The organism is Vibrio variabilis (assembly GCF_003263785.1).
GTDB classification, from domain to species: Bacteria; Pseudomonadota; Gammaproteobacteria; order Enterobacterales; family Vibrionaceae; genus Vibrio; species Vibrio variabilis.
Genome location: NZ_JYJK01000144.1, coordinates 1 through 57,671 on the forward strand (window position 1 = coordinate 1; position 57,671 = coordinate 57,671).

The 57,671-nt window shown below is 48.0% G+C and carries 41 protein-coding genes and 12 pseudogenes (1 of these 53 running past the window's edge); 24 read left to right on the plus strand and 29 right to left on the minus strand.

What is annotated here, in order from left to right:
• The 7 genes and pseudogenes from TZ48_RS23480 to TZ48_RS23510 form a co-directional block, all read left to right on the plus strand.
• A partial coding sequence (locus TZ48_RS23480) for a spondin domain-containing protein (RefSeq protein WP_239671047.1) occupies positions 1–427 on the plus strand: 427 nt, incomplete at its 5' end.
• A gap of 65 nt (positions 428–492) precedes the next feature.
• Positions 493–1,317, plus strand: a complete 825-nt coding sequence (locus tag TZ48_RS23485; protein WP_112481097.1) for a response regulator transcription factor — start codon at positions 493–495, stop codon at positions 1,315–1,317.
• A 55-nt stretch (positions 1,318–1,372) separates the two neighbouring features.
• Positions 1,373–2,745, plus strand: a pseudogene (locus TZ48_RS23490) (sensor histidine kinase).
• Between the two features lie 205 nt (positions 2,746–2,950).
• Positions 2,951–3,241 (plus strand): co-chaperone GroES, encoded by a 291-nt coding sequence (locus TZ48_RS23495; protein ID WP_112481099.1) that lies wholly within the window; start codon positions 2,951–2,953, stop codon positions 3,239–3,241.
• Positions 3,242–3,273: 32 nt separating this feature from the next.
• A pseudogene (groL, locus tag TZ48_RS23500) lies at positions 3,274–4,867 on the plus strand (chaperonin GroEL).
• A 198-nt stretch (positions 4,868–5,065) separates the two neighbouring features.
• The gene (locus tag TZ48_RS23505; protein ID WP_112481101.1) at positions 5,066–5,530 is read left to right on the plus strand and encodes an Hsp20 family protein; all 465 of its coding nucleotides are present in this window, start codon (positions 5,066–5,068) and stop codon (positions 5,528–5,530) included.
• 279 nt (positions 5,531–5,809) lie between these two features.
• Positions 5,810–6,682, plus strand: a complete 873-nt coding sequence (locus tag TZ48_RS23510) for a universal stress protein (RefSeq protein ID WP_112481103.1) — start codon at positions 5,810–5,812, stop codon at positions 6,680–6,682.
• Positions 6,683–6,746: 64 nt separating this feature from the next.
• Here TZ48_RS23510 and rsgA read toward each other — a convergent pair.
• The 4 genes and pseudogenes from rsgA to TZ48_RS23530 form a co-directional block, all read right to left on the minus strand.
• Positions 6,747–7,801 (minus strand): annotated as a pseudogene (gene rsgA, locus TZ48_RS23515) (ribosome small subunit-dependent GTPase A).
• A 284-nt stretch (positions 7,802–8,085) separates the two neighbouring features.
• Complete coding sequence (locus TZ48_RS23520) at positions 8,086–8,538, minus strand: copper chaperone PCu(A)C (RefSeq protein WP_112481105.1); 453 nt, start codon at positions 8,536–8,538, stop codon at positions 8,086–8,088.
• A 61-nt stretch (positions 8,539–8,599) separates the two neighbouring features.
• Positions 8,600–9,211 carry an SCO family protein gene (locus TZ48_RS23525; protein WP_112481107.1) on the minus strand — a complete coding sequence of 204 codons (612 nt, stop codon included), beginning with the start codon at positions 9,209–9,211 and terminating at the stop codon, positions 8,600–8,602.
• A 124-nt stretch (positions 9,212–9,335) separates the two neighbouring features.
• The gene (locus tag TZ48_RS23530) at positions 9,336–9,707 is read right to left on the minus strand and encodes a hypothetical protein (protein ID WP_162674706.1); all 372 of its coding nucleotides are present in this window, start codon (positions 9,705–9,707) and stop codon (positions 9,336–9,338) included.
• A gap of 356 nt (positions 9,708–10,063) precedes the next feature.
• On the opposite strand from TZ48_RS23530, the gene TZ48_RS23535 reads away from it, so the two are divergent.
• Both TZ48_RS23535 and TZ48_RS23540 read left to right on the plus strand, forming a co-directional pair.
• Positions 10,064–10,492 (plus strand): EndoU domain-containing protein, encoded by a 429-nt coding sequence (locus tag TZ48_RS23535; RefSeq protein WP_112481112.1) that lies wholly within the window; start codon positions 10,064–10,066, stop codon positions 10,490–10,492.
• Positions 10,493–10,545: 53 nt separating this feature from the next.
• Positions 10,546–10,866 (plus strand): hypothetical protein, encoded by a 321-nt coding sequence (locus TZ48_RS23540; RefSeq protein WP_112481113.1) that lies wholly within the window; start codon positions 10,546–10,548, stop codon positions 10,864–10,866.
• Positions 10,867–11,454: 588 nt separating this feature from the next.
• On the opposite strand, the gene TZ48_RS23550 is transcribed toward TZ48_RS23540, so the two are convergent.
• The 4 genes from TZ48_RS23550 to TZ48_RS23565 form a co-directional block, all read right to left on the minus strand.
• Positions 11,455–12,414, minus strand: a complete 960-nt coding sequence (locus TZ48_RS23550) for a transposase (protein WP_239671048.1) — start codon at positions 12,412–12,414, stop codon at positions 11,455–11,457.
• A gap of 152 nt (positions 12,415–12,566) precedes the next feature.
• Positions 12,567–14,837, minus strand: coding sequence for an alpha-galactosidase (locus tag TZ48_RS23555; protein WP_112481119.1), 2,271 nt, complete (start codon positions 14,835–14,837; stop codon positions 12,567–12,569).
• A gap of 32 nt (positions 14,838–14,869) precedes the next feature.
• On the minus strand, positions 14,870–15,868 hold the full coding sequence (locus TZ48_RS23560; RefSeq protein ID WP_112481121.1) for a substrate-binding domain-containing protein: 999 nt from the start codon (positions 15,866–15,868) through the stop codon (positions 14,870–14,872).
• 138 nt (positions 15,869–16,006) lie between these two features.
• Positions 16,007–17,095, minus strand: coding sequence for an ABC transporter ATP-binding protein (locus tag TZ48_RS23565; protein ID WP_112481123.1), 1,089 nt, complete (start codon positions 17,093–17,095; stop codon positions 16,007–16,009).
• 349 nt (positions 17,096–17,444) lie between these two features.
• Here TZ48_RS23565 and TZ48_RS23570 point away from each other — a divergent pair, with 349 nt between their 5' ends.
• From TZ48_RS23570 to galM, 7 genes and pseudogenes are all read left to right on the plus strand, one after another.
• Positions 17,445–18,365: a carbohydrate ABC transporter permease gene (locus tag TZ48_RS23570; protein WP_042500456.1), complete on the plus strand. Its 921-nt coding sequence runs from the start codon at positions 17,445–17,447 to the stop codon at positions 18,363–18,365.
• Positions 18,365–19,216: a carbohydrate ABC transporter permease gene (locus tag TZ48_RS23575; RefSeq protein ID WP_042500458.1), complete on the plus strand. Its 852-nt coding sequence runs from the start codon at positions 18,365–18,367 to the stop codon at positions 19,214–19,216. Before TZ48_RS23570 ends, TZ48_RS23575 begins: the two co-directional genes overlap by 1 nt.
• 100 nt (positions 19,217–19,316) lie before the next feature.
• A complete protein-coding gene (locus TZ48_RS23580) occupies positions 19,317–20,546 on the plus strand; it encodes an ABC transporter substrate-binding protein (protein ID WP_112481185.1) in 1,230 nt (409 codons plus the stop codon).
• Positions 20,547–20,647: 101 nt separating this feature from the next.
• Positions 20,648–23,747, plus strand: a pseudogene (locus TZ48_RS23585) (beta-galactosidase).
• Between the two features lie 207 nt (positions 23,748–23,954).
• Positions 23,955–25,007, plus strand: coding sequence for a UDP-glucose--hexose-1-phosphate uridylyltransferase (locus tag TZ48_RS23590; RefSeq protein WP_112481125.1), 1,053 nt, complete (start codon positions 23,955–23,957; stop codon positions 25,005–25,007).
• Positions 25,008–25,067: 60 nt separating this feature from the next.
• Entirely contained in the window at positions 25,068–26,234 is a 1,167-nt protein-coding gene (gene galK, locus TZ48_RS23595; RefSeq protein WP_112481127.1) for a galactokinase, read from the plus strand.
• Positions 26,235–26,256: 22 nt separating this feature from the next.
• Complete coding sequence (gene galM, locus TZ48_RS23600) at positions 26,257–27,291, plus strand: galactose-1-epimerase (RefSeq protein ID WP_112481129.1); 1,035 nt, start codon at positions 26,257–26,259, stop codon at positions 27,289–27,291.
• Positions 27,292–27,297: 6 nt separating this feature from the next.
• On the opposite strand, the gene TZ48_RS23605 is transcribed toward galM, so the two are convergent.
• From TZ48_RS23605 to TZ48_RS23630, 6 genes and pseudogenes are all read right to left on the minus strand, one after another.
• The gene (locus TZ48_RS23605; RefSeq protein ID WP_112481131.1) at positions 27,298–27,960 is read right to left on the minus strand and encodes a cupin domain-containing protein; all 663 of its coding nucleotides are present in this window, start codon (positions 27,958–27,960) and stop codon (positions 27,298–27,300) included.
• A 146-nt stretch (positions 27,961–28,106) separates the two neighbouring features.
• Complete coding sequence (gene copI / locus TZ48_RS23610) at positions 28,107–28,658, minus strand: copper-resistant cuproprotein CopI (RefSeq protein WP_112481133.1); 552 nt, start codon at positions 28,656–28,658, stop codon at positions 28,107–28,109.
• An 84-nt stretch (positions 28,659–28,742) separates the two neighbouring features.
• Positions 28,743–31,864, minus strand: a pseudogene (locus TZ48_RS23615) (efflux RND transporter permease subunit).
• A complete protein-coding gene (locus TZ48_RS23620; protein ID WP_112481135.1) occupies positions 31,861–33,591 on the minus strand; it encodes an efflux RND transporter periplasmic adaptor subunit in 1,731 nt (576 codons plus the stop codon). The pseudogene TZ48_RS23615 and the gene TZ48_RS23620 overlap by 4 nt, the downstream one beginning before the upstream one ends.
• A 17-nt stretch (positions 33,592–33,608) precedes the next feature.
• Positions 33,609–34,949: a TolC family protein gene (locus tag TZ48_RS23625; protein WP_420822980.1), complete on the minus strand. Its 1,341-nt coding sequence runs from the start codon at positions 34,947–34,949 to the stop codon at positions 33,609–33,611.
• A 126-nt stretch (positions 34,950–35,075) separates the two neighbouring features.
• Positions 35,076–35,468 (minus strand): hypothetical protein, encoded by a 393-nt coding sequence (locus tag TZ48_RS23630; protein ID WP_112481139.1) that lies wholly within the window; start codon positions 35,466–35,468, stop codon positions 35,076–35,078.
• Positions 35,469–35,682: 214 nt separating this feature from the next.
• Here TZ48_RS23630 and TZ48_RS23635 point away from each other — a divergent pair, with 214 nt between their 5' ends.
• Entirely contained in the window at positions 35,683–35,964 is a 282-nt protein-coding gene (locus tag TZ48_RS23635) for a hypothetical protein (RefSeq protein WP_162674707.1), read from the plus strand.
• A gap of 19 nt (positions 35,965–35,983) precedes the next feature.
• On the opposite strand, the gene TZ48_RS23640 is transcribed toward TZ48_RS23635, so the two are convergent.
• Positions 35,984–36,241: a hypothetical protein gene (locus tag TZ48_RS23640; protein ID WP_112481143.1), complete on the minus strand. Its 258-nt coding sequence runs from the start codon at positions 36,239–36,241 to the stop codon at positions 35,984–35,986.
• A gap of 407 nt (positions 36,242–36,648) precedes the next feature.
• On the opposite strand from TZ48_RS23640, the pseudogene TZ48_RS23645 reads away from it, so the two are divergent.
• Positions 36,649–39,272, plus strand: a pseudogene (locus tag TZ48_RS23645) (cellulose-binding domain-containing protein).
• 91 nt (positions 39,273–39,363) lie between these two features.
• On the opposite strand, the gene TZ48_RS26035 reads toward TZ48_RS23645, so the two are convergent.
• From TZ48_RS26035 to TZ48_RS23665, 3 genes and pseudogenes are all read right to left on the minus strand, one after another.
• Positions 39,364–39,492 (minus strand): amidase family protein, encoded by a 129-nt coding sequence (locus TZ48_RS26035; RefSeq protein WP_275426477.1) that lies wholly within the window; start codon positions 39,490–39,492, stop codon positions 39,364–39,366.
• 29 nt (positions 39,493–39,521) lie between these two features.
• Positions 39,522–40,846: pseudogene (locus tag TZ48_RS26555) on the minus strand (amidase).
• A gap of 97 nt (positions 40,847–40,943) precedes the next feature.
• On the minus strand, positions 40,944–41,336 hold the full coding sequence (locus TZ48_RS23665; RefSeq protein ID WP_112481151.1) for a PPC domain-containing DNA-binding protein: 393 nt from the start codon (positions 41,334–41,336) through the stop codon (positions 40,944–40,946).
• Between the two features lie 197 nt (positions 41,337–41,533).
• Between TZ48_RS23665 and TZ48_RS23670 the strand changes: the two genes are divergently transcribed.
• Positions 41,534–42,106 (plus strand): acyl-CoA thioesterase, encoded by a 573-nt coding sequence (locus TZ48_RS23670; protein ID WP_112481153.1) that lies wholly within the window; start codon positions 41,534–41,536, stop codon positions 42,104–42,106.
• Between the two features lie 29 nt (positions 42,107–42,135).
• Here TZ48_RS23670 and maiA read toward each other — a convergent pair.
• The 6 genes and pseudogenes from maiA to TZ48_RS23700 all read right to left on the minus strand — a co-directional run bounded on the left by maiA (position 42,136) and on the right by TZ48_RS23700 (position 49,876).
• Positions 42,136–42,788: pseudogene (gene maiA / locus TZ48_RS23675) on the minus strand (maleylacetoacetate isomerase).
• Positions 42,784–43,793 (minus strand): annotated as a pseudogene (locus TZ48_RS23680) (fumarylacetoacetate hydrolase family protein). Before TZ48_RS23680 ends, maiA begins: the two co-directional pseudogenes overlap by 5 nt.
• A 1-nt stretch (position 43,794) precedes the next feature.
• Positions 43,795–44,927 (minus strand): annotated as a pseudogene (locus TZ48_RS23685) (homogentisate 1,2-dioxygenase).
• Positions 44,920–46,005, minus strand: coding sequence for a 4-hydroxyphenylpyruvate dioxygenase (hppD, locus tag TZ48_RS23690; RefSeq protein ID WP_112481155.1), 1,086 nt, complete (start codon positions 46,003–46,005; stop codon positions 44,920–44,922). The pseudogene TZ48_RS23685 and the gene hppD overlap by 8 nt, the downstream one beginning before the upstream one ends.
• A gap of 404 nt (positions 46,006–46,409) precedes the next feature.
• Positions 46,410–47,830 (minus strand): annotated as a pseudogene (locus TZ48_RS23695) (anaerobic C4-dicarboxylate transporter).
• 192 nt (positions 47,831–48,022) lie between these two features.
• The gene (locus tag TZ48_RS23700; protein WP_112481157.1) at positions 48,023–49,876 is read right to left on the minus strand and encodes an ABC transporter ATP-binding protein; all 1,854 of its coding nucleotides are present in this window, start codon (positions 49,874–49,876) and stop codon (positions 48,023–48,025) included.
• Between the two features lie 577 nt (positions 49,877–50,453).
• Between TZ48_RS23700 and TZ48_RS23705 the strand changes: the two are divergent.
• Positions 50,454–51,438 (plus strand): annotated as a pseudogene (locus tag TZ48_RS23705) (arginine deiminase-related protein).
• 50 nt (positions 51,439–51,488) lie between these two features.
• On the opposite strand, the gene TZ48_RS23710 reads toward TZ48_RS23705, so the two are convergent.
• Positions 51,489–52,391: a LysR family transcriptional regulator gene (locus tag TZ48_RS23710; RefSeq protein ID WP_112481159.1), complete on the minus strand. Its 903-nt coding sequence runs from the start codon at positions 52,389–52,391 to the stop codon at positions 51,489–51,491.
• A 103-nt stretch (positions 52,392–52,494) separates the two neighbouring features.
• On the opposite strand from TZ48_RS23710, the gene TZ48_RS23715 reads away from it, so the two are divergent.
• From TZ48_RS23715 to TZ48_RS23725, 3 genes are all read left to right on the plus strand, one after another.
• Positions 52,495–53,442, plus strand: coding sequence for an ankyrin repeat domain-containing protein (locus TZ48_RS23715; protein WP_112481160.1), 948 nt, complete (start codon positions 52,495–52,497; stop codon positions 53,440–53,442).
• Complete coding sequence (locus TZ48_RS23720) at positions 53,442–54,110, plus strand: NAD(P)H-dependent oxidoreductase (protein ID WP_112481162.1); 669 nt, start codon at positions 53,442–53,444, stop codon at positions 54,108–54,110. The genes TZ48_RS23715 and TZ48_RS23720 overlap by 1 nt, the downstream gene beginning before the upstream one ends.
• 188 nt (positions 54,111–54,298) lie before the next feature.
• Positions 54,299–54,478 (plus strand): hypothetical protein, encoded by a 180-nt coding sequence (locus tag TZ48_RS23725; protein WP_112481164.1) that lies wholly within the window; start codon positions 54,299–54,301, stop codon positions 54,476–54,478.
• A 23-nt stretch (positions 54,479–54,501) separates the two neighbouring features.
• On the opposite strand, the gene TZ48_RS23730 is transcribed toward TZ48_RS23725, so the two are convergent.
• The 4 genes from TZ48_RS23730 to TZ48_RS25625 all read right to left on the minus strand — a co-directional run bounded on the left by TZ48_RS23730 (position 54,502) and on the right by TZ48_RS25625 (position 56,953).
• A complete protein-coding gene (locus TZ48_RS23730) occupies positions 54,502–55,197 on the minus strand; it encodes a pirin family protein (RefSeq protein WP_112481166.1) in 696 nt (231 codons plus the stop codon).
• A 216-nt stretch (positions 55,198–55,413) separates the two neighbouring features.
• Positions 55,414–55,968 carry a nuclear transport factor 2 family protein gene (locus TZ48_RS23735; protein WP_112481168.1) on the minus strand — a complete coding sequence of 185 codons (555 nt, stop codon included), beginning with the start codon at positions 55,966–55,968 and terminating at the stop codon, positions 55,414–55,416.
• Between the two features lie 18 nt (positions 55,969–55,986).
• Entirely contained in the window at positions 55,987–56,307 is a 321-nt protein-coding gene (locus TZ48_RS25620) for a hypothetical protein (protein WP_239671051.1), read from the minus strand.
• Positions 56,308–56,407: 100 nt separating this feature from the next.
• Complete coding sequence (locus TZ48_RS25625) at positions 56,408–56,953, minus strand: alpha/beta hydrolase (protein ID WP_239671052.1); 546 nt, start codon at positions 56,951–56,953, stop codon at positions 56,408–56,410.
• Positions 56,954–57,158: 205 nt separating this feature from the next.
• On the opposite strand from TZ48_RS25625, the gene TZ48_RS23745 reads away from it, so the two are divergent.
• Positions 57,159–57,671: the 5' portion of an AraC family transcriptional regulator gene (locus TZ48_RS23745; protein WP_112481170.1), read on the plus strand. The gene runs 216 nt beyond the window's last position; 513 of the gene's 729 nt are visible here — the first part of the coding sequence; it begins with the start codon at positions 57,159–57,161; its stop codon lies beyond the right edge, outside the window.

The following is a 57,671-nucleotide window of genomic DNA, read 5'->3' on the forward strand; positions in this document are numbered from 1 at the left end:
CGATAATGTTTACACCAGCACATCAGGGAAAGGGCTCATCATGCCTGGTGCGAGTGACTCCATCACCTTGACCTTGTCACCCGAGCAAGCCAAGTATCTGTCGGTTGCGTCTATGTTTGTGAACACGAATGATGCGTTTGTCGGTGAAACTGGATTGTCCATTGGTAGCCTCGCATCTGGCGAAACCTTTGTCATGAACATGAATGTCTGGGATTCAGGAACCGAAGGGAATGACGAACTGGCGGCAACCATACCTGGACCTGCTGGTGGTGGTGAAGGCTTTAACTCCAATCGAAATGATGACGACAAAGTCACTTTTCATCCGGGAATTGTGAGCAAAGACGATGGGTTAGCGACATCTGCATTGTCAGCAAATCACAGATTCTTAAACCCTGGGGCAAGAATTACCATTACACGAATCGAATAATGAAAGTTATTACTACCTGCTCCGGTCATGTGCTAGGTCTACGGAATTGGAGCAGGTATCGTGATATGGCAAGTCAACCAAACCGCAGTTCGTCTTCTGCAAGTACGCCCCAAGCCTCCACTGCGGCGTATAAAGCCGCCAATATATTACTGGTAGAAGATGACGATGATCTCGCTGACCTAGTTCAGATGCACCTTAAATTTCAGGGGCATCATGTCACGAGAGTGAGCTTGTGTGGGGAAGCGCGCCAATACTGCATCTCTCAGCCTTTTGATCTTGTGATTCTCGATAGAGGCTTGCCGGATGGCGACGGTATCGATGTATGCCACTCGCTGCGGCGGGTAGAAGATTGGACGCCAGTGCTTATGTTGACTGCACGCGACAGTGAAATGGACAAAGTCGACGGTTTAGAAGCCGGTGTCGACGACTACATTACCAAGCCTTTTAGCGTCTTAGAGTTTCAAGCTAGAGTTCGCAATATTCTACGTCGCCAAACAAGACCTGGCTCCTCAGCGCAAGAGAGCGAACACAACGAACTGGTATTTGGACCGCTAACAATTAGCCCAGAGCAGCACACGGTATCATTGCATGGTAAAGCCATTGCTCTTACCGCCACTGAATTTACATTGCTGCACTTTTTGGCCTCAAGACCTGGCAGGGTCTATAGCAAGGATGAATTGCTAGAGCATGTTTGGTACACCAATCACACCGGTTATCACCATACAGTGTGTAGCACCATCAACAGGCTGCGCACTAAGCTGACGTTGCCCGATTTTACCCAGATGAGCACTGACACAGGGGCTTCCGATAGTTCACAACCAAGTCACCAACAAAGCTTTGTTCAGACGGTGTGGGGCGTTGGCTATAAGTTTCAATCGATTCCCGTGTGACGAATTGGATGTGACGAGTTTGATGTTATCGAAGCGAAGTCCAAAGGGAGGTGGTATGAGTTTCAAAATGCGCTTGGTGATTTTTACCAGTCTCTGGTTCTGCCTTATGACGGTGATCATTGCCGTTACGTATCATTGGCAGCGACAAACCATTGAGCACCGTACGACCCAAAGTCTGCACAAAGACTTAGCGGTACATATGCGCGATGACAATCCACTGATGATTGGCACCGAATACAACCCCAAAGCGCTAAAATCGATATTTCACACCTTAATGCTCATCGGCCCTGATTTTGAGATCTATTTTCTTGATGCTCAAGGGAATATTACCACTCATGCTGCGCCAGAAGGGGCTGATATCATGGGTACGATTGATATCGAGCCGATACAGCGTTTTCTGTCAAATCAACCGTTTCCGATCCTTGGGCAGGACCCACGTCATCCAGGGGAAGAGACGCTATTCTCAGTTGCCGCGATAGAGGAGTTGGGCTCTACCATCGGTTACTTGTATGTGGTCATTGGCAGTACCAAGCATTCGGCGATTGCCAAAGCACAAGTGGATACGCCCTACATCGCCTTAACGGGGTTGACGCTGCTGTCGATTCTTGGGTTTGCGTTAGGCGCTTATTGGTTAGTGAAACGCAGCCTGCTCACCCGATAGAAAAAGTGACCATGAACTTGGAGCAGCAGGCCGAACAAGACTTTCGCTTAAAGCCAGATTTTACCAAGCAGGTACCCGAGTTAGTACCGATCGCGCATTCATATCAGAAAATGGCTAAGCAGATTCAGCAGCAGTTTCTTCAACTTGAGTACCAAGCAAGTAGTCGCCGTGACACACTTGTGCAGCTCAGCCATGATTTAAAAACGCCACTCTCTAGTGTTCTGGGGTATTTGGAAACCTGGAAACTGCAACACCCGGGTTCTGACCCCTTGATTGAAGTGGCGTATCGCAATTGCGGTAAGCTGTCGGATCAGCTCTATTCACTGCTCGAAACCGCTAAAGCGGATTCACATTTACCCAGTTATGAGTATCAGCCTGTTGAACTCAGTTCTTTGGTGACAGAGTGTGCCGAAACCATGTTGAGTCAATTTCAAAGACGGCAGATAGCACTCAATGTCGAGGTAGATAAAGGTATTAAAACCATAGGGGATAAAGGATTGCTGGAGCGGTTGGTGCTTAACTTGTTAGAGAATGCGCTGCGTCACAGTCCATCCGGTGCCAGCGTTGACTGCCAAGCCCATACCTCGCCAGATGGTCAAAGCATTCAATTTGTGTTTATCAACAAAGTAGAAGCCAGCGCGCCGAGTGGGTCATTGGGGATAGGCACGAGGATCGTTCAATCGATTTTGATGTTGCATCATAGCTACTTAGAAACCAGTGCTACGGATGCTTTGTATCAGCAGCGGTTTGCGCTAAGAGTAATGTAAACCTAAGGGTAATGTAAACCGAAGAGTGATGTAAAAAGGCTCCGAGCATACCCGTACTCGTAGCCTTGCTTTTTTATTGAAAATTTTTTTGTTTTCCCCCTTGAACTGCGATTTTTTGACCCTATTTTTTCGATCGAGCCGATCGTGGGCTCTGTTTATAACCTATTGTCTTTTATTTTTCTAAGTATCTATAGGAGCTAACCCCATGAATATTCGTCCTTTGAACGACAGACTACTTGTCGAAAGATTAGAAGCTGAAAGCTTATCGGAAGGAGGGATTGTTCTTACCTCTCAGTCTGTCAAACCGTCCAACCGAGGAAAAGTGATTGCCACTGGTCTTGGCGTGCGCCTTGAAAATGGCGACCGCGCTGGTATGGATGTAAAGGTCGGAGACACCATCATCTTTAATGACGGGTATGGTGTAAAGACGGAAAAAATTGATGGGAACGAGTACCTCATCCTGTCTGAATCTGATGTTCTTGCCATTGTTGAATAAGTTGTTGTTTTTTGTCTTTTAAGGAGATTGTCATGAGTGCAAAAGACGTATTGTTCGCAGATGATTCGCGCCAAAAAATGTTAAAAGGTGTCAACTTACTGGCTGATGCCGTCAAAGTGACATTGGGGCCCAAAGGTCGAAATGTGGTGCTTGATAAAGCGTATGGTGCGCCAATTATCACTAAAGATGGCGTGTCGGTCGCTAAAGAGATAGAGCTTGCGGATAAGTTTGAAAACATGGGTGCGCAAATGGTCAAACAGGTCGCATCCAAAGCCAACGATGAAGCGGGTGACGGAACAACAACGGCAACCGTGCTTGCGCAGTCCTTGATCAACGAAGGGCTTAAAGCCGTGGCTGCAGGCATGAACCCGATGGACATCAAGCGAGGTATCGATAAGGCGACTGAGGCTGCGGTGAGTAAACTTAAAGCATTGTCCGTTCCTTGCAGCGATAAGCAATCCATCACTCAGGTCGGCAGTATCTCGGCCAATAGTGATACCAATATTGGTGAGATTATTGCCGAGGCAATGGAGCGAGTCGGTCGTAACGGCGTGATCACGGTAGAGGAAGGGCAAGCTCTTGAAAACGAGCTGGCGGTAGTCGAAGGGATGCAGTTCGATCGTGGCTATCTATCACCGTATTTTATTACCAATCAAGAGGCTGGCGCTGTTGAGCTTGATAACCCCTACATTCTTTTGGTTGATAAGAAAATCAGCAACATTCGGGAACTGTTACCTGTACTCGAAGAGGTGGCTAAGCAGTCGCGTTCACTTTTGATCATTGCTGAAGATGTCGAAGGCGAAGCTCTAGCGACATTGGTTGTGAACAACATGCGAGGCATTGTTCGGGCTGTGGCAGTAAAAGCGCCAGGCTTTGGTGACCAGCGCAAAGCGATGATGGAAGATATTGCTGCTTTGACTGCAGGAATGGTGATCAGTGAAGATCTGGGACATGAACTGGACGGCGTCACTGTAGAGCAGTTAGGTAGCGCGAAAAAAGTCACCATTACTAAGGATGATACGACGATTGTGGAGGGGGCGGCGACTGAAGCTGCGATCAAAGATCGCGTGGTAAGTATTGAGCGTCAGATAGAGTCCACGACTTCGCAATATGACAAGGATAAGCTGAAACAGCGTGTAGCCAAGTTAGCGGTGGGTTGCGGTGATCAAGATTGGCGCGGCAACTGAAGTGGAGATGAAAGAGAAGAAAGACCGTGTTGACGATGCGCTGCATGCAACACGTGCAGCAGTAGAAGAGGGCATTGTGGCTGGTGGCGGTGTCGCTTTGGCAAAAATTAGCCATGAGTTATCCGATCTGCGCGGTGACAATGATGATCAAAACGTGGGGGTACGAGTCGCCTTGCGAGCTATGGAGGAGCCATTACGTCAAATTGTCACCAACGCAGGCGATGAAGCGTCTGTGGTTGTCAATGCCGTCAAATCGGGTGACGACAATTATGGCTACAACGCCGCAACGGGTGAATACGGCAATATGATTGAGATGGGGATCCTTGACCCAACTAAAGTAACGCGTTCAGCACTGCAATTTGCCTCATCGGTCGCGGGATTGATGATCACAACCGGTGCTATGGTGTCTGAACAAGTGTCAGAGGAGGCGGGAGCATAATAATTCACTATTTGATGTCTTTATTATCTCTTATAAGCTTTCGTAATTACTCATTATATTTTGATGAGAAATTTCTATAAAAATAGCCTTGAATTAACGAATCGTTCAGGCTAAAAAATAAGGGAAATGTTCGTCTAGAGAGAGTTCATTTCCCTACAGTTGCTTTTATTTTATGTTGCTTCTAATGGAGGATATATTATGAAATCAATCGACCTAACCCCACTATATCGCAATAGCATTGGCTTTGATCGTATGGCTGCACTGCTCGATCATGCGTTGAGCAATGACGCTACAGGAGCAGGCTATCCCCCATATAATATCGAAGCTCTCGATGATAACCACTACGCGATCACACTTGCGGTCGCAGGTTTTACTCAGCAAGAACTTGATATTCAGGTGGAAAAAGGCGTGCTAACGGTATGCGGTAATAAACGAGAAGATGAAGATAGAAAATATCTTTATCAAGGCATAGCCAATCGCACCTTTGAACGAAAATTCAACTTGGCTGAATATGTGGAAATAACAGGTGCCGATCTTTCTGATGGTCTACTCACTATTTCTTTAGTGAAAGAAATACCTGATGCAATGAAACCAAAAACCATCACCATTAATCAGAAGGGTAATGTTTTGGAACACAAAGCGTCAAAGAAAGACGATGAATAAGCTCTAAGTAGTGAGATAAGTGGCGCCCTTACTCACTTTCTTCTAGCAACCAAGCCTATCCACTTTGGATAGGCTTTTTTGCTTGCAAATGATTGCGATAACAGCGTCAATTGAGAGGAGTGTAGCAAGCCGTTTCGACAAAGAATAATCATCGTTACAGACAAATTATTTTGCAGAGCATTCATTGGATGCTTGGCGCACTCAATCTATACTTGTTGATGATTATTCAAAGGTTTGTCACGACGAGTGACGCCCTTATTGCCATCAAAGGAGTGATTCATGGCGAGAGTTGAACTGCTGCTCAAAACATCTGTTGTGCCTTCACGTAAAGTGTTGCTAAAGGCAATGTCATTCGCCAAGGCGATTCAAGGCTCTATTCATATTTTGGGTAAAGACTATCATCGCAGTGAAGATCATACCTTTCTGGATTTCTTGTCATCGGCTGATGGTCAGCGCAAGCGGCTCAGTGACAACTATCTGCAGTGGACAGGACAAGTTCTTGATAAAGTGGAGCAAATCGCCAAAGAAGAGGGTATTGAGTACAACCTCGATTTTCATCGATTGGAAGGCAGGCAGTGGATGAAGCAACTGCTTGGTGCGTTGGTCGACGGGGCAAACTTACTGCTCATCGATCAAAACAACATTAGAGTAACGACGGACTTGCTCGCGACGCTTGCGAATGCAGATCGCAATGTGTTGATTTTATCGGATAAGTCGTGGACTCACGCCGGTACCATGTTGGCCGCGATAGATCCTCTTCATCGTGAAGATAAAGCCGGTAAGGTTGATGAGTCGGTCATTGAGTTAGGCGAGCTTGTTGGTCGAGCGCTAAACATGGATGTAAAACTGGTGTATTGCCGTTATATCGCCGGGTATCTTAGCGAGTATAAAGACCAAATTCTGGCGAGCCAAAAGGAAGGGGTGATGGATTTTGTTGCTGATAGAAGGCTGCAGCGTCTGCCGTTGATTTTTGCCCGAGGTAATCCCGAGGCCGCACTCCCTGAGGTCGTGAAAGCTCATAAGGCAGCGATGCTTGTAATGGGGGCGTGTCGCAGAGGAAGTATGTCGCGTTTTTTGATGGGAAGCACGGTGGATGCACTGCTGAAAAATCCCCCTTGCGACTTGCTGTTGGTGACGTCACCACAGTTATAAAAGGTCAGCATTGTATGTCCTGTTAGCAAGGAGGGCGATGTGAGCCCTCCTTGGTTTTTAGGCGTCAGTAACCTTTTTTACGATGGCGGTTTTCTGACTGTACCGCTTTGACAAACTTACCAAACTCTTTCGCTTTCGAGCGTTTTTCCGCGAGTGAAGCACTGTTTCTCGCTTGCTCACGCTGCAGTTTGAAGTAGTTCTCCATTCGTCTCTCATCCAGATCACCGGCTTCCAGAGCTTTGCGCACTGCGCACCCAGGCTCGTTGGTGTGCTGACAATCACTAAAACGGCACTGGTTTATCAGCGCCTCAACATCACTAAAGGTTTCGGCTAAGCTTCTTCACTGGCCGTGAGCTGAATTTCGCGCATTCCAGGTGTATCTAACAGCAAACCACCCTTTGGCATCTTGTGCATGGAGCGAGACGTCGTGGTGTGGCGACCTTTACTGTCGTCTTCACGAATGCCACCTGTCGCCTGAGCTTGCGTTTGCATTAGCGTATTCACCAATGTCGATTTACCGACCCCCGATGATCCCATAAATGCCACGGTTTGCCCTGTTCCACACCATGATTGCAACCCTTGAAGAGACTCCGCATCAAGTGCATTGACCGTTTCGATCATCAAAAATGGGTCAAGAGATTGCACTTGCTGACGCTTGTCGTCGACATCGTCACACAAGTCGGCTTTGGTGAGCACGATAACCGCTTCTGCTTTGGCCTCATTCACTAACGTTAGGTAGCGCTCGATGCGGCTAAGATTAAAGTCAAAGTTGAGCGAGCAGACGATGAACACGGTATCGACGTTCGCAGCTATGTATTGCTCTTCTAACTTTGAGCCCGGCGCTTTGCGGCTGAACAGTGACTTTCGCTCTAGCAAGCGAACAAATGTAAGTTGTTCGTCAAGGAGTAGCCAGTCTCCCACCGTCATCGCTGGGTAGCTAATGTGGTGCTCAAGGTGAAACTCTTGTTGCTCAGTACAAACGATATAGCCGCTGCGATGATGAGCAATCACTCGGCCGAAAATAATGCCGTCATACTCTTCTAGCGTGAGCTGTTGTTGAAAATAGGTTTTCCAGCCAAGTTCGTTGATCGCGATTGGATGGGTAAAAATAGAATGCATTGTTAGTACCTAAAGTTTAGTCTTATTTTTATAAGGGTCAGGTACTTACCGATGTAAGTGTGTGCAGGCTGCACAAGACCCCGGTCATGAACACCGGGTAAAGAAGGAAAGAGGGTTAGGAAACAGAATCTGTGGTTGTGCTTCGCTTAACCGTTAGTTTTAGCCAACTCTACCGGGTGGGTATGGGTAACAATCATGAAAATCCTCCAATGTCGTGAGTAAAAACAGGCTAATAATAGCAGCGCAGCGCTGATTGTACAGCGCTGCGCTGCAGAGTATTGAGCTTAGTGATGTTTATGATGCTTCATGCCCGACATGACTTTTTTCACTGGTACGGTCAGGACTTTGACTTCCCCATCGGCGAAGTTTAGCTCAACGTTAATCGTGTCCCCTTCTTTCATTGGCGCTTTTACATCCAATAGCATCACATGCAGACTACCAGGCTTAAGGATGGTTTTACCATTTGCAGGAATGTCGATGGTATTTACCTGACGCATCTTCATGACATCACCTTCTTTGATGACATCGTGCAGTTCAACCACGTTCGAAGCTTGTGAGCTAGCACTGACAATCGTGCGAACTTCATCGCCGGTATTTTCAATGGTGCCAAATACCGCGCTGGTGGTAGCATTTGGCGGTGTTGCGCGCGCGTACACATCATTCACATCGATAGCCGCGTGCGCTACAGAAAGTGGGGCTAGGGCAATTGCAGAGAGAAGGAGTTTGTTGAGCTTCATGGTTCATTCCATTGTTATAGGTGCATAGTTACAAGTGCATTATTTATAAATATAGTGTTGCTTATCCTTGCTTATTAACGCGATGAATCGCCTCAATAATCGGAGCAGGATTGAGCGTGTGCGGCACTTTCTCGATAAGCGTGCCGTCCGGGCTCAGGAAATAGAAATACGAACTGTGGTCGAGGGTATAGCCAAGCTTGGAGTCCTCAAGCTGTGTCTTACGGAAGATAACACCATACTTGTGAGCAAGCGGTTTGGTGACTTCCAGCGGCGCAGATAAGCCTTCAATCATTGGGTGAAAATAGTGGGCGTACTCGGCAGAGGCTTCTGCGGCATCGCGCTCAGGGTCGAGAGAGACAAACATAGGTCTTAGCATGGCTTTGGTTTCGTCATCGATTTGATTCAACGCGCCAGCTAGCATCGCCAATGAGGTTGGGCAGACATCGGGGCAGCGGGTAAAACCAAAGTAGACCACACGGGTGCGAGGATCTGCTTGATCAAAAATCGCAACAGCTTGCCCATTCTCGCCATACAGTACCGATTCGGAGACCGCTTGCAACTTGGCAAGCTCTTCGGCCTGCTGCTGTTTTTGTTGTTGGTTGTCGAGATAGAGGTTGCTGCCTATGCCAAGGCCAAACGCAACCGCTAGAAGTCCTATCCATTTTTTGTTCATCGAGCACTCATCCTCAAGGCTGCTTTAATGTCGGTCTCACCATCAGAAACCTTACCATACCAAGTCATACGTTGCTCGGCGCAAACCGGTAAGAGTATTTCACCTTGATAGACGTCAGGTTTGATCATCTCAAGCTGATACTTGGCGACGCCATATCCATCTCCTTGCCTTCCAAAGAAACGGTTAAAAACTCTGCATTAGCATTTGGCCAAAATACATCGACCTTAATCGGCGTCAGCGGCGTGACACGGCGCGTATCGAGCTTAACTTTCACGCCTTGCTGCTCGCAAACCTCGTCAGAGAGCATGCAATAGTCAGTCAAATCTATCTCTGCGTTTGGCGCCTGTTTAAACGCCGATGGCAAATAGAAGCCAGCGCCCAGCGCCGCCGCAACAAGGAGAATTTTTAATTTGCTGTTCAAGGTGATGTTAACCCATAGAAGAATTGGTAACCGCATCCTAACATATTCCATATCGGCATCTGTGCGGTAGTCCAAATTTTTGCTGCTTGTTAAATGACTTAGCGAGACGTAAATGGGTCTGTGTTTTGAAAGGAGGATGAAATCTTGAAAGTTGTCATTTACACCAAGATTGTCTTTGAGTCACAACTTACCCTACTTCAGTCATGCTTTACTCGCGTGTTCCCTCAAGCGTGTCTAGAGTCCAAACGGGTTAGTACAAAATATCGTCAGGCTAGAACAAGGAATGATTAACATGAAAACCTCTTCAAAATGGGCTTTGTCACTCTATGTATTTTGTGGCTCAGCCCTGTCCGGCCAAGCTTTTGCTATCAATTGCGACACATTGGATGAATGGAGCTCAGCCATTGATGGTAAACAAGTGAATTTGCACCATGTATTTTGCGGAGAACCGTCAAAAAAACGACCGCGCGAAAGGATTTCATGCCTTTCCAAAGGGCGTGAAACCGAGTAACTTTCAATCCGCACAACCTACTGATGCACCCAATGCGGCAGGCGTGTTTACCCTAAGGCAGATTAAATTAGAGTTTAATGGCAAGGTTTACACCAAGTCGTTTAGCTCTATGTTCCCAGAGCATTGCAGTGCAGATCAAATCACCGCGAGCATTGTGTACTCTAATACCACGTCAACGGGTAATTGCAACAACCCAAGCTGGGCACAATGCGGCATGAGTGCGCCGGCAAGCGGTGCGACCAGTGGCTACTGTAACGGCAAAGATGGCAAACCATTCCAAGTTGCCAGTGCGCTGCTTTACGATGACAATAGTAAGATAAACACGGGCTTTCCAATTTACCAGCCTTAGTGGCATAGGTGGAAGGCGGGTAAGCGATGACCCTTCAAGGTGTATAGAGAACTATGACAAAACAGAAAGCGTTTCAATGGCCTGATTTTGATGAGGCCAACCCATCTCATTGCGCCTTGAAGGATTTTTTTGCTTCCGATATCCAATACTCAGCCCTGATTGGTAAAGAGATCCTTCAAGGTATTCGTGATTACCTTTCTGGTGAGCGTGACAGCTACGACGGTGGCGGTAATGGCTATGAATTTTGGTGTACGCCGGAAGGGTTTTATCTGCAAGGCATATATTCCGGGGGCGATGAAGCTGAGGTGTGCGTGAGCTACCCGGTTGTATTAGCAGGTCTTGAAGCCTGGTTAGTTTGGATAGAGAAAGGTTAGCCGCACCATAGGATTAACCTGTGACGATCAGCAGCTATGAAATACATCCAATAGCTTTTTACGGCTTTGCTTCACTCGCGACTTGAGTAATTGATATCCTTGTTCATTGTGCAATCTTTTGGTGAAACTGCGTCGATTTCTATTGCGATGAGAAGCTCGGCATCTTGCTCCTGGTGCCACAATTTACCCGATCTAAATCTCTGAATTTTAGGGCTTTTTAGGCAAATGTCGATAATGGTGCTGTTAGCAATCTGCAACATCCGAAGGGTTGGCCATTCTACTGTGTAAAAACGCCTTCAAGCTAGATTGATAGGCTGATCATATGTATTCAAGTTTCATATGCTTTATTTACTTCTTGCGATCCTTTTTTGAGAGGACACACACCTCTAGCAATCTTGATTAGAAATGTATGGTGCATACATAGGTAGAGTTTGAGAGCGAGGGTTTTGTGAGATCTGGAAAACGACAGTCAATACCACTTTGAAAACTGTTTTCTCATACGATGTAAAGTGCAGGCACGGTAGTCTCTTGAATTTTTTATACAGTGAGTGACCGCGGAATGGTTTTTACCGTGTAGGAACGGAGTCTCTATGCCAAATGGTAGATCTGTATCTTTTGCTTGTTGAGAGCTCTCTTTGTTTCTAACGCCAATTTTTGTGTACCAATTGCTGTCGCGCGTGTTTTTTCCATCTGTGTACAGACCTTGAGCCAACTGGTTTGATTGACGTCTAATCGTTGAAGTATTGATGGTATTCGCTGACTCATTTGAGCTTTATCTTCACGAAACTGCCGCGCAGTCCAATCAACGAGTTCGATATAATCCATGAGTCGAAAAGGGATACCATCCAACATGTCATTGGTTGGATTGCCGATAAAGGGGTACAAGCAAGGTGCAGTGGGTTGTTGGTTTTTCAATGCTTTGAGTCGCGCTCGGATTGACGTGAAGTCAGAAGTTTCTGGAGCTGAGGCGACGCCAGCTCGAATAGGGTTTAGGTCAACATAAGCCATTGCTGCAGCTAGAGCTTTCTCATCCAATAGAGCCTGACTTTTAAAACGGCTTTCCCAAAAATGCCCAGTGCACTCATCTTCTTGATTGGCTTTGCAAGCAATATCGTAATTCAGCTCTTTCATAAACCAGCTCAAGCTCCAAAGTCGCTCTCGCCAAGTTTCAATAATCTCGACGCACTTTTCTTGCTCTGCTTGGCTAGAAGTTTGGTTATTTACCCAACGCTGAATGAGCACAGGTAACTTGTGTACCTTACCCCAGCGCTCGACGACTTCGTTTTGCGAGAGCGCGGTGGTCCAAGCTTTGTTGATATTGACCACCAAGTGGTAGTGGTTGCTCATGATGGCGTAAGCACAGATATCAATGCAGTAAACATGAGTCAGCGCGTAGATTTTTTGTTCAATCCACTTACGACGATGCTCATAGCAAGCGCCTGTCTGAGGGTCTTTACCGCACAAGAAACTGCGTCTCACGCAACGCGAGACGCAGTGATAATAGGTTGTAGCGTCAACAGAAACGAGCTGTTTTCTGGCAGTAGTCAACGGTAAGTCCTCCATGTCTGTGAAGAGACTTTAGCAAGTTAGGATTGATTGGGATGTCGTTGGTTCATCACTTTGAGTAAAATCATACTAATTCCATACTTTTTGGTGTGTGTCCTTAGAACTTTGTCCCGAAAACTCTGCACTTAGCTTAATCACCCATCCGCTACAATATGATAAATCCGAGACCCAAAATCACCGATATGTCGAGTATGCTCGGTGATTTCCACTCCCAAAAACTGGCTATTCAACGGGAGGCCGATACTGGTCAGTTGATCTCCGTACAGCTTGTAAATCTCGTCTTGAACACGTTTATCTGTGGTCTCAACCTCTTCGCTATATTGCGCTCTAGAGCGGATGGTAAATGCCAAATCTGGGTCTAACGCGGGCAGTTTGATGGTTTCTAGCTCGCCGCTACTTTGCTGCAGCTTTTGGTAGTAGCCGAGTAGGGCTTCGCTGCCCTCGTCATTAACCACCAACCAGGTGGTGATGTTGCCTTCAAATGGGGAAGACAGACGGTAAAAGCGGCCAAATTGAAGCAGTTGTCGGTGCTGCTTATAGAACGCGATTTGCTCCACCGCTGCTTGGGTTTCTTGCTCGGTGAGCTGAGTGATGTCGAGTTGATAGCCGAAGTTTCCGAAGGCAGCGACATTAAAGCGCGTTTCAATCGGTGTGCGGCGCAGAACTTGGTGCGATGGTTTCGCGGCGACATGCGCGCTCATTGCCGACAGCGGATAACACAGAGAAGTGCCATGCTGGATGTTCAAGCGCTCAATGGCGTCGGTGTTGTCACTCGTCCAGGTCTGTGGCATGTAGCTGAGCATGCCGAGATCAAAGCGATTTCCGCCGCTAGAACAAGACTCAAATAGAATGTTCGGGAAGGCCTTTGTCAGTCGGGTGAGTAAGTCATACAGTCCCAGAACGTAGCGGTGATTAAACGAAGCTTGCTCTTTTGCTGATAAGGAATGAGCGTAGCTATCACTAAAGTTTCGGTTGTGATCCCATTTCACGTAATCGACTTTGGCACGGGTAAATACATCACTGAGTTTCTCGAATAGATACTCAATTACCTGTGGATTGGCCATATCGAGTACTAGCTGATTTCGGCCTAATGACGGCGTTCGCTCGGGATGTGCAATCGCCCATTCAGGGTGCGCGCGAAATAGCTCACTGTCAGGCGAGACCATTTCTGGCTCGACCCAAATACCAAACTTGAGTCCGTACTCTTTCACGGTCTCACTGATGCGTGCGATACCACCGATAAGTTTTGGGTTGTCAAAATAATCCCCGAGGCTGGTGGTATCGTCATCGCGTTTGCCAAACCAACCATCATCGAGCACGAATAGCTCGACACCAATCGATTTGGCTTTTTGTGCGATGGCATCCAGTTTGTCGTAGTCAAAATCGAAGTAGGTTGCTTCCCAGTTGTTCACTTGGATAGGACGTTCTACGCCGCGCCATTGCTCTGAAATAACATGCTGGTTGATGAACTGGTGCATTTGCTGGCTCATACGGTTCAAGCCGCTAGCAGAGTAAGTGAGAGCGATCTCTGGTGTGGTAAATGTCTCGCCTGACTCCAGTTCCCAGCGGAAATCAAAGTCATTGATGCCGGTCATGACCCGAGTCTGGTTGTACGGGGAGACTTCCGCCACGGATAGGTGGTTGCCACTGTACATAAGCCCAAATCCGTAGCAGGCGCCAAGATGTTCATTGGTCTCTTTCCTCGCTAGGGCAATAAACGGGTTGTGGTTGGCGCTGCTCACCCCTTTTTTGGATTCTATTTGAACCGTGCCTTTTTCCAGGCCTTGGCGCGCGATTTGTGCCTCTTTGATCCATTTGCCTTGCAGGTGAATCAGATCCCAGCTCTCGTCTGCAAAATCGATGCAGCTACTGAGTGCGCGAAGAAGTTGCACGGGCTGATTGGCTTGATTTCGCACTACTAGATGGCGAGTGATGACGTCCGATTGGCTAAAGACTGAGTAGTGCACGTCCACTTCAAGTTTGGTAACGGGGTCGACCAAGGTAACGACTAGGTGCTGACTATCTGGCTCGGCACTTGCTGATGGTAAACCCTCGAGATTGGGTTTGCTGTCTAGAAGTTGGTGTGATTGGTAGAGTAAATCGGTGACACGTGAGCCGTCGGCATACTCAACATGCAAAAGTGGACTTCGGTAGTCCCCTTTGCCAAAGGTAGGCACTTCAAGTCTGAAGGTATTTAAAGTTTGTCCCGGTACGTCCGCATAGTCTGTCGAAGAGCCCATCTTGCCATGATAAAGATGCTCTAGGGCATCGAAATGAGGTCGATGAGTGAGCCTATCTCCATAGTGAAGATGAACAAGGTGGCCGGTGCTCGTGACCTTAATTAAATAGCTGGAGCGTTTGGTTTGAAGGTGAAACTCTAATCCTTGGTCATTAATCGAAATCATTCAACCACCTATTTATGAAGGGCGCGCTTTGGCTAGCGCGCGAATACAGATTTGCGTTGGACAAGTGTCGGCGTGAACACAATCGGGTCATCTTCGATGGCATCGCCGCGAGACAATAGTAAAGCTAACCGAGCAGCTCGTTCGGCCATCATTGCGATTGGGTAGCGCACGGTTGTGAGGTGTGGGTGCACAAAGCGGGCGATTAAGCCGTCATCGAAACCGATAACAGAAATGTCTTTAGGCACCGAAATGGCATTGTTTTCAAGCGCTTGAATTGCGCCTGCAGCCATGTAGTCGTTGTAGGTGACCACCGCAGTAATATCTAACGATTTAGACAGTAAATTGGTCATGGCGAGCTCGCCGCCATCACTGCTTGGCTCACCTGCTTCAATGTAATTTTTAGAAATCAGTATGCCGTGATCTTCTAGAGCCGTTCGATAGCCTTTGATGCGCTGATGGGTATCTTCAATGTCTTGGGAAGAAGCAATGCAGGCAATGTTGCGATGACCGGACTTAATTAAATGCACAGTAGCAAGATAAGCGCCGCGCTCATTGTCGAGTGAAATACAGCGTGATTCGATTTCTGGAATAAAGCGGTTAATGATCACCAGCCCTTTCACTTCTTTGGCGTAGTTGATGAGCTCTTCATCACTGAGTCCTTTTGCGTGCAGAATAATGGCTTCGCAGCGACTATTGATGAGTAACTCTAAGGCGTGGCGCTCGTCGTCGGCATTGTGATAGCCATTGCCGATCAGGATGTGCTTGCCCGCTTCTCTGGCAACTTGATCCACCGATTTGATTAAGGTGCCAAAAAACGGATCCGACACGTCAGAAACCACGACGCCGATGGTGTTGGTGCTTTGGCTGACCAACGCTCTCGCTGCCGCGTTGGGGCGATAGCCCAACTTTTTCATCGCCGCAGACACTGAGTCGATGGAAGACTGGCTGGCTTTGGGCGATTTATTAATAACACGAGACACTGTTGCAACAGAGACTCCTGCTTCTTTAGCGACATCTTTTATGGTTGCCATGGGGCACCTTTTGCATAGGAACTATTACGATGGCGAGTATTAAAACTCGTTTGATCTCAGAGTTCAATTTGTATGTTTAACAGTACGTTGTGAGCATTTGAATCAGGTTTTATTTTCAAAGCTCACTCGCATTGTTTGCTATAAAGTCACTCTTTGACCCTCGGCATCAAACAGATGAACATCGTCATAGCTGCAGCTAATGGCGACTTCCTCAAATTTGTTTACAGCCTGATCGCCCGGCAGGTGAACTTTGAAGCCATCGACGCCAGAAGCTTGGCCAAACAAATACGTGCTGTTGCCTAGCCTTTCGACGACTTCACTTTGGAATTCGAATCTAACCGGATTGTCGTGATTAAGCGTAAGGTGCTCTGGTCTGACGCCTAGGGTAAGGGCATCACCGGCTTTTGGCGCTTGCTCCGCGGTTCTTGGCAATGTGAACTGCTCACCTTTCGCGGTTTTAACCGTAATCTCTTGCTCGATGACTTGCTCAACATGAGCAGGAATGAAGTTCATTTTTGGCGATCCAATAAAGCCTGCCACAAACTCATTTTGTGGTGAGTGATACAGCTCCAGTGGACTACCTACTTGCTCAACTCGGCCATCTCGAAGCACGACAATTTTATCGGCCAGTGTCATCGCTTCCACTTGGTCATGGGTGACGTAAATCATGGTGTTGGCGAGGTCTTGGTGCAGCTTGGCGATCTGCAAACGCATATCAACGCGAAGTTCGGCATCAAGGTTTGAAAGGGGTTCATCAAACAAGAATACCTTTGGGTTACGCACTATCGCACGACCAATCGCGACACGCTGCCTTTGACCACCGGAGAGCTCTTTGGGTTTGCGCTTGAGAAGGTGTTCGAGTTGCAATGTCTTGGCGGCATTTTGCACTTGTTTATGGATGTACTCTTTAGGGTGATTATTCATCTTGAGGCCAAAACCCATGTTCTCTTCAACCGTCATGTGCGGGTAGAGAGCGTAGGACTGAAACACCATCGCCACCCCGCGCTCAGCAGGATCGACGTCGTTTACTTTTTCCTCATTGATGAAGATCTCGCCGTCACTGATCTCTTCTAAACCGGCGACTAGACGTAGCAATGTCGACTTGCCGCAGCCCGATGGACCAACAAACACCACAAATTCGCCATCGTTAATGTCGAGGTCGACGCCGTGAATGGTTTGTACCTTGCCATAGCGTTTGATGACTTGGTTTAAGCGGATGTCAGCCATAAGAACTCCTCGTTATGCAGACAAGTGGCAGCATGAAAAAGCGTGAATCCTCACGCCGGTTTTTGTGAATGCCAGATTTGTGAATACCATGACCATACGCGCTAATTGGCAACTTGTTAGCTGTCAAACCAAGAATAGTTGATCATGATCATAAAATGTTAACGACTTTGAGTGAAAACTGTGGAAACGTTTACAGTTTTCATTTTGACCAGTACAACATTTCACCATGTTGGCTAATATTCGAGTGTATTTTCACTAAAACCCATCTAAAACAGTGCTTATTGTTGATAATTTCAGAAATTAATGACTGTTAACAATATGTTGCGATGGGGTAGGGAGTCACCTTGAAATGGAACAATCTGTGAAAACGGTATACCCACAAAATCAGCTACCGTCACAGCGACGCAAAAGTCGTATTAATACCCAAGTCGCGCCATGGATATTTTTGGCGCCAGCTATCCTAATTTTTGCTGTTTACGTCATCTATCCAATTCTGGACAGTATTTGGCTGAGCTTTTATGAATGGGATGGATTGGGTGAAAAAACTTGGGTGGGTCTCGACAACTATCGAGAGCTTTTTGACTCAGAAGCCTTCTACACCTCTCTTAAAAATAACTTTTTGTGGTTGGTGTTCTTTATGTTGGCACCACCCATTGGATTGGCTATTGCGCTCTTTCTCAATCAACAAGTAAGAGGAATTCGCGTAGTTAAATCTCTGTTTTTCTTTCCTTTCGTTATCTCTCAAGTGGTGGTGGGTCTCGTCTTTGCTTGGTTCTATGACCCTTCTTTTGGTCTGTTTAACATCGTACTTGGCTTTTTCGATATTGAAGCTATTGCGATTTTGTCCAACGAAGATTACGTGACCTACGGGATCATTGCCGCTGGTCTGTGGCCACAGATTTCCTATTGCATGATCTTGTATCTCACCGGTTTGAATAACCTGGATCCAGAGCAGTTGGAAGCTGCGCGCCTTGATGGTGCCAAGAAACTGCGCATGCTTTGGTATGTAGTGTTGCCTCAGCTTCGTCCAGCGACGTTTATCGCTATCGTGGTTACCGTTATCGGCGCACTTCGTTCGTTTGACCTAGTGGCGACCATGACAGCGGGTGGCCCGTGGGGGAGCTCATCAGTGCTCGCTTATCAAATGTACGAAGAATCAATATTCAACTACCGCATGGGTTATGGCGCCTCGGTATCGGTTGTTCTGTTTCTGATTATGGATATCTACATCGCTTACTTCTTGTGGCGAATGCTAAGGAGTGAAAAATAATGTACCCACAACCGATAGAAAAATCTGGACGCTTTACCAATATCAGCTATCGAGTGGCGCTGCCTATTTCGATTGTGATGTGGCTGCTGCCGCTTATCGCGGTGATGATGACCTCGATTCGTTCGATGGAAGACATCAACAAAGGTAATTACTGGGGCTGGCCGAGCGATATCCAGTTTGTTGAAAACTACACGCAAGTGTTCACAGCTACGCCGATGGGGCAGTATCTGCTGAACAGTTTGATTATCACGTTGCCCGCAGTTGCAGGTGCGGTGGCGTTGTCTACGTTGGCAGGGTTTGCACTTGCGAAGTATAACTTCAAGGCCAATATTTGGATCTTTGCGATGTTCATTGCAGGTAACTTCGTTCCGTTCCAAATCCTGATGATTCCAGTGCGCGATCTCACCATTACCTTTGGTCTCTATGATACGCATTGGGCGCTTATCTTCTTCCATGTCGCCTTCCAAGCCGGCTTCTGTACCCTATTTATGCGCAATTTTATCGTCGGTATTCCCGATGCCTTGATTGAGGCGGCGCGCGTTGAAGGTGTGAGTGAAATGAAAATTTTCTGGCACGTGGTGTTACCGCTTGTCAGGCCTGCACTGGCTGCACTGTCGGTGTTGGTGTTTACCTTTATTTGGAATGACTACTTTTGGGCGCTGGTTTTGGTGCAAAGCGATGAAGTGCGCCCTGTAACGGCAGGATTGAGTGCATTGAAAGGGCAGTGGTTGGCGTCGTGGCAGTTTATTTCTGCCGGTGCCGTCGTCGCTGCAATACCTCCAGTGGTGCTGTTCTTTACCATGCAGCGCCACTTTATTGCTGGTCTAACGTTGGGAGCAACCAAAGGTTAATCCCGATTTAGCCGCACAATCAGTGCTGGTTGGTGACGACCAGCAAGCTATAACGATAACAATGGAGCCTGAGCGCAAGCTCGACAATAAGGATCTTACTATGAAAATTGTGAAACACCTCGCTGCTACCGCCATACTTGGCGCGTCCCTCTCAACATCCGCTTGGGCGGGCGAGTTAGTGATTAACTCGGATCAAGCAGACCCTGCACCAAAAGAAGCGTGGGCTGAAATCGTGAAACGATTTGAAGCTGAAAACCCAGATATCACGGTGAAGTACAACTTGTATGATAAAGAAGCGTACAAGACGACGATTCGTAACTGGTTGGTCACGTCTCCGCCGGATGTTGTGTTCTGGTATGCGGGTAACCGAATGAAAACATTCGTTGATCGTGGACTATTGGAAGATGTAAGTGACATTTGGGCTGACAACAACATGGCTCAAGATTTTAAATCTGCAGCGCCAGCGATGACGGTAAATGGTAAGCAATATGGTGTGCCTTACACTTACTATCAATGGGGTGTGTACTACCGTAAAGACATCTTCGAGAAGTATGGTATCGCTGAACCAAAAACGTGGGATGAGCTAAAAGCTGCAGCTGCGACACTGAAAAAGAATGAAGTGGCGCCTTTTGCTATCGGTACCAAGTACTTATGGACAGCAGCAGGTTGGTTCGACTACATCAACCTACGTACCAACGGTCTTGATTTCCACATCGACTTGATGGACGGCAAAGTACCTTACACTGATGATCGAGTTAAGAAGACTTTTGCAAATTGGGCTGAGCTAGTCGAGCCTGGCTACTACCTAGACAACCACGCGTCATACTCTTGGCAGGAAGCGCAGCCGTTCTTGTACAACGGTGAAGCGGCTATGTACCTGATTGGTAACTTTATTGCACCTAACTTCCCAGCAGAGCTTGAAGGTAAGATGGGCTTCTTCCAGTTCCCAGTTATCGACCCTGCTGTGCCAATCGCAGAAGATGCGCCAATGGACACCATTCATATCCCAGCCAAAGCGAAGAACAAAGAAGATGCTCGTAAGTTCCTAGCGTTTGTTGCTAAACCAGAGATCCAGCAAATAGTGAATGATGTACTACTGCAAATCCCAACCAATAGCAAAGCCAAACCTGCTGATGATGAGTTCCTAAACATCGGTGTGGAAATGTTGGCTGGTGCGAGCGGTACGGCGCAGTTCTACGACCGAGATACCGATCCCGCGATGGCGAAAGAAGGCATGAAGGGCTTCCAAGAGTTCATGGTGAAACCGGAGCGCGTGGATCAAATCCTAGAACGTCTTGAAAAAGTACGTAAACGCACGTTTAAGAACTAACCCGTAAAGCGTTTACATAACGATACCAATGAGCGTTTCCAAACCATTGGAGCGCTCTTTTTGTTTCAAAGCAGTTGTTAATGGAACCATAGGAAGTAGAGATGAGAACTTTTGCCCAAGTGATGGCCGCACGAGAGTGGGAAAATCAACACGTTGTTCAGCGCAACGTACTGACCGCTCATGCGCCTTTGCATGCCTACAGCCGTATTGAGCAAGCTCGAGTTGGTCACACATCGGACAATCAAATCTCGCTTAATGGGCAGTGGCAGTTTACCTTGCTGACTGCGCCAGAGGCTATGTCAGAAGCCTTTACTGAGCCAGATTTTGATGATGCAGACTGGCACTCTCTTCCGGTTCCTTCTAACTGGCAATTGCACGGTTTTGATAAACCAATCTACACCAATGTGAAGTACCCATTTGTCGATAACCCTCCTTACGTGCCAGAGCAGAACCCAACAGGGGTGTATCGTAAAATCTTTGATTATTCACCACGAGAAAACACGTCCACCACCATCACCTTTGATGGCGTGAACAGTGCATTCCATTTGTGGTGTAACGGACATTGGGTAGGGTACTCACAAGATTCTCGACTGCCGGCTGAGTTTGACCTTGGCCAGCATCTGATATCGGGTCGCAACCAACTAACCGTGATGGTGCTGAGATGGTCTGACGGCTCTTATCTTGAAGATCAAGATATGTGGTGGCTAAGTGGCATCTTCCGTGATGTTACTTTGCGCACGAAACCGATAACACATATAGCGGATGTGGAGACTATCGCTAGCTTGCAATCTGGCTACCGAGATGGCCTGTTAACAGTGACCACAACGGTATCCGCGCCAAGCGACACACTTAAAGTGAATGTGGTGATGTTTGATGCAGTGGGTAATGAAATAGCAGCGCAAAGCCGAGCATTTGGCATCGAATTTGTCGATGAAAAAGGTGCATGGGACAACAAAGCGATTCATCGTTTGTCGGTAGCCGATGTGAAGCTTGGAGCGCCGAAGTACCGCATTTGTATCGCGTTGTCGTGTCACTCATTGATGACCAGAATCAACTCATTGACTGCGAAGCCTATTCGGTTGGTTTTCGCAATGTCGAGATCTTAAATGGCCAGCTCTGCGTCAACGGCAAACCGCTTTTGATCCGTGGCGTCAATCGTCATGAGCATCATCCAGAGCTTGGGCATGTCATGACTCGCGAGGCGATGATAGAAGACATCAAACTCCTCAAACAAAACAATTTTAACGCGGTACGTACCGCGCACTACCCTAACCATCCGATGTGGTATCAACTGTGTGATGAGTTTGGGCTGTATTTAGTCGATGAAGCCAACATAGAAACCCATGGCCAAGTGCCAATGTGCCGTTTGTCTGATGACAGCGAATGGCTAAACGCTTATCTGCGACGTATGGTGAATCTGGTCGAGCGAGATAAAAACCATCCGTCTGTGATTGTGTGGTCGCTTGGCAATGAATCGGGCATTGGTGGCAATCATCATGCTATGTATCAATGGGTAAAGCAGCGTGACCCATCGAGGCCGGTGCAGTATGAAGGCGGCGGTGCGATGACGGCGTCGACGGACATTATTTGTCCCATGTACGCGCGTGTAAACTGGGACTTGCCTGTGGTTGGGCATCAGCCAGAAGTGACTCCGCGTATCGGCATCAAAAAGGCCATAGCGCTTCCGAATGAATCTCGGCCGCTGATCTTGTGTGAGTACGCCCACGCGATGGGCAACAGTTTGGGAAGCTTTATAGACTATTGGCAAGCGTTTCGTGACCATCCAAGATTGCAAGGCGGCTTTATTTGGGATTGGGTCGATCAAGGCTGAGTAAAGTGGATGAAAAGGGACGTCACTACTGGGCGTACGGCGGTGACTTTGGCGATGAGATTAACGACCGCCAATTCTGTATCAATGGTTTGATATTCCCAGATAGAACGGCGCATCCCGCCTTGTTTGAAGTAAAAAAAGCTCAGCAATATTATCAGTTTAAACTGGTGAGTGAGCAGCCACTTACTATCGAAATAGTGAATGAGAACCTATTTGTTGCCAGTGACAATGAAGTCCTTTACTGGCAACTGCTCCAAGATGGCACACCGATTACCTCTGGCGAGTTCGCCATGACAATTCAGCCTGGGCAGAAACAGCAGATCACCTTATGTGACGTTATCGATAAACAGGCCGGCGCCGAGTACCACCTCAATCTAGAAACCAGATTGAATGAAGAAACGCCATGGGCAGAGGCAGGACATGTTACCGCGATAGAGCAAATAGAGCTGCAAGCTGTACCTACGCTTTTGGTGCCTCAAACGCCACCCATCGCTCAGTTAGAAGTTGTGGAAACGGAGCAGCGCCTCTCGGTGGTGAGCGATGATATTGCCTTTGAGTTTGATAGTGCCAACGGCTTTCTCGTGAGCTGCAAGGTTCACGGCGTTGAGAAGCTAACGCAGCCGATTCAAGATAACTTTTATCGAGCGCCAATCGACAACGATATCGGCACTAGTGAAGCCAATAAGCTTGATCCCAACTCTTGGTTTGCTCGTTGGCAAACCGCAGGCTTGGCGAACCTAACTCGCGAGTGTCATTCCTTCGATTATTACGAGGCTGAGGATGGTGTAGATATCACTTGCGTTGCCATCTATAGCAACGATCAGGCGCCAATCATTTCTAGCACTTGGCGTTACAACGTTGATAGCGAAGGTCAGCTAACTGTGGACGTGGATGTCGCGTTCGCGAAAGGCTTACCACCAATGCCGAGAGTGGGGTTGGAGCTCGGGCTATATCATCAGTCACAAAAAGAGACCCAAGTGGAGTGGTTTGGACGTGGGCCACATGAAAACTACCCTGACCGCATTGATTCAGCCCACTTTGGTCGCTATCAACAGAAGCTGTCTAGCATGCATACTGACTATATTTTCCCGTCGGAAAATGGTCTGCGTTGTGATAGCCGTGAGTTAAAGGTTGGCAGTTTGATGGTTAAGGGCAAGTTTCATTTTTCTGTCAGCGAATTCAGCCAGCATAGTTTAGCTGATGCTAAGCACACCAACGAGCTTGAAAAAGATGGCTGCCTGTATGTGCGCGTCGATGGTTACCACATGGGCGTCGGAGGCGATGATTCATGGACACCAAGCGTTCACAAGGCTTATCAACTTCGCGAGCAACGCTATCGCTATGAGGTAGCACTTAGATTTGACGCCTGAGTTGGTGAGGTGTAACCGTTATCAATTATTTGACGCTATGCACTATTATCATCAGACTCGTCATGTCTTAATGCACTGTATTTTATCGTGTTAATTAACATTTTTATTGTGTAAACGTTTTCATTGTCGCGAATTGGATCACGGATCGAATGAGACAAGGCTTGATAAGATAATCAGGAGCGGGCAATTAACCTATTGAGAGAAGCTATGACCGATATTCAGTTTGACCCAGTGGATCATCCACATCGTCGTTACAACCCATTGACAGGGCAGTGGATCTTAGTCTCGCCACATCGCGCTAAGCGGCCTTGGAGTGGTCAAGACGAAAAGCCTGCCACGCAAGAGTTACCGAGCTTCGATGAAAACTGCTTTTTGTGTCCAACCAACGCTCGTATTTCTGGTGATGTGAATCCGGATTACCAAGGCACTTACGTGTTTAGCAACGATTTCGCGGCACTCATGCCGGACTCACCCGATGCGCCGCAATCCGACAACTCCTTGTTCAGAACTCAAGGTGTACGCGGTTTAAGCCGAGTGATCTGCTTCTCTCCTGATCACAGCAAAACCTTGCCTGAGCTCAGCGTCAGTAAAATCCGTGGCGTTATCGATACCTGGAATGAACAAATTGAAGAGCTAGGCAAAGATTACGTTTGGGTGCAAGCGTTTGAGAACAAAGGTGAAACCATGGGGTGCTCACAGCCGCATCCCCACGGCCAGATTTGGGCGAACAGTTTTTTGCCAAACGAGATCGAGCGCAAAGATAAGCACTTACGAGAGTATTTTGAGCAGTATGGCTCAAATTTATTAGTGGATTACGTAGAGGCAGAGCGACAAGACGGTTCAAGAACTGTGGTTGAAACCGAGCATTGGCTCGCTGTTGTACCTTACTGGGCGGCATGGCCGTTTGAAACCATGTTGCTACCCAAAACGCATGTTCGCCGCATGAGCGAACTTAACGACGAGCAAAGGGATGATTTGGCGGTGGCGATGAAAAAGCTGACCAGCCGCTATGACAACTTATTCCAGTGCCCTTTCCCATACTCCATGGGCTGGCACTTCGCGCCGTTCTTTGAAGCCAGTGAGGATATTGAGCACTGGCAGTTACATGCCTTGTTTTATCCGCCATTGCTGCGCAGCGCCACAGTGAGAAAGTTTATGGTGGGCTATGAAATGCTCGCCGAATCACAGCGTGATTTGACGGCAGAGCAAGCAGCTGAGCGGCTGAGAGCGTTGAGTGATGTGCATTACAAAGAGCAGTAACCACCCTATTTTAAACGGCGGCCGACGCTGCCGTGATTAGCCAAGGATTGAGGGCGTATTATGTCTGAATTAATAACTAACGTGAAAAGCGTGTTTAAACAGGTGCTGGATTATCAACCGACCCATATTATTCAAGCGCCTGGACGAGTGAACCTAATTGGCGAACATACCGATTATAACGATGGCTTTGTGCTGCCCTGTGCCATTAACTACCAAACCGTCGTCGCTGCAGCAAAGCGCGAAGATAACCTTATTCGTTTGGTGTCGGTCGATTATGGCAATGATACCGATGAGTTTGACCTCTCCAAACCGATTGAGTTTTTGCCGGGGAAAATGTGGGCAAACTACATTCGTGGTGTAGTGAAATTCTTGCTCGCGCGGGGCTACACCTTCAGCGGCGCTGACATTTGTGTCACGGGCAATGTTCCTCAAGGCGCGGGACTGAGTTCTTCTGCGGCTTTGGAAGTGGTGATTGGGCAGACTTTCAAAACACTTTACGATCTCAATATCAGCCAAGCGGAAATCGCGCTCAATGGTCAGCAAGCTGAAAATGAGTTTGTCGGCTGCAACTGCGGCATTATGGATCAAATGATTTCTGCCAAAGGCGAGCAAAATCACGCTATGTTGCTTGATTGTCGAACGTTAGAATCGGAATCGGTGTCGATGCCAGAGGACATGGCAGTGGTCATCATCAACTCCAACAAGCAGCGCGGTCTTGTCGACAGTGAGTACAACACAAGACGAATGCAGTGCGAAAAAGCCGCTCAGGTATTTGGCGTCAAAGCGCTGCGGGATGTGAGTATTAAAGAGTTCAATCAAAACCAACAAAGCTTAGAAGACGTTGTCGCGAAAAGAGCGCGCCACGTTATCACTGAAAATGACCGAACGCTTGAGGCTGCGAAGGCATTGCGAGCTCAAGACATGAAACGATTGGGCGAGCTCATGGCCGAATCACACGCTTCGATGCGTGATGATTTTGAGATCACCGTGAGCGAAATAGATTGCTTAGTCGACATTGTCAAAGATGTGATTGGCGACCAAGGCGGCGTGAGAATGACTGGCGGCGGCTTTGGCGGCTGTATCGTTGCACTGATCCCGCCAAGTCTAACCGATGCCGTTGAGCAAGCTGTGACCGCGAAGTATCAAGCTGCCACTGGATTGCAAGCATCGATTTATGTGTGTCAAGCAAGTGCAGGGTCAGGTGTTGTTGAAGTGCTTGAGCGTTGAACTTTGAGATAAGAGGATTGCGATGACAGCCATAATGAATGGACTTGCAGCAGACGGCAAACCACCTTCACTTTACACCTTGTCGAATGCTTCTGGAATGGAAGTAACGGTGATGGATGTTGGTGCGACCTGGCTCAGCTGTAAGCTCCCTATCGACGATGAAAAACGAGAAGTGCTGTTGGGCGTTGAGACGATGGAGGACTTTGCGCGTCAAAAGGTCTTCTTAGGTGCAACGGTCGGCCGCTTTGCCAATCGAATCGCTGGTGGAAGGTTTAAGATTGATGGCCAAGTGTTTCAAGCTGCGACCAACCAATCAGGCAACTGCTTACATGGTGGCTTGGATGGTTTTGATAAGCGCCGTTGGAGTTTGGTGGAAAAGAGTGATAGCAGCGTTGAGCTCAGTTTAGTTTCAGCCGATGGTGACCAAGGATTCCCCGGCGAGTTAACAGTGAGTGTCCGCTATAGCCTTAGCGAAAAAAATCAGTTACTTATTGACTACAGTGCGACAACAACCGCGGCAACGCCGGTGAACCTAACCAATCACGCTTACTTTAATCTTTTGGGTGCTGAGTCTGATGAGGATATATTAGGCCATCGCTTGCAGATCCGTGCCTCGCATTATTTGCCGACCCAAGCGGATGGTATTCCTTTTACAGAACCAGAGGCTGTCGCGGGGACCAGTTTCGATTTCAATATGACCAAGCCCATTTCGACCCATCTATTGGCCGATGAGCAGCAACGACAAGCAAATGGATACGATCATTGTTACCTTTTAGAAAGCCAAGATAACGAACCTGTGGCGCGTCTCATCTCTCCAGATAGCCGCGTTGAAATGAGCGTCTTCACGACGAAACCAGGAATGCAGCTGTATACGGGTAACTGGCTAGCGAATACACCTAATCGCCTAGGCGGACTATACAAAGATTATCAAGGGGTTGCGCTGGAAACTCAGTTCTATCCCGACTCGCCCAATCGCGACTGGAAGGAATCAGATGCGATTCTTCGACCTGGCAATCAGTATAAGCACAGCACAAGCTACGAGTTTGCCATCAAATAAACTCGACTATAAATGCCCAGTCTTGACGTAAATAAGCGCACCATCTTCTTTGGTGAAGGGGGTGTGCTTGCTAAGGTGAGGACTGCGGATCCAAGTGCCTTTTGGGTACTCGCCATGCTCGTCATAAAAGGTGCCTTCGAGTACTAGTATTTCTTCTCCGCCCCAATGTTGGTGGGCATTGAACTGGGTATTGGGGGCCCATTTAACTAGCGCAACATGCTCAGCTTCAAACTCATGCAGCGGCATCACGGTGAGTCCGTCGACCAATCCTCGATACCATGACTGCTTTAATGTATTGATGCAAAACTGAGCTTGGTCTTGCTCATCGAACTGGTGCAGTTTGACGAAGATAGTCGCACCGTCAGAGCCAATTTTCGGCGTATGTGCGCTGCCAATGGGATTACGGACATAGCTGCCTGCTGGGTAGTCGCCGTGCTCATCGGAAAAGGTGCCTTCCAAAACGTAAAACTCTTCACCGCCGCTGTGGGTGTGTGGTGAAAACGCGCTGTTTGGCTCATAGTGTACAATGGACGTCACACGTCCCACCTCATCACCAATGCGGTCTAAACGCATACGACTAATGCCCGGCATAGGAGAGTCGACCCACTGGTAGTCAGTTGGTCGTATCACTACGCGCTGGTCAAAATTGGCGTTGATTAGAGTTTCCATGCTTTGCACTGTCCTTAGTAAGTTGCCATGAGTGGTACGGATGTCGACGTTGGTATCGATCACATCATATTGTCATATCTATCATAGTTTGAAACTGAAAAGAGCACGAATTCGTGCTCTTTTATTAGTGGGCTGAGTCTGGCTGACTATTTGAGAACGATCGTCTTTGTCATACCATCTTCTGCGTGACCTGGAATGTTACAGGCGAATTCAATCTCTTTTTCACCGTGGAAGTGCCAGTTGAGCTGTCCCGCTTTTCCTGGCTTGAGGTACAGGACATTGCCCATGCTGTGATGATCGTGATCCTCTGTTGGGTTTTCCATCATTTTACGGTGAGCGACTTGCTCGGATGGTGAGCCGATGACAAACTCATGATCGTCTTTGCCTGTGTTCATTACCACAAACTGAACGACATCGTTCGGTTTGATTTCGACATCACGTTTGAATGAGATGGTCATGTCATCTTTTAGAATGACGTGTACCACCTTGTCGGGTTTTGCGCCTGCAGCAGGCATGCCGACGGCTGACATGCCCTCCATGTTCATCATGCCATGATCCATCTTGCTGTGATCCATTTTACTATGATCCATGGTGTCATGATTCATAGCTCCGTGATCCATTTTTGAATGATCCATACCATCGGCGGAGCTTTGTGTGGCAATTAATGTCATGGTTAGTGCGATGAGTGTCTTTTTCATTTTTATGTCCTTTTGTGGTTTGCACCTGCCGTCTCTGTACTTTCAAGGAACTGTACTTTCTAGAGATAAGCAGGTGCGAGCTAGTTAGTGTTTGATTTCTTGAGATTTCCAAAGTTTGTAGATGGCAGGCAGTACCAGTAGCGTGAGCAACAGTGCCGAAGCCATACCGCCTATCATTGGTGCTGCAATACGCTGCATCACCTCAGAGCCGGTTCCGGAGCCATACATAATGGGGATAAGGCCAATGATGACCGTCAATACGGTCATCATGACCGGTCGTACGCGAAGGCCTGCGCCTTCTCGAATTGCTTCAGTCAGCATGTCTGCGGTCAGTGGTGTACGGTCTTGCTCGGCAGAGAGCTTTCGTCCATGCCAAGCTTGATTGAGGTAGACCAACATGATGACGCCAATCTCAACCGCGACGCCCGCAAGCGCGATAAAGCCCACGCCAACTGCGATTGAGAAGTTGTAGCCAAGGTAGTGCATGAGCCATAGTCCACCGACCATCGCGAGTGGCAAGGTACCCATGATGACGAGTACCTCACCCACTCGGCGAAAGCTCAAATAGAGCAACAGCATGATGATGGCGAGCGTAATGGGGATCACGACACCAAGGCGCTGTTTGGCGCGCTCCATGTACTCGTATTGACCGGACCATGCCAGTGAATAGCCAGCGGGTAACACCAGCTTTTCCGCGACCACTTGCTGCGCTTCATTGACATAGGAGCCGAGATCGCGCTCGGCAATGTCGACGAATACCCAGCCATTCGGGCGTGCATTTTCGGTCTTGATCATTGGAGGGCCATCTTCATAACGAATATCTGCCACATCGGCGAGTGCGATGCGTGCACCGGCTGGAGTAACTAGGGGCAGGTTTTGCAGCTTAACCACTGAGTTACGATAGTCCTGCGGGTAGCGCACGTTAATTGGGTAACGCTCGAGCCCTTCGACGGTTTCGCCCACATTCATGCCGCCAACGGCCGTAGAGATGACTTGTTGAACGTCACTGACATTCAGCCCATAGCGCGCGGCGGCTAGACGTTTAATATCAATGGTGACGTAACGGCCACCTGCCACTCGCTCGGCATAGACCGAAACGGTACCCGCGATGTCATTGAGAATGGGCTCAAGGTTGGCACCAATCTCTTCAATCACACTAAGTTCAGGTCCCGCGATCTTAATCCCAATAGGGGTCTTGATACCGGTAGCGAGCATATCGATGCGGGTTTTGATTGGCATCACCCAAGCGTTGGTTAGACCCGGGAACTGAACCAGATCGTCAAATTCTTTGCGAAGCGACTCGGTTGTCACACCTTCGCGCCACTCATCTCTCGGCTTGAGCTGAATGGTGGTCTCAATCATGGTGAGAGGCGCAGGATCGGTTGCCGTTTCTGCGCGGCCAATCTTACCCCACACGGTTTCAACCTCAGGGACGGTTTTGATGAGCTTATTGGTTTGTTGCAATAGCTCACGCGCTTTACCAATAGAAATGCCGGGATAGGTGGTCGGCATGTACATCAAGTCGCCTTCATCAAGCGGTGGAATAAACTCGCTACCCAGTTTAGATGTCGGGAAGTAAGCAGATCCTAGCAAACCCAAAGCGATGATGATCATGGTTTTCGGGTAACGAAGGCTCAAGTTAAGCATCGGTCTGTAAAGGCCAATCAGTGCTTTGTTGACCGGGTTTTTGTGCTCTGGGAGTACCTTGCCGCGAATGAAGTAGCCCATGAGTACAGGCACTAAAGTGATCGCTAGACCTGCTGCCGCCGCCATGGCGTAGGTTTTGGTGTAAGCCAGTGGCGAGAACATTTTGCCTTCTTGACCTTCAAGGGCGAAAACAGGCACGAAGCTGAGCGTAATAATGAGCAGCGAGAAAAATAGCGGCGCGCCGACTTCCTCTGCCGCTTTACTGATCACCTGCCAGCGGTTTTGGTCGTTAAGCGGGGTTTTCTCTATATGCTTGTGTACGTTTTCTATCATCACGATCGCCCCATCGACCATAGCGCCGATAGCGATGGCAATACCACCCAGTGACATGATGTTGGCGTTGATGCCTTGCCAATGCATGACGATGAACGCGCACAGAATCCCCACTGGCAAGCTGATGGCAATGACAATTGAAGAGCGGATGTGAAACAAAAACAGTGCACACACAATCGCGACCACAATGAACTCTTCAGCGAGTTTATTCCAAAGGTTGTCTACCGCAGCATTGATAAGCGTTGAGCGATCGTAGGTCGCGACAATTTCAACGCCTTCCGGCAAGCTACGCTGCAAGTCATCAAGCTTGGCTTTGACGTTGTCGATCACTTCACTGGCATTTTCACCAAAGCGCATCACAATCACGCCCCCACTGCTTCACCTTCACCATTAAACTCTGAGATCCCACGGCGCATTTGTGGGCCTAGATTAATGTCGGCAATGTCGCCAAGGAGCAAAGGTGTGCCCTTAGTTGTGACTTTAAGGGGCAGGGCTTGAATGTCTTCAATGCTGGTGAGGTAGCCTGTGGTGCGAACCATGTGCTCCGCTTCTGCCACTTCAATCACCGAAGCACCGCTTTCCTGGTTACCGTTCTTAATGGCCGCGTTCACTTGTTGAAGCGTTAAATCGTAGGCACGCAGCTTGGCGGGATCGATCTGTACCTGGTATTGCTTGACCATACCGCCCACTGTAGCTACCTCAGAGACACCTTCGACGGTTTGCAGCTCGTATTTTAAGAACCAGTCTTGCAGGCTGCGCAGCTCCGCTAGGTCGTGTTGTCCCGTGGTATCTTGCAACACATAGCTGTATATCCAGCCAACTCCCGTTGCATCAGGGCCGAGCGTTGGTTTGGCTTGCGAAGGCAGTTTTGGTGCCACTTGGCTGAGATATTCCAGTACCCGTGAACGTGCCCAATACATGTCGGTATCATCATTGAAGATGATGTAGACATAGGAGTCACCAAAGAACGAGTAGCCGCGCACGGTTTCTGCTCCCGGTACCGCAAGCATGGCGGTGGTGAGCGGGTAAGTCACCTGATCTTCGACCACCTGAGGTGCCTGTCCCGGATAGCTGGTTTTAATGATCACCTGCACGTCGGACAGATCGGGTATGGCGTCCACTGGGGTGTTTTTGACGCTGTAAAGGCCGGCTAATGTTAAGAAGCAGCTTGCCACCAATACCAGAAATCGGTTGTTGATAGACCAGCGGATAATCGCTCCAATCATGGCTGTTCTCCTCCATGTTTGAGCTCAGACAAAATAAACTCACTGCCTTGCTTCTGAATCAAAAAGCGCGCGGTATCACCCTCTTCAAATCCAGTGAAATCAACGTTGCCATCTGTGGAGAAGTTCATTTCTCCCGACGGCCAGTTCCACTCCGGTACGTCACTGTGCTCAATCGTAATCATGCCAAAATCGGCCATTAGCATAGAGATGCTGCCATTGACCCAAATCTCGGTTGGCATAGGGTTCTCACTAGCGTTGATAGCCGTGACGGTGTATTGACCATCTGGCGTTTTGGCCATTTCAAACTCGATCTGTTGACCCGCTGCAAGTTTTTCCATCGTGACGTCTGGCTCGACGTTGAAATCCATCACCATGCCCGGCCAGTTCCATTCAGGTACCGGTTGATGATTAATGGTCAACATAGCGTGCCCCGCCATCACATTGGTGATCTCACCTTTTGCCCACACAGTTTCAGTCGGAGGCTCTACGCCATTGATACGCGATAAATCAGCGCTTTGACTGGACTCAGAGTCGAGCATGAATTGTGCTGACGTCACAACGATGTCTTGTGTGGTTAATCCTTCCAGTACCTCAATACGATCACTGGCTTCACGGCCGACACGAATTCGAGCGGAGCGGTACTTGCCCTCACCTTCAGATAATACAACTCTGCTCATGCCTCCCGAGCGAATAACCGCTGAGCGCGGGATCGTCAGCACAGCTTCATCGGTTTGTGGTTGCAGGGCGATATTGGCGAACATGTTCGGTTTGAGCTGAAAATCCGGGTTGTCGAATTTGAGCCTAACGCGCAGGGTCCGAGTGGATGGGTCTAGGATCGGATAGACATAATCGACTTCACCTTGCCATTCTTTGCCTGGGATGGCATCCAACGTCATGACCGCGCCACTGCCGCTTTTTATCCATTCGGCTTGGCGTTCGAACACCTCGGCATCGACCCATACTTGGTCGATAGGGCCGGCACTGATCACCGATTGAGATGGGGACAAATACCCACCTTCTCGCACATTCAGCGTAGCGACAACACCGTTACCTAGTGCTTTGATATCGATGGTTTGTGATGCTTTGCCTTGACGGACGATGTCGCGTATTTGCGCCTTATCGACGCCAAGGGTGAGCAGGCGCTCGGTCGCCCCTTTGATAAGAGAGTTTCGCTTAGTTCGATAGGCATTAAGTAGCTCCTCTTGTGCCTTAACCAGCTCAGGCGAGTAGAGTTTAAACAGTACGTCACCTTTATTGACTCGTTCCCCCACGGCATTGATGTAAAGCTTTTCTACCCAACCAGCGACACGTACGTTGGTTTGCCAGAGACGGCTTTCATCAAAAGCGATGTAACCAACAGTAGCAATGCGTGGTGAGAGCTTTTGTTTCTCGACGGAGGCGGTCTTAACCCCCAAGTTGTTCTCCACAGCCGGGTCAATTTTGACGGTGCCCGGTTTGTCATTCGCGCCATTAAGGTCATCGGCGTAGACTGGGATAAGATCCATACCCATTGGAGACTTACCTGGTTGGTCGCGCTTGTAATTGGGATCCATAGGTGCGACCCAGTAAAGCGGTTCATTGGCATCGCTACTGGTTCCAGTTTGTGATGACATTGTTCCTAGTGAAGATATAGCGCTCATCGAGTGTGCACCGAAATACTGCGTTCCCACTACTCCGAGACCTGCACCAACGGCCAGCGCCAATAGGGCGACATTTCGTGTTTTCATTATTGTTTCCCTTAAATCTATGGTTGTTTTGTTGATGACGGCTGAGAAATAACTGGCGTTTCTGCGTGGTATTCGAATCCACCAAGGAAATACGCCAAGTTGCTACTTACAATGTTGAGGTCTGTCTCCAACCTGAGTGCTTCTATCTCAATGGCTAGCTCATCACTGGAGGCGGTGATCACATCGCTAAATTGTGCGGTGTTGTTCTCGTAACCTCGCTCTACCGCTCGAGTTCGTGCTTTGGCTTGGGGCAATAGACTCTGTTGGTAGCGCTCGAAGCGTTCACTGAGGTTGTGTCTGTCCATCATCAGCGCGTTAACCTTGGCATTCATCTGAGCCAACAACGCATCTTTGCTCGACTTCGATGCGACCACTTGGTACTGGGCGGCTGCATGGTTCTTGTCTTGTCGATTACCGGTGAATAAGGGAATGTCCATGGTGACGTAGGCACTCAGGAGATCGGGCGCGGCTGCGCCGCGCATGTTGGGGGCTTGACGATGGGCATACATGGCTTCAACACCAAATTGCGGCTTGTAGGCCTCTTCGGCAATGGAAACCTGAGTCTCATTGGCAGCAATCTGAATGTCGGCCATTTTCGCCATTGGATGCTGGTTAAGTAAGCTGAAATAGTCAGAGCCACGTTGGCTAGTCAATTGCTGCTCAAGGCGTCCCCAATCCGTTGCGATATTGGCGTTAACATCTGAGCTTTGGTTAAGCCAACCTGAACCCAGCCACTCGGAGAGCTGAGAAAGAAGCCGACTTTGCATTTGCCTGTTGGCGTGCAACTTGTCATCGAGCTGACTGACTTGCAGCTGACTACGAATCAGATCTTGTGACTCGCTGTTGCCAATAGCGTAGTTGGTTTGAATGAATCGCTCCATTTCTACCATCAGGGAACGCTTTTCTTTCAGTACGCGCTCTGAGTGCTGTTGAAAGCCAAGCTCAAGCCATAGCTGAGTAATGCTATTCGCAATATCTAGCTCACGGACTTTTACTTGAAGCTCAATACCATCCGCTTGCTGCTGGGCTTTCTTATTTTGCAGACCAAGCGTATCGCCGCGGCCAAACTGCTGCATCATACCGACCGAAATATTCGTCATCGGATCTTGGTCGAATCGAAAACTGTCCGTCGGTAAACCGCCGACCCCGACTTTTAACACGGGGTCTTTCAGCGTTGAGTTGGCAATGCCAGTATCTCGCATCGCCTGAGATTGGGCGTGATACTGGGTTCGATTGGCATCGTTAGCGATCGCCATGTTGATTAATGTATCGAGCGATAACGCCTGTGCGCTCGCTTGAGACTGCTGTGTTGCTCCTACGCTGCTTGTTGCTTGTGCAGCGGGTGCGAGTAGAACGATCGCACTTACAGCCAGTGCAATCGGATGTTTGATTATTTTCACGATCATTTCCAAACTACGTGCCTGTATAACAGGCGCGATAAAACGTCCCCAACTAGGGTTGGGCATTAGCGTGTGTTGGAATGATTACGCCGAGGGCGGGCGCTCGAGGTGTTCGATTCTATGGATCGGTTGCGTGAATGGGTCTACAGAGCGCTTGGAGAAGCGAGCGTGGCCTTCGCTTGGAAGCAACACAAAGGGGGCAAAGCCTAAGGTAGTGCCACACATAGTGGTGCAACAGGTAGTGTGGGAGTCGGCCTCTGCGCTGGCACATTGGCTATTATCTGCAATATCCGGTGTTGGACTCGTGCTGTGATGTGCGTGATGGGACGCTGTCTGGGTCATACCACAAGGCATGGATGCATCGGTCATACCACTATGCATAGCCATCGCAGGCGCGCTGGTGACAAACGTTGAAACAACGAGTGCAAGCAAGCTCACGAATGTGATCCATGATTTGTTGGCGATAATAGCGTGCATACAGAACCTTTTCAGCAAGATTGGCTCAGGATAAAGGTTACCCCTAGGGCAAGGTCAATAGCTCAACGGATTTCTTGTGTTGTTTGCTCAAGATTTCTGCAAAGTATAGCTTAGGTGAGCCTAGAGGTTGGGTTTTCTTCAGTAAACGAACTCGACATTGCGATCGCGTTTTCTAATCTATTGGAAGTATAGGATCACAACTGAGGATGATGAAATGAGACGATTTATAATAGGATGCTTGGCTATAACCGCCTTTAGTGCAAATGCAGGTTTAGACCCTAACGTGAGTAATGACACGCTCGAGTCTGCGAAGGCTTCAATGCAAAAACACTTGGAGCAAGAAGGGCTCACTATTGATGACGCCAAGTTGTCTCTCGCCTACAAAGATGGTCGCAACAAAAGTACCGTCTATTTTGAAGTTGCAGAGCATGATGGTGGGGCAGAAATCTACAAAGTCGTTTGCTCTGATGAAAAATGCCATCTGCAGTACCGCTAACGCCCCACGCTAAGTGACCTTATTTTGATAGGCGAGAAATTAACGTTTCTCGCCTAAGCTCCAATATCTCTTCAATCAATTTCTCTTGTGCGTTGATACCAAAATGTTCAGCGTAGCGCTTTACTTTCTGAATCTGGCTCGGGTCGAGCTGATAGACTTCGCGTTTGAGCCTAGAGCGCGCCTCACTTTTTATTAAGCCTTGTGATTGCATCAGACGCACGATGGTGGCGTCCATAGGGTGTTTGTGTAGTTGTATAGCGTGTTTGTGTGGTTGCATAGCGTTTATTAACTGACCGGATCACGGTGGTTTCGTTTGATTGTCGCGATGCAAGATAGTGATAAAGTGTGACAGCTTTATTGCAAGGTGTTGAATAAGCATTTGGGTTTTTGAAAGGGGAGCTGAGTTGTTGTATCTCGTGGAATTAAGGAAAGATGAATGGCAAAACAGGATTCAAGCGAGCTTTGTTCAATCCTTGAACTTATTTCCAACTAATAATTAACTCATTATGATTTTGCATTTATTTTGTGAAATCTCCCGCATCTGATCATTATTATTGACCGATTGCCTGATAACTAGCCTGTAGGCTGCTAGCATATTTTTAGCTGCTAAATAACGGAATGGTTTCCATTCGTTCTTTTTTGGCTCGTGAAACAGAAAGATATTCTCTTTATAAAGGTAAAAATATGTTTAGGATGAACAAGGTCACGCTCTCTATAGCGTGCCTAGTGTTTAGCAGCCATGTGTTTGCTGCTGAACCTTATGATGCTACCCAGTCGTACTCTGGTGGTAGTCAAGTCACAGTGGATGGCACCATCTATGAAGCTAAATGGTGGGTTGGGGCCGGTCAAAGCCCAACGGACACCTATGCCAATGAATGGGATTCTCCATGGAAAGTGGTCAGTAGTACCGAGCCTTCCCCAGAACCTTCACCAGAGCCTTCACCAGAGCCTTCACCAGAACCGAGCCCTGAACCTTCTCCTGAACCAACACCGGATCCAACGCCTGAACCGACCCCTGACCCAGGTACGACTCCGCCAAGTGGCGCTTGTGCCGACTTCAATGTTTATCCAGACTGGACGCAAGGTACTCACGCTATGGCTGGCGACATCATGGTCAACGAGAACGTAGCGTATAAGGCCAACTGGTGGACGTCTTCCATTCCAGGCAGCGACAGCAGCTGGGCGACGCATCTTGATTGTGGTGGAACCTCTTCTGAACCAGGCGCGAAACTTGCTCTGCCAAACCCTCTTGATCCTGTGAGATTGGAAGTTGCCGGATGGCCAAGTCATTTGGTGGTGACAAGTCCAGCCACACTTGATGCGCCAGCGAGCCAATATTTCGCGACCAGTAGTAGCCAAGATTTGGCTGATGTGACTCAGTTGACTAATACGTTTGCTGCGCTCATTCAAACGGCTGAAGCGGCGGGTAGCAGCTCGATTGTTCTCACATCTGATGTGCTGGATATGGTGACGGCCGACAAAGGGCAAGCGCTTGGTGCTGTGGCGGTCAAACAAGCACTCACCGCGGCAGTGGCTTCAACCGCAAGCGCGATTGATACGGGTGCCATTAATGCACTGACTGATGATGTTAATGGCTGGGCGCAGGCTCATAACCTTATTATTTCCACTTTAGCGCCTCAGGCGACCTTTGGCTGGACATTAACTATCGGTGACTTTGCTTACAATGCTCATTCCGGTAAGCGAGCTGTTTGGAATGCGGCCTCGTCATCTTCTGCAGATTTGCTCTCAAGCTTTGCACTTTATGACGCAGGCTCGACAACCAAAGCGGACTTTATTGCCTTTACTAAATCGGCGGACACACCTGCACTGTCTGATGAGCAGTGGTACTACGCCTTAGAGTATGTGAAGCAAGTCTCCGATCACATCCGTACTCCAGCAATGCTAACCTCTATGCCAACGTCGCAAACGGTCAATTACTTTATGGGGACTTGTCCAAACAAGGTCAGCTTCGTAAGGCCGCGCATAGCAATGTGTTTGCGATTTTGTTTGATACCGAAACCGTTGAACTCACCAATAAAATTGAGCAGTACCAAACGGCTAAGTTGCCGCTGTACTATGTAGGAGAGAGCATCACCAACGGTCCTCTTACCCGTATCGCCGCACTTAATAGCGAGCTGGCGAGTGCGGAAACTGCAATGAACAACCAAGCTTTCTTGTATGAAGTCTCGCAGGGTAACTGGGCACCATCGACCGTTTATAAATGGGCGGACTTCCTGGCCGGTCTTAACTCTATGCACAACGTTGGTGTGGCGGGTAATACATTCTGGCTATTGGACGAGACGGCTGATGACGCCACCAATGCAAAATACGCTAAGGTTGCGATTGCAGCCTTCCTATCACAAAGTATGCAAGAGACCATTCGTTACAATGCCTGTGATGAAAACAACTGGTCAGAAGTCAGGTATGGCGCTGCGGTTAACTACCCGATGACGGCAAGTTGTGGCCAATTAGGTCAGAAGTACGCCGATTACGGCATGGATCCAGTGACAGGTGTTGACCACCCATATTCGTGTCCACGCGACCCGAAGATGGAAGTGAGTGCACTGACCAATGCTAAATGGTACGGCGCACCCGCTCCAATTTTCGCAGCGCCAGACTCTGTGCTTGCAGAGAAAGGCTTGCTGGTGAACGGAAATGTTGGTCGTTGGACTAACGATGGTCACTGTATGGAAGTCCCATCGACAGTGGATAGCTCACAGCAAGTTTGGGAGCGTGCGGACTGTAAAGTTTACGAAGGTCAGAAGGCGGGTAAATTTATCTGGGATGGCAGCGATACAACTGGAACGGTTGAGGGCTGTGGCTGGTGGGGACGTGGTGTTATTCAAACCACGGGTCGCCAAAATTTCGGTACGCTCAACCACTTTATGGGTCGCTCGCATGTTGATCCAGACACCATCGGAACCACGGTGAATGGTGTGGTTGTAGAAGCGCCTCCGGCCAATCCTCTTTATGCTGATTTGGATTTCTGTTCAAACCCTGGTTTGATATGTAGCTCAGAAGAGAATCGCGAAATCAAATGGATTGCCGGTCTGTTCTACTGGGTCTCTTCGGTGCAAACCTATAACGACGAAGGCGGCCCATACGCGGCTTGGAACTATCATACTGAGCTTAAGAAATACGTAGACGGTGGAATGCAAGGCACTGAGTTTATCGATGCGGTGTCAGGTATTGTTAACCGTGGCTGTCCAGATAGTACATGCCCAATCAGTGGTAAAGTGCACGCGGTGAAAGAGCGTCAAGACAACTTTAAGCTGGTACTGCAAACGCTAGGGTTAAATCCGCAATAACAAGTATCTGATGGGTTGGTGATAGTAAAAAGGCTCCTTGATTTAGGAGCCTTTGTTTTAGATAGCCGCTAAAGATAGCGCTTTGCCAATATTATAATGTTGGCATTGGAAGCTTAGGTAGGCGAGATTCAATGGCCTTAGCAATGGCTAGAACCTCTTGGTCTTTCCATGGGCGACCTATGATCTGAATACCAATAGGCATACCTTCTTCGCTTAACATTACTGGGATCGTTGCTACTGGCCAACCTGTCAGGTTATAGGCTGCATCATAGATGAATCCGCCGTGCCATCCGCAGCGCCGTGTTTAAAAGCAACAACAGGGGCGACTGGCGCGATTAATACATCGGCATGCTGGAAGACTTTGATCATAGAGTTACGCAGCTCAGCAAGACGTGCATTGGCACGCTGCGCATCTTCAATAGTGGCATCAGTACCTAGTGACAACCAACCGGCGAGCTCTTCGCCCATTAAGTCTGTGTCGTGTTTATTTACGAACTCTCGTAGGTGATGGCTACCATCATACAAGAAGTGTTCAACTAGGATTTCACCGCCAAATTGAACCTGCTCTGGTAGCTGATGAGATGTCGCACAGCCCGCTTGTTTGGCTGCGTCTACCGCGGTGTCAACCGCTTGCTTAAAGACAGCTGGGACTTTCACCAGTCCGTCGTCGGTATAGAAACCAACACGTAAGTCAGCGACATTTACAGTGTCACTTTTTGCTAGCGGCGCATCGTATGCAAGAGGATCTTGCCAATCAGGGCCTGCGAGCACATTGAGTAGCAGTTCAAGGTCATCGACACTGCGCGCCATTGGACCTACGTGATTAAACTGAGAGAATGCATCGCCATAGCTCGGGATGTGACCCGTCGTTGGAATGCGCCCATGAGTTGGCTTGAGAGCACTGATGCCGCAGAAGTGAGCAGGAATTCGCACACTGCCGCCAATGTCACTGCCTACGTCAAAGGGGTCATACGAGCTGCAATCGCAGCCGCAGCACCACCTGAACTGCCACCCGGCGTTCTTGTTACATCGTATGGGTTGTTAGTGCGGCCGTAAACTGGGCTATTGCACTCATCAGACAGCGCTAGCTCCGGAGTGTTGGTTTTACCAAGAAGAATCGCCCCGGCTTGCTTTAGCCGAGTGACGATAGTGGCGTCCTCTGTTGGCAGATTGTTTTTGAACATATTGCTGCCGGCAGTGGTAGTGATTCCTTTGGTCTCGAATAAATCTTTAAGTACGTATGGCACGCCGTGAAGCGGTCCTAGCACCTTACCTTGTTTAAAGGCTGCATCTGCAGCTCTAGCTTGCTCTAGCGCTTGCTCTTTTTGAATTTGGAATACCGCATTGAGTTTTGGGTTGTGCAATTCAATCTGCGCTAAACACGCTAGAACGAGTTGCTCTGATGTGACTTCTTTTGAGCGTATTTTTTGGCTCATTTCAGTCGCGGTCAGTAGGTGAAGACTATCTATGCTCATTGATGTTCCTTTCTGGCTAGAGGCGAAAGAGGTGGAGGGTAGGGTTACTGTGGATAACACCACGGCAGACTTAATAAAGTCTCGACGATTTAAAGCCATACGTACTCCGATTCATTTGATATTGATATGAGTATAGTGAATTGAAATAACGAACATAAGTATTATTACGGTAACATACTTTGGTGACGTTTTAGCCTTACAGGACTAGCTCAGAATACCCGGTTTTTTCATCATATTTTCTTTCAAAATGGTGCTCTATATAGTGATGAACCATTAACTCAGCTGTCGTATCGACAATGCTTCCTTCGAGAAGATGCCCACCCAATACCTCGCCATTTTGGTTAGCAACCGAAATATGAATGTGTTGATGATCTAAGGTGAGTGTGCCCATTATTGAGACAATCTCTAATGGCTCTTCAAGTAATAATGTCCTCTCTGCACCTGCAAGACGAAGGTGTACTTTCAATAAGCAACCAACACAGGAAGCGATAGCTCCGGCAGTGAGCTTGTGCTGGAGAATGAGCTCTGCAATGGCAAGTTTTAGATCTTGACCGCGAGTCAGTCGAGTGGCAATCAGTGATATCGTCATGGTTAACGCTTAAGTGGCTTCTTAACAGGCGAGACTGTAGCAATTATTGGCGGCAAAAACACCACCAAACGGCGAACTTACAGATGCGAGCAATACTGATGTGTGTGCCAAATAGGTCACAAAACGCACTCTTTTTAGAGTAAAAATTCCAGATCAGGTCTATGGTTACAGATCAGCATTCAAAGATGAGTAATAACATGTACCCTTTTTTAAGACTGGCCAAGACCATTTTTCAATCTAATAACAAGCCAGCCATCAGTTATACCGAGCAAGATGAAATCGAATTTCGCTGTCATCCATGGGACATTGATATGTTTATGGAAATGAACAACGGCCGCATTCTAACCCTTTATGATTTGGGACGCACGGCGTTATCGGTCAAGTGTGGATTGATGCGTACTCTCAAACAAAACCGTTGGGGTTTAGTGGTCGCCGGAAGTTCGGTGCGCTATCGCAAGCGCGTGCGTATGTTCGACAAGATCACTATGAAAACTCAATGTGTCGCTACCGATGATAAATGGTTCTATCTTGAACAGTCGATGTGGGTGAAAGGAAACCCTTGTTCTTCGGTTTTGATTCGTGCAGGCGTCACCTCGAAAAACGGCATTGTTCCTCCTTTACAAGTGATTGACGCTGCGGGTGAGAAGCCAATGACAAGTGATATTCCAATGTGGGTGCAAGAGTGGATAGATTCGGAGCAGCATCGTCCATGGCCGCCAACTGCGAACCAAAGCGCCGATGCTTCACAAGTTCAAGTGAGCGAGCAGTAAAGGCCAGTAGACTGGCCTTCTTTAAATCGTTATGTGGCGTCTTTTTGGTTCTCGGGCAAAGCTCTCTGGAAGGCGTCGAGTTTACTAAGCCTGCCCGCTATGTCATCTATGTTCGGGTAGGAAGATAAATTGAACCCAAAGCGCTGAGCGTTGTACACCTGCGGCACTAAACAGACATCAACAAGACTCACCTCATTTCCAACACAATAGTCACCACGAATCGGTGTCAGCTTTTGCTCCAGTGCACTAAAGCCTTTGCCAATCCAATGTTGCATCCAGCGCACTTTATCTTGCTCATCGATATCAAATTGCTGATGTAAGTGTTGAATTACTCTCAGGTTGTTGATTGGATGAATGTCGATGGCAATGTCCTGCGCCAGTGCTTTCACCAGATAACGCAGCTTACCGTCGCTTGGTGTCAATTTTATTCCTGGATAGCGCTCATCCAAGTAATCGATGATGGTCAGCGATTGATTGAGTGTGATTTCACCATCCACCAGCAGTGGCACCAGTTCATTTGGGTTGAGTGCGGCGTATTCGGGCGAGTGTTGCTGCCCCCATCTTTGATCAGATTTATCGGTACGGACTGAAACGAAATGCCTTTTAGGTTTAACGCTATCCGTACCCGATAAGCGGCCGATGACCGCCAGTAGTCGTATAGAATCAAATCATGACCCTCAATACTTTTCGACCGTTTGCTCAATCGTGCCAAAGATGGATTGGCCGTTATCGTCGAGCATTTCTATCTTGATGCTATCGCCAAAGCGCATAAACGATGTGGTTGGCTGACCATCGCGAATAGTTTCAATCATTCGTCTCTCTGCAATACATGAATAGCCAACGCCACCTTCTTCAATGGATGTGCCGTATTCGGTGCCTTGCTTGTTCGAGACTGTGCCGGAGCCGACGATGCAGCCTGCCGAAAGTGGTCTTGTTTTCGCTGCGTGGGCAACGAGTTCGGCAAAGTCGAATGTCATATCAACGCCCGCATTCGGGTGTCCGAACGGTTCGTGGTTGTAGTGTGAGATAAGTGGTAGGTGAACCTTACTGTTGTGCCATGATTTGCCAAGCTCGTCGGGTGTGACGGCTACCGGAGAAAAGGCCGATGAAGGCTTAGATTGGAAGAAACCAAATCCTTTGGCAAGTTCACCCGGAATCAGTCCACGCAGTGATACATCATTGACTAGCATGAGCAGTCGGATGGCACCGTGCGCTTGCTTTGTACTTGCTCCCATAGGGACATCATCGGTAATGACGGCGACTTCGCCCTCAAAGTCGATGCCCCACTGTTCATTTTCCATAACGATTGGTGAATGCGGAGCCAAAAAGGTATCTGAGCCGCTTGATACATCAGAGGGTCTGTCCAAAAGCTCTCTGGCATTTCTGCGCCGCGCGCTTTGCGTACCAGCTCTACGTGATTGACATAAGCCGAGCCATCCGCCCATTGGTAAGCTCGTGGGAGAGGAGATTCACATTGCGACTGCTCAAATGGGAGCGCTTGCAGCAATATACCTTGGTTAAGGCCGAGGTAAACTTCTTCTAGAAGAGGCTCAAGTTGTTGCCAGTTATCTAGAGCGGCTTGCAGTGTTGGCGCAATCTCAGGCACGGCAATATATTGGCTGAGATCTCGACTGACGACAACCAACTGGCCATCGCGGGTATTGTTGCTAAGTGTTGCTAGTTTCATATCAATTCCCTGCTTTCCAGCTGTAGACGTATTCGCGGTTTTCGACAGCCTCGGCTTCGACACTGTGCTCGAGTGCATTGCGCGTATCTATCATTACCGCGACTTCGTCGGTAAAGGTTTTCTTAGCCTCAAGCCCGGCTTTGAACGCTTTTGGGTGAGGGCCATGTGTGAATCCTGCGGGATGAAATGTCATCATGCCGGCTTCGATGTTATCTCGACTGAAGAAGTCCCCTGCGTGGTAAAACAGCACTTCATCGTAATCATCATTGTTGTGGTAGAACGGAACTTTCAGTGCACCGGGATCGCTCTCAATGGGTCTTGGTACAAAGGTACAGACCACAAATCCGTTACCGACAAACGTGGTATGCGCCGACGGGGTAGGTGATAGCGATGAGACATCAGCGGTCTGATGTCTCGCCAGTTGAGCTTGAGCACCGATAAGTCTCCGTGCCAGCCAATCGCATCCAGCGGGTTAAACGGATAAGTAATGGTGTTGATTTTGTTGCCGCGTTTGAGTGATACCGTGGTTTGTTTTTCACTGTATTGCGCTTTGAAGCGTTCATTAATCGCTGGTGCTTCTAGTACCGCCGGGTCAAAGACCGCGTGCTGGCCTACGATGCCTTTTTCTGGCAGCGCGTAGGCAGAGCCGGTGTTTTCTATCATTAAGATGAACATCGGTTCTTTAGGTTCTAGTCGCCAGTTGGTTGAGCGAGGGATCAATACATAATCGCCTTCTTCAATTTCAAGGTGGCCATAGTCACAATAAAGATCTGCGCAGCCTTGGTGAATAAACAGCAGTTCATCACCGTCACCGTTGCGAGCAAGACCTGACATATTTTCTGCTAGCTTCCAGACTCGCACTTTACATTCGCGATTTTTCAGTATGCTCGGGGCAGACCAGGGCGACGATTGGTGAGCAGCCTCAACATGGTTGAGATTAAACGCACGCGGCTTGAGTTCCCCTTCCCATTCAGACCAGCCAGTTGGTGCATGCTGGTGGTGAAAGTGGCTAGCAGGACCAAAGAAGCCTTCTCGGCCTGCTTCTCGCTCATAAATCGCCTCCTCAGGAAAGTCGGCATGAGCCTGCTTCGAATAGGTTCCCTCGCGATGAGGGAACGTTGGCCATTTACGCATTATCGGTTACCTCGTTTAATACGCCGCGGCGGATCTGATCTTCTTCAATCGATTCAAACAGCGCTTTAAAGTTGCCTTCTCCAAAGCCTTCGTTGCCTTTGCGTTGAATGATTTCAAAGAACACAGGGCCAATAACGGTTTGAGTAAAGATTTGCAGCAAGATGCCGTCTTTCATAGGCGCGCCATCAATAAGGATGCGCAGATCTTGTAAGCGAGTGACATCTTCGCCGTGTCCCTCAACGCGAGCGTCGACTTTTTCGTAGTAGGTGTCTGGTGTTGGCATAAAGTCCATACCGCGATCGCGAAGTGTTTGCACTGTTTGATAAATATCGTCCGTGGTGAGTGCGATGTGCTGGATACCTTCGCCGTTATATTCACGAATGAACTCTTCGATTTGCGACTTGTCGTCAGACGATTCGTTGATAGGGATACGGATTTTGCCACAAGGGGCTGTCATTGCGCGGCTAACCAGCCCGGTGAGTTTGCCCTCGATGTCGAAGTAGCGGATCTCTCGGAAGTTGCCGATACGCTCATAAAAGCCAGACCAGACATCCATGTTACCTTGCTTAACGTTGTGCGTCAGGTGGTCAAGTTCGTACAGCCCCACATCTTGCTCGGTTAGGCGTTTATCTGCATCTGGGTAGAACTTAAAATCCACGTCGTAGATGCTGCTGCTTCCATAACGGTCAACGAAGTAAAGCAAACTCTCACCAATACCGTAAATAGCAGGAATGCTTAGCTCCATAGGACCGATCTCGGTGACATATTGCTCGCCGCCATTCTCTAGCGCATGTGCCATTGCTTTCGCTGCGTCTTCCACTCGAAACGCCATGCCACAGACCGAAGGGCCGTGAATGCGCGCAAACTCTTCTGCTTGGCTATGTGGCTGTGCGTTGACGATAAAGTTGATGTCCCCCTGACGATATAACCAAGCTTCTTTTGAGCGGTGCTTAGCAATCTCAGCAAACCCTAATGAGTCAAAAAGGCGTTTTAGATCGTTGATACCGTCGTCAGTCGCTGCTGTGTACTCAACGAATTCAAAGCCGTCGGTTCCAAGAGGGTTGAAGTTGATAGTCATGGTCATTTCCTTTTGATAGTCAAACGGTCTCCTTCGTTGGAAGACCTTGTTGTAGGGTGTTGACTTAAATTTGAGCAAAGTTGAAGGAAAAGGGAATAGGGTCAATGCGTTAGACAAAAACGCAGTTAGTGAATTTGCCGTGTAACAAATTTGCTACAAATGAGTTGGTGTGTTCGTGGATGAGTATTTTTGTTGGTTAAAGCATTGAAATGTTTGAGATGTTTAATAGCCATTGATGAGAGATGTAGAATAGAGGGGTGTAAATGAAATGTTAAAAGGGTAAAGCTAATTGTACACCTAATCTGATAAGAGGGAGCCTTATAAAACTAGGCGCACGCACGGAAGGAACAAAAAGTGGAGCCAATTGTTTGGCTCCACTCATTTTGCGCTGTTTGTCTGAGTCTTTACGCTAATTTTAGCGTTTCACTGCTCATACGATTCATGTAGCTGTTTACCGCAAACGCCAGTCCAGTGACGGCGATTGCCCACAACCAGATAGGGAGTACACCCGTCGATATCGCATAACCAATGGCTGTCGCCGTGATCACGCCAATGAACCCAGGGATCAGGAAGCTGTGGTTAAGGATGTACTTACCAATCTTAGTGGTACCAGAGCGGTCAAAAGTAATCGCTGCCAGATCCGATGGGTAGAATGGGAAAAAGTAGTAAGCGTAACAAGCTGGAAGTACACCAATCAGGACTTCCGCTGGAATGCCTAGTGCAAAACCGAGAGGTAGCATAATGGTCAGCACAGCAGCTTGGCTCTTAAGGAACACAGAAGAAACGTACATGGCAATCGCGAAGGTCCAAGGGTGCGATTTCACGACGTCTTCAACTAGGCTGATGATGTAAGGCTTGTTGTAGGCAATAATGGTGTCACTCATCCAGGCAATACCAAAGATGATGATGACCGCACTCATACCGGCGATGAACACGTTGGTGTTGACGATTTTTTTAGGGTCAACATTGGTGGTTAGTAAGATGATAGCGCCGACAGAGAGCATCAAGAACTGCAAAGCGGTCGACGTTTTTACACCATCAGGTAGTAGACCCAGATCTTTACCAAACATAGCAACGCAAATCACCGTCAAAATACCGAGTAAGAATACGGTTAGGCCGCGTTTTGCAGTTTGACTCTCTTTGTTGCCAGCATCACCTGTGCTCGCTTCACTGGTGTCGATAAGCTGCGCTTTGAATTGTGGGTCTTTCATGCGCTCAAGAAACTCTGGATCGTCATTCAAATCTTTACCACGCTTTAAGCTCCAAGTTGCAGCAATCAATACGCCCGTTAATGTCGCGGGAATGGTCACCATTAACACTTGACCCAAAGAGATGTCTAGGTGGTTGGTCGCAGCCGTTGCCATAACTACCGCCGCTGCCGCCGCAATAGGGCTCGCCGTGATGCCCATTTGAGAGGCGACGGTTGCAATAGCCATAGGGCGCTCTGGACGAATACCACGCTTGATACTGACGTCATAAATAACCGGCAGAAGTGGATAGACCGAGTGACCCGTTCCGACCATTACTGTTAGTGAATAAGTACACAAAGGTCCTAAGAAGACCACTTTAGAAGGGTGCTTACGAAGCAACTTTTCAGCGTATTGGACGAGTAATTTTAGACCGCCTGTTGCTTCAAGGGTTGCAGAAGCGGCAACAACCGCAAGAATGATGAGCATAACGCCAATAGGGGCGTACCGGGAGCAATGCCAAAGAAGAAACTAAGAATGGAAACGCCTAAGCCACCTAGTAGACCAAAGGCAATTCCACCATAACGAATACCGACAAAAATGACTGCCAGAAGCAGCAGCATGTGAATATAAAACATAACAACTCCTTTTAATAGCGACAGAGTTATTATTCGCCCGTATGCAGTTCGAAATACTGATCTAGATGCGGAAAAATGTGTTTAATAGAATGGGTTTGCAAAAGTGTACACAGGGTCACATTGTTGCGAGTGGTGTCAATATGTGACTGAAATGAAACAAAAAAGCGGAGCATCTCTGCTCCGCTTTGTACTTTAGGCTACGCTATCTTTATCGGTATCTTCGGCACCAATAAAACCGCCAGTTTGGTGTGCCCAGAGCTGAGCATACACTCCGCCTTGAGCAACTAACTCTTTGTGGCTGCCTTGCTCGATGACTTCGCCTTTATCGAGAACGATTAGGCGATCCATAGCCGCAATGGTGGATAGTCGGTGCGCAATGGCGATAACGGTTTTACCTTCCATCAGTTCATTCAAGCTCTCTTGAATCGCAGCCTCTACTTCTGAATCCAATGCGGATGTCGCTTCATCGAGGATCAGAATCGGGGCGTTTTTCAACAGTACTCGTGAGATGGCAATGCGCTGACGCTGACCACCGGAAAGTTTTACACCACGCTCACCAACTTGCGCATCGTAGCCCTTGTTACCGAATGGGTCGGTTAAGGTTTCGATAAACTCATGAGCATGCGCCTGCTTGGTTGCAGCAAGCAACTCTTCTTCCGTGGCATCGGGTTTACCATAGAGGATGTTGTCACGGATCGAGCGATGCAGCAGCGAGGTATCCTGAGTCACCATGCCGATTTTACTGCGCAGTGAGTCTTGAGTAACTTTCGAGATGGATTGACCATCAATACGAATGTTACCGCCCTCAACATCGTGAAAACGTAGCAATAGATTCACTAGTGTTGATTTACCTGCTCCTGAACGTCCTACTAAGCCGACTTTTTCGCCCGGTTTGATGTTGAGATTCAAGTTACTGATTACCCCTTTGTTTTCACCATAGTGGAAGCTCACATCATCAAAGTCGATGCCGCCTTTATCGACGACGATTGGCTGAGCGTCTTTTTCATCTTTGATATCAATAGGCTTAGAAAGGGTCTTCATACCATCAACTACCGTACCCATGTTTTCAAACAGGGCACCGACTTCCCACATGATCCACATCGACATACCGTTGATACGCAGCGCAAGACCAATGGCAATCGCGATAGCACCGACCGTAATCGCACCATCCATCCACAAGTAAATAGAGATAGAAGTGACGGTAAACAGCAGCACATAGTTGGTAAATTCAACCGCGACATCAAAACCTGTTACTAAGCGCATTTGACGATAGACGGTATCCAAGAACCCTTTCATGCCTTTTTCCGCATACTCGGTTTCACGGTCGGTATGGGAGAACAGCTTTACGGTAGAGATATTGGTGTAGCTGTCCACAATGCGTCCGGTCATCATAGAGCGCGCGTCCGCTTGCTCGGTCGCCACTTTCTTTAGTTTTGGCACAAAGTAGATTTGGATGCAGACGTAGGCAACCAGCCAAACCAGCATTGGCATCATCAAACGCCAATCGGCTGCCGCGAGCATGACCAAAATGGAAGTGAAGTAAACAGAGACATACACGAACACATCTGCTGTTTTCATCACGGTTTCGCGCACGGCCAACGCTGTTTGCATCACCTTGGTCGCGATACGCCCAGCAAAATCATCTTGATAGAAAGAGAGACTTTGTTTGAGCAAATAGCGGTGTGCCTGCCAACGGATAGCCATTGGGTAGTTGCCGAGCAGTGTTTGGTGCACAAGCAGTGACGCTATCAACAATATCGTTGGCAACACCACCAGAACACAAAAGCCGACCCAAAACAGGGTATGACCGTTTTCCGATAAAAAGGTTTGGGGATCGCTGGCGGTTAGCCAGTCGACGATTTGTCCCATAAATCCGAACAGCATCACCTCTGCGATAGCGATGACGGTCGAAAATAGTGACATTAAAATGATCGGCTTTTCAAAGCCGCGCGTGTAGTAGCGACAGAAAGCGAGTATGCCCTCTGGCGGCTTCTCCGGATCTTGCTTTGGAAAAGCTTCTGTAAATTTTTCAAAGCGTTTATACATGGTTCACCTAACAACGTTGGAAAGACTCTTTATAATCCATTGACTGCATATTGGGTCGTGATTCAAAGAGACAAAAAATCCTCCTATCCAAAGATAAGAGTAGATATTCACAAGTAACGGCTGTCGAGCTGATTTGCAACTGTACGGAAGATACTTGCGAGTCAGAGTTATGATTTTGATTTTACATGGCGAATGTTCCGTTTCGCGGGATAGAACACGTGAAAGAGATCTGATGAATCAGACTCAGTAAGTGTATAGCTTTTAACCAATGCTCACAACCGCTGCCATACATAAGCCCGTGATTTTATTGAACTGTCGGAATAATAATCCACAAAATGGTGCAATTTTTTCATTGTTGCGTAGTTTTTGTGCAGGAAATATTCCTGAATTACTGTCATCAATCAGTCAATATTCCGGTTTAGTCTGTGATTAAATCCTGCATTCAGTAAATTAATATTTAACACACTATTTACAATTTAAGAATCTAAGTAAGACAACAAGCAAAACAACAATACGTTGCTAACAACGATGACTTTCAAGCGATAACTAGTGAAGTGGGATGTTTATGAATCATGGAATGACTGCATCTGTCGAGACGACGATTTCCGCTCGTGTCGGCCGTTCGATTCAAAATGCCAATTGTGTGGTGATGGTACCGCCAAAAGAGTTCGGTTTTAATGCAGAGACTGCAGCCGACAACGAATTTCAGCACCAAGTTGCTCTTGACGCCAGTGCTGTTAAAGCCAAAGCGATGGCGGAGTTTAAGGCCATGGTTGCTGGCCTGCGTAAATCCGGCGTGCAGGTTATCGAATTTGACTACCCGCTTGATGGCGAAGAAACGCCAGACGCCGTATTCCCCAATAACTGGTTCAGTACCACCCATGATGGGGCGTTTTACACCTTTCCGATGGCATGTAAAAACCGCCAGCGAGAAGTGCGCCCACAAGCCTTGATTGATAGCTTGAATGCCTCGGGACGGCATGTGGTTGCGACCGACAATCTGCTGAGTTACGTAGAGCAAGGGGCATTTTTGGAAAGTACCGGTGTGATGGTAAAAGATCACATCAATAAAACCATCTATGCTGCGCTGTCGCAGCGGTGCGAGCGCGAGGCGTTGGAAGACTATGCCAAGCGAATTGGTTACCACCGCGTAGTGTCATTCCAGACGGCGTTGCCATCGGGCCATCCTATCTACCATACCAACGTCATGATGGCGATTGGGGAGCACTTTGCAGTTATTTGCTCGGAAGTGATCCCTGAGTATGAGCGCCGTTTTGTGATCAAGTCGCTCGCCAATAGCAAGCAAGTGATTGATATCAGCTTGGAGCAGGTCAACCACTTTTGTGGCAACATTCTACAGCTGGAAACGGTGAATGGTGGCAAAGTGATCGCGATGTCGAAATCGGCGTTTGATGCCTTTACACCCGCGCAAAAGCAGCAACTGGCAACACACGGAAAATTACTGCCGTTTTGATGTTTCTACCATAGAAAGTATTGGCGGTGGCAGCGTGAGATGTATGCTGGGAGAAGTGTTTTTACCCACACGAACGACTGAACTCTAAACGAAAATTTTTACTCACTTAAAGGCAGCTTAGCGAGCACAAGCTGCCTTTTATGCCATTCTACCGATATTCTCAACGAGATAATCAATCAGCAATCGCACACGCGTTGGCAAATACTCTCTGGATGAGTAGTACACCCAAATTGTGGTCGGGGCGCCCCAATATTGTTTCATAATGGGTCTTACCTCGCCTGAGACCAATTCGTCCCGAAATAACCAACTACCAAGCATTGAGATCCCCGCTCCCGCAAGCGTTGCTTGCTTGGCTGCGGCGAAATTATTGACCACAAGTCGGCCATTTGGCTCATAGAGTTTGGCATGCTCACCGTCTTTTATACGCCAGTGATGAAAACGCCCACTGGTGAGTGAACGCACAGGAATACAGTGGTGATTAGCAAGATCTTCTAGCGTCTTTGGTTCGCCATATTGCGATAAATAGCTTGGAGCGGCATAGATGCCTATGTCTTGCGTCAATAGCGGTCTTGCAATGAGTCGCGAGTCTTGATTGATCGCGACGCCAATACCTAAATCAAATCCGTGTTCAACCAAGTCCACGTTACGATCATCAAAATGCAGATCACAACTGATCTGCGGATACTTGGCCATAAACTCAATGACGAGCGGCAGTATGTGCTCTTGGCCGATTGAGCTGGCAGGTAAGTTGATCTTTATGGTGCCAGCGGCTGCGCTGGAATGTTCAGCCAGCTGTTCAATGGTGGTTTGTATTGATTCCATTGACGGTGTGAGGCTCTCTGCCAACTGCTGACCCGTTTGCGTCAAGCTAAGAGAGTGTGAGGAGCGAAAGAACAGCTTAACTTGCCACTCTTGTTCAAGCTTAGTGATAGCTTTACTCACCGCAGGGGCTGAGATTCCCAACGCTCTCGCTGCAGCTGCAAAGCTGCCACTTTTCGCGACTTGGATAAATATCGGTAACTGGGTTGGAAGTGATTTCATTAACTAATGGTTATCATAAAGGTGAATAAGTAAAACCTACAAGTTAACAATATTATGGTCAATACTAAGCTCAACATACAAACCGAGTGACAGTGAGAGCAACATGAGCCTACCAACCCTTCATCAAGCGATTATCTCTAATGATTATGAGCGATTTATTCAGCTTATTGAGCAAGGCAGTGATGTGAACCAACTCGATGCGCTGATGGGCAATGCCCCAATGCACATTGCTGCGCAGCAACGTTCTGACAAGTGGGTGTTGGCTTTGATTGAGGCTGGTGCGTTTATCAACCTTCAAACACCTAAGCATGGTGTTACCCCATTGATGGTTGCGGTATGGCATCGCAAACCATTAGTGGTGAAAGCGCTTCTTGAGCAGCCGCTAATTAATACTGAGATTGTATCAACGTTCGGGCTTAAAGCTCTCGATTTGGTCGATTTCGGCGCGAGTGCTGAAGATGAATTTGGACAACAACAAGCAAAACAGCTTCAGCAGTTGTTTGCGGCGTATTTCAATCATCGCGACACTGCAGAATCGTCACTTGCCGCCTACCAAGTTGTCTCCGATTCAGAGAATACTGATGAGCAAAAAGCGACTCAATTAAAGGCGCTGTCAGAGTGGTCTTCTCTCAATACCCCATCCCCCGTCACTGCTTCTGGCAATGATGAACATACAGCTGTGATGGTGGCAGCAAGAGATGGGCTAACACGTTCACTGAAGGTCTTGATGGAGCATGGTGGTGATCAAACAGTTCCAGATCACTATATGAAAGCCATTCCACTTCACAAAGCCGCTTACAACGGCAGGGCAGACGTTATTCGCTTGCTTGCGGGCTATCCGGGATTTTCCGAAACCTTAAATGCACAAGGGCCGAATAACGGATACACCCCGTTGCACGATGCGGTCTGGCACGGTCACCTTGACGCTGCCAAAGCACTGATAGAAGCAGGCGCTGACACAGAACTGAAAGCTTATGACGGTCAAACGCCGTTGGATCTTGCTAGGGAATATCACTACCAAGCGATCATCGATATGTTGGAGAAAAACTAATGAAAGTACTCGTTGTTTATTGGCATCCAGAACCACAAAGTTTTAATGGTGCAATGTTTCGCCGTGCAATAGAAAGCCTTGAGGCCGAAGGCCACGAAGTGAAAACCTCTGACTTACATGAAATGGGATTTAATCCAGTGTCTGGCCGCCATAACTTCACCAGTGAACATGATGGGAAGTTTTTTAAGCAGCAGCTTGAGGAAATGCATGCGACTGAGGTTGACGGTTTTTCGGCTGATATTGAAGCTGAACTTGAGAAGCTTGAATGGAGCGATTTGGTTATTTTTCAATTTCCATTGTGGTGGTTTGGCCTACCAGCGATGTTGAAAGGTTGGGTAGATCGTGTGTTCGCCATGGGCAAAGTGTATGGCGGCGGCCGTTTTTATGATGATGGCGTTTTTAAAGGTAAGCGAGCGATGCTCAGCGTCACTATGGGAGGGCCAGAAGATGCGTATGTTAAAGGCGGTTGGAACGGCGATCTAGATGCGATTTTACGCCCTATTCATCGAGGTGTATTGGCGTTTACGGGGTTCTCTGTTCTTGCTCCTCAGAGGGTGTTTGGCCCTGCACGGATGACACATCAAGAGCGTGAAGCAGAGCTCGATGAGTACGCTGCAAGGTTAGCGACGATTTTTGATGAAGCGCCGATTCAAGTTGGTGATTATTAATAAGGTGGGAAAGGCTATGAGTAATATCGATAAAGTGACCGAAGCGCATTATGTGCTTCGTAGTATGCTCTGTGTGTGAGCTTATTGAGTCGTAACTCAGAAAAATTGGACTTTTTCTCCTTAGCTTTTAGACTGCTATTTATGTTAGCGAAAGGGCAGGATGCCCATATAAAACTTAAGGATATCAATTGAGTAAGCTACTTTCCTACTTGTCAATCGTGCTTATTATTTTAGTCGCAACTTTTCACCCTAAAGCGCTTGAAGACATTATCGGCTTTGATATGTTCGAAAATATTCGCATCATGATAAGAGAAATGGAAGCGGGGTTTGATAAGTTAACCAGAGCATTACGCTCAGCGACAGACTGACTATAATGCTCTGGGTTTGTTGATTATGGTAGGTCAAACACTAATGCAGTAACGTTTTGGTCGCTATGGTTTTCAAATCTCAGTTCGGATTGCGACTCAATACTGGCACCGTCACCCGGAGTGAGTTTGGTGGTGTTGATATTCAACTCTCCCGCTACCTGATGAACGTAGATGTTTCGATTTGGTTCTATGGAGTACACTAGGTCTGTATTAGGCTTTAACACGAGTTGGTATAGTGTCATGTCTTGTTTTATCTGCAACGTGCCATCACGGCCATCGGGCGTAGCAATAGTGGTTAATCCATTCGCTTGTCCGAAATCTTTCTGCTGATACCCCGGCTGTTTACCGAACTCATTCGGCTGAATCCATATTTGCAAAAAGCGTAATGGCTCGGAGTCTGAGCCGTTGTATTCACTGTGATAGATGCCGCTCCCTGCTGACATTAGCTGGAACTCTCCTGCCGGTAGAGTTTGCACGTTTCCTTCACTGTCTTTGTGTTCAATCGATCCCTCAAGGACATAACTGATGATTTCCATATCACGATGGCCATGGGTGTCGAAACCTGCGCCAGCCTGCACAATATCATCATTAATCACACGCAGAGCCGAGAAACCCATATACTCAGGGTCATAGTAGCTCCCAAATGAAAAGCTGTGCTTGCTATCCAACCAGCCAAAATTTGCCTGGCCTCGGTCTTGTGAGTGTCTGACGGTGATCATAGTGAATCTCCTTGTTCCTGACTTTTTGCGTTTTACTCTCTGTATTGCTGAGATTCAGTTTAGACCTAGGCTGATGAACAATGAACGGGAGTAATTCGAATAGGTCGGTCAACAATTTTGAAGAACGGCATTGTGAAAAAATGCTTTCGATACTTATCTGATTCGCCACCCCAAAAGGCGCCATTATAGGCGCCTTTTCTGCCTGTAAGGTATCTTCTAGAGTTTCACTAGCTCGGCTTGCTGCTTAGACAGATTCTGCTCTGCCTTTGCCGGCGCGGCTCCTAGAATATCCCGACTTCCAGACTCACTCTGACTGTTAAGTGTCACTGAGATAATAACCCAGTTATCGCCGCTTTTTTGCAAGGTAAACTCGTAGTTGCCCGATACCGCCCAGAAGCCTTCATCACCCAGCCAGTGACTTGCGGTAATATCAACGAATGCGGTCGCTGAGTCACCATCAACGTTCACTTTTAGGTTTCTAAGGTCATGGTAGGTGGCATCAAACCCAGGCAAGAAAGCGGCCCATTGCTTCATCAAATCCTCGCGGTTAACTGGGGCAGCCTCACCACCAAATAGTGATGTGTAGTCAACCGTCACTTGCGGCGCAAATAGGCGGCCTAAGTATTCAAACGCGCCTTGGTCAGCCATAGCAGAAAAGCTTTGGATGTTGCTGCGGATGATCGCTTCGTCCTTCGATAGCGGTTGTGATTGAGCATTCAGGTTCATTGAGACCACTCCAATGAGTAAGATAAACAGGTTACGAATACGCATTTCTTTGCTCCTATCGAATTACAGGTTGGCTCTGAAATGTTTGGTCATCGCAGCAACCGCGGTTTGAACCGCTTCTGGTTGGTCATAGAAATCAAACTGAGAGACATCTTCTAGCCAGACTGCTTCCACGTTTTTACCAGCATGGTCAAGGTATTGATGTGCCCCTGCAGGAAGCGCCATTGCTTCTGAGGCAACCATGATGACGGGCTTATCTTGAGTCGCTGCGCTTGCCTGAGCATCGTAGTTCAACCAGCCATCCCAGGAAGCCACATTATATTGGTTGTCGTATTCTGGAATAAGACCACGGTCGGTTTCTGTGTAGTAAGGTGCCTGATACATCAGCGCGCCTTCGTTAGTTAGGCTTGCGGCCTCAATGTATACTGGGGTCTCACTTTGCTCCGCTTGGTGAGCCGCAGCAAGTAGCTTATTGGCATTCTCTTCACCCCGTAAATGGCGGTTGCCATTGGTTTGTCGTGCAGCCAGGGGCGACTAGTGCGACTGCGGCCACTTTGTCATTACCCGCCGTCGCATCCATCATGTAACCGGATGATGCGCAGATACCTAAGCCCGCCACTCGGCTGCCATCGACTTGCTCGAGGTTCGCGACTGCGTCGATGACGGCTCGAATGTCTTCTGTTTTACGTGTTGGATCTTCTAGGTATTTGATGGTGTCATCGGATTGACCCCAACCACGAAAATCAAAGGTGACCGCGGCATAACCTTGGTCTGCTAACGCTTGGGCATAAACCGCTGGCATTTGCTCTTTAACGGTTGTCCATGCTCCTGTCACGACGACCACAGGAGGATTCTCTACACCTTCAGGTAGGTAAAGATTTGCTGCTAATTGACCGACTTTGGTATCGAGTTGAATCGCTTGCATAGTAGTGTCCTCGTATTGAGCTAGGTGGTTCGCTTGATTTAGGTCGTTTGCCAATCCTGACATAGAGAATAGACCGATTGCTGAAATGAGTGCTGGCTTAATCATCTTGTATCCCTCTTGCTGATGTTTTGTATTAGCCTTTGCTTGGCTAACTTGGGTATAGATTAGCGTTGAGATTGGTTTTGAGATTGAACATTCGTGCTTGGGTTTTTGAACTTTATTGCAGTGCAGTTGGCTGTCTTTCTTGCCATTGACGATAAGGCCAACAGTGCGCTAGTTTCAAAGGATATAGAGACCAACGGATTGAATGATGAAGTCGCAATTAACCTTTATTGATCACGAAACTGGGGCGTTGTCGGATTGTGGGCAAGTGCTTGATATTGAGATATCTAATCAAGGTTTAGGTTGGAATGGCGTAGTGATAGAAAAGGGCAGTTCGCCGCATTTCTATCCGCAAAATGTTCATACCCCGTATTTCTATTTTGCACTGGCTCTAGAGCAGGTTCTTACTTGGGAGGTCGAAAAAGAGGAGGGCATTGCATCTCTGAAAACGAGCCCTGGAAATATCTGGATTAATCCACCAAAAACGCCGTTTACACATAATATTGATGAGCCCTGCTATTTCGTCATCCTCGCCGTGGAAGAGAGCGTGTTTCTTGAGCTTTGTCCGTTAAATTTGGAGGGTGTGCCACTTCAGTTTCTCAATAATTACAACGTATTAGATGAGTCCATTAAAGGTGTGATAGAACTGTTCCTGCTAGAGAGTGAGAACAAAGGGCGAAATGGTCCTGTTTACCTCAATAATCTGATATCTCTTTTGGCG

Bases quoted from the DNA above. Each gene is read 5' to 3' on its own strand.
- TZ48_RS23665 (WP_112481151.1), bottom strand. From the start codon at position 41,336: ATGACGATATCACTGATTGCCACTCGACTGACTCGCGGTCAAGATCTA.
- TZ48_RS23700 (WP_112481157.1), bottom strand. From the start codon at position 49,876: ATGTATAAACGCTTTGAAAAATTTACAGAAGCTTTTCCAAAGCAAGAT.
- TZ48_RS23670 (WP_112481153.1), top strand. From the start codon at position 41,534: ATGTACCCTTTTTTAAGACTGGCCAAGACCATTTTTCAATCTAATAAC.
- TZ48_RS23630 (WP_112481139.1), bottom strand. From the start codon at position 35,468: ATGCACGCTATTATCGCCAACAAATCATGGATCACATTCGTGAGCTTG.
- TZ48_RS23730 (WP_112481166.1), bottom strand. From the start codon at position 55,197: ATGATCACCGTCAGACACTCACAAGACCGAGGCCAGGCAAATTTTGGC.
- TZ48_RS23485 (WP_112481097.1), top strand. From the start codon at position 493: ATGGCAAGTCAACCAAACCGCAGTTCGTCTTCTGCAAGTACGCCCCAA.
- TZ48_RS23575 (WP_042500458.1), top strand. From the start codon at position 18,365: ATGTACCCACAACCGATAGAAAAATCTGGACGCTTTACCAATATCAGC.
- TZ48_RS23635 (WP_162674707.1), top strand. From the start codon at position 35,683: ATGAGACGATTTATAATAGGATGCTTGGCTATAACCGCCTTTAGTGCA.
- TZ48_RS23560 (WP_112481121.1), bottom strand. From the start codon at position 15,868: ATGGCAACCATAAAAGATGTCGCTAAAGAAGCAGGAGTCTCTGTTGCA.
- TZ48_RS25620 (WP_239671051.1), bottom strand. From the start codon at position 56,307: ATGTATCAGGCACCTTACTACACAGAAACCGACCGTGGTCTTATTCCA.
- TZ48_RS23735 (WP_112481168.1), bottom strand. From the start codon at position 55,968: ATGCGTATTCGTAACCTGTTTATCTTACTCATTGGAGTGGTCTCAATG.
- TZ48_RS23565 (WP_112481123.1), bottom strand. From the start codon at position 17,095: ATGGCTGACATCCGCTTAAACCAAGTCATCAAACGCTATGGCAAGGTA.
- TZ48_RS23715 (WP_112481160.1), top strand. From the start codon at position 52,495: ATGAGCCTACCAACCCTTCATCAAGCGATTATCTCTAATGATTATGAG.
- TZ48_RS26035 (WP_275426477.1), bottom strand. From the start codon at position 39,492: ATGTTAAGCGAAGAAGGTATGCCTATTGGTATTCAGATCATAGGTCGC.
- TZ48_RS23590 (WP_112481125.1), top strand. From the start codon at position 23,955: ATGACCGATATTCAGTTTGACCCAGTGGATCATCCACATCGTCGTTAC.
- TZ48_RS23495 (WP_112481099.1), top strand. From the start codon at position 2,951: ATGAATATTCGTCCTTTGAACGACAGACTACTTGTCGAAAGATTAGAA.
- TZ48_RS23510 (WP_112481103.1), top strand. From the start codon at position 5,810: ATGGCGAGAGTTGAACTGCTGCTCAAAACATCTGTTGTGCCTTCACGT.
- copI (WP_112481133.1), bottom strand. From the start codon at position 28,658: ATGAAAAAGACACTCATCGCACTAACCATGACATTAATTGCCACACAA.
- TZ48_RS23570 (WP_042500456.1), top strand. From the start codon at position 17,445: ATGGAACAATCTGTGAAAACGGTATACCCACAAAATCAGCTACCGTCA.
- TZ48_RS23605 (WP_112481131.1), bottom strand. From the start codon at position 27,960: ATGGAAACTCTAATCAACGCCAATTTTGACCAGCGCGTAGTGATACGA.
- TZ48_RS23540 (WP_112481113.1), top strand. From the start codon at position 10,546: ATGACAAAACAGAAAGCGTTTCAATGGCCTGATTTTGATGAGGCCAAC.
- TZ48_RS23505 (WP_112481101.1), top strand. From the start codon at position 5,066: ATGAAATCAATCGACCTAACCCCACTATATCGCAATAGCATTGGCTTT.
- TZ48_RS23710 (WP_112481159.1), bottom strand. From the start codon at position 52,391: ATGAAATCACTTCCAACCCAGTTACCGATATTTATCCAAGTCGCGAAA.
- TZ48_RS23640 (WP_112481143.1), bottom strand. From the start codon at position 36,241: ATGCAACCACACAAACACGCTATACAACTACACAAACACCCTATGGAC.
- TZ48_RS23720 (WP_112481162.1), top strand. From the start codon at position 53,442: ATGAAAGTACTCGTTGTTTATTGGCATCCAGAACCACAAAGTTTTAAT.
- hppD (WP_112481155.1), bottom strand. From the start codon at position 46,005: ATGACTATCAACTTCAACCCTCTTGGAACCGACGGCTTTGAATTCGTT.
- TZ48_RS23555 (WP_112481119.1), bottom strand. From the start codon at position 14,837: ATGATTTCGATTAATGACCAAGGATTAGAGTTTCACCTTCAAACCAAA.
- TZ48_RS23580 (WP_112481185.1), top strand. From the start codon at position 19,317: ATGAAAATTGTGAAACACCTCGCTGCTACCGCCATACTTGGCGCGTCC.
- TZ48_RS23525 (WP_112481107.1), bottom strand. From the start codon at position 9,211: ATGAACAAAAAATGGATAGGACTTCTAGCGGTTGCGTTTGGCCTTGGC.
- TZ48_RS23520 (WP_112481105.1), bottom strand. From the start codon at position 8,538: ATGAAGCTCAACAAACTCCTTCTCTCTGCAATTGCCCTAGCCCCACTT.
- galM (WP_112481129.1), top strand. From the start codon at position 26,257: ATGACAGCCATAATGAATGGACTTGCAGCAGACGGCAAACCACCTTCA.
- galK (WP_112481127.1), top strand. From the start codon at position 25,068: ATGTCTGAATTAATAACTAACGTGAAAAGCGTGTTTAAACAGGTGCTG.
- TZ48_RS23620 (WP_112481135.1), bottom strand. From the start codon at position 33,591: ATGAAAACACGAAATGTCGCCCTATTGGCGCTGGCCGTTGGTGCAGGT.
- TZ48_RS25625 (WP_239671052.1), bottom strand. From the start codon at position 56,953: ATGATTAAGCCAGCACTCATTTCAGCAATCGGTCTATTCTCTATGTCA.
- TZ48_RS23535 (WP_112481112.1), top strand. From the start codon at position 10,064: ATGTATTTTGCGGAGAACCGTCAAAAAAACGACCGCGCGAAAGGATTT.